A 56,577-nucleotide genomic window follows, 5' to 3' on the forward strand; every position below is an offset into this window, starting at 1 on the left:
CGGCGCGGCGCCCACGCTCAAGGCCGCCAGTGCCCTCAAGCAACTGCCGAGCCTGCCCAAGCTCAGCGCCCCCGCCAACCCGGCCAAGGGCCTGTTGAGCCATGAGGTGCTGGCATGACCGACGCCAAACAACGCGAAGCCCAGGTCGCCGTCGCCCCGCTGAACACCATCGACGCCAAGGACGTCGGCCGTGGCGCCGCCGCCTTCGACGCCTGGCTGCAGTCGGTCAGCGGCGGCTACGTCACCCTCGAACGGATCAAGACCGTGGCCGGCGCGCTGCCGGTGGTGGGCAACATCATGGCCTTGGTCGACGCCCTGGGCGACGTGGTGACCCTGGTCAAGAGCAAGAACCGCCAGCTGCTCGACTGGGTGAGCCTGGGCATCAACCTGATCGGCGTGCTGCCGGCGCCGCCGACCATGGCCGCGGCGCGCATGAGCCTGCGGCCGACCCTGTTCCTGGTGCGTCAGGAGCTGCGCAACAGCGCCAAGATGCTGCTGGGCGATTCGCTGATCCAGGTGCTGATCGGTCACCTCAACGCCACCATCGCCGGGACCATCGACGATTTCGTGGCCAAGGCCCAACCGAAGATCGCCAGCATTCTGGCCGACGCCGGTGCGCTGGGCACCAAGATGACCAACGAAATCGCCACCGGCCTTGAGAAAGTGGTCAAGGGCCAGTTGGATGCCAAGGGCGACCGCGCCAAGGCAAGCAAGCAGATGTCCGCTGCTGCCGACAAACTGCTCAACGACCCCAAGGCCGCCTTCAGCAACTTCTTCGGCGCCGTGCACAGCGCCTACAAGGCTGCCGGCAAGGGCCTGGCCAACAGTGCCACCAGCAAGCTGCTGCCGGATCAGATCAAAGCCAAGGTGCTGGCCAACACCAGCCAACTGCGCGCGCTGGGACCGGAAATGGCCCGGCAGTTCACCAAGCTGGCGGACCCTGCGACGCAGATGAGCATCGGCTGGATGCTGACGGTGCTGGGCGGTGCAGTGAAGGGCTTTCGCAAGCGCAACAAGAATGGGCAGTCAGGGGTGAGCAAGCCGGGTACCGTCACTAAGGTTGATCGGGAAAAACCGCACTCGCAACTGGGCAAGTCGGATGGCCAACATGATGCGATCGCCTCGACCAGCCCTATCGAGGAAAACTGTCCGATCCCCCTGCCTACGCCGCCTGCTCACAGCCCGAGCCATATCAGCTTCGCCATTGGCTCGGAATTCATCCTCCACACCGACTTCAGCCTGTCTGGCGCGTTCCCCATCGAGTGGCAGCGCATTTACCACTCTCGTTTGGCTGAGTATGACCGAGGCAACCTTGGGGCACGCTGGGTCACCGAGTTCACCACGTGCATCGATGTGGTAGACAAGGGCATCTTGTTCCACGACTTCGATGGGCGCAGCCATGCATTCGAGCTGCCTAAGGTGGAGCAGTCACTGTTCAATGCCATCGAGGATTTGTTACTGATCCGCAGCCGCGAAAACGAGTTGGTGATCTGCCGCGGCTTTGACCGCAAGGAATATTACCTGCGCGTCGGTGATCGCTATTTCTTGCAGAAGATCACGCTCAACAATGGCGCCGGTTGCATGTTGCACTACGAGCACCGTCACGAGGGGCGGCCAGTGCTTTCGGATGTGATTACCTACCAGGATGATCCGAGTCAGCTCCAGCGCCACCTTGGAACTTTGATTGATGATCATGGCCATGTCACCGGCCTATGGGAAATGCAGGACGGTCAGCCGCTACGCCAGCTGTGCGCCTACCACTACGATGATCAGGGAGATTTGGTCGCCGCCCAGGATGAACAGGGCGCGGCCTGGCACTACCAGTACCAGAATCATCTGGTGACCCGTTACACCGACCGCACCGGTCGCGGCATGAACCTACAGTGGGATGGCAGCGCCTTCGATGCCAAGGCCATCCGCGAATGGGCTGACGACGGCAGCTACGAGATACGCCTGGAGTGGGATGAAAATATTCGGCTGACCTACGTCACCGATGCCCATGGCCAAGAGACCTGGTACTACTACGACATCCTCGGCCACCTGTACCGCGTGCGCTACCCGGACGAGCGCTCGGAGTGGATCTTCCGTGACGAACGCAAGAAAGTGGTGCGCCATGTTCACACCGATGGCAGCGAAGACCGCTACGACTATGACGAACAAGGCAGTGTCATTCGCCATATCCGGGCCGACCACAGTCAGGTCCATATTGCTTACGACGACCGTCGTCATCCGATTAAGATTCGTGACGCCGAAGGTGGCCTGTGGCTGCGGGATTATGACCAAAAGGGCAACTTGGTCGAGACTACTGACCCGTTAGGCAACAAGACCGAGTACGCCTACACATCTTCGGGTCTGGTCAAGGCGATCAAGGATGCCAACGGCAATGAGAAGAAGCTGGCTTACAACGCGGCGGACCAACTGGTCGAGTACGTCGACTGCTCGGGCAAGACCAGTCAATGGGCATACGACGCCTTCGGTCAGTTGGTGCTGTTCACCGATGCGGCGGGTAATAAGACGGCTTACGAATACAAAGCCGGCCAACTGGCAAAAGTCATCCACCCGGACGCCACTGAAGAGCGTTTCGAGCGCGATGCTGAAGGTCGTCTGCTGGCTCACGTCGACGCGTTGGACCGTTGCACCACCTGGGCCTACAACGCTGTGGGCCTGCTCGCCGAGCGGGTGGATGCCAATGAACACACGCTGCGTTATCGCTGGGATAAACTGGGCCGCCTGATCGGCCTGGAGAACGAGAACGAGAGCAAGGCCAACTTCCTTTACGACCCGGTCGGGCGCTTGCTGCAAGAGCAAGGTTTCGATGGTCTGGTGACGCGTTACCAGTACGATCCTGATACGGGCCGGCTGGCCAGCACCCAAGTCGGCCAGCGCCGTATCGACATCACCTTCGACCCGGTGGGCCGGCTCGCTTCTCGCGTGGCCAGCCTGGGGGACCGGCGCCAGGAAGAAACCTTCGCTTACGACGGCAACGGCAACCTGATCCAGGCGATCAATGGGGCCAGCAAGCTGCAATGGTTTCATGACGAGGCGGGCAACCTGACTCGCGAGCATCAGTACTACCTCGGCACCGAGGTGCCGATGGTCGCAGTGTGGCAGCATGAGTACGACGCACTGAACCTGCGCACGGCGACGATTCGCCCGGATGGCCACAAGGTCAGCGTGCTCACCTACGGCAGCGGTCACATGCTGGGCATGACCCTCGATCAGCATGAGTTGCTCGCCTACGAGCGCGATGACCTGCACCGTGAAGTGGTGCGTCACCAGGGCAACCAGCTGATGCAGACCCAGAGCTGGGATCCGGCAGGGCGTCTGCAAGAGCAACTGCTGGGCAGCCATGACGGCAAGGCCACCTTGCTCAAGCGCCAGTACCAGTACGACGCAGTGGGGCAACTGACCGATATTCATGACACCCGCCGTGGCCATCTGGCCTATCAGTACGACCCCGTCGGCCGCTTGCTGCAAGCCACCAGCCGCCTTGGCGTGGAGACCTTCGCCTTCGACCCGGCCGGCAACCTGCTGGACGACAAGACCCAGGAACTCAACCGTCCGCTGGAAAGCGATCCGCGGCGCAACAAGCTGATGGACAACCTGCTGCGTGAATATGCCGGGACCCATTACCAGTACGACGAACGCGGCAACCTGATCCATCGCCTGCACAACGGCGAACAGGCGCGCCTCAGCTGGGACCTGTTCGACCGATTAGTCCGTTTCGACGATAGCAAGCTCAGCGTGGTGTACAGCTACGACGCCTTGGGCCGCCGTCTGCACAAACACTCCACCGCGCACCACCAGGACGATCCGCGCGCCGGTAGTGGTTGGAACCAGATGCAGCGGGCCAAGCGCCAGCGCGAACTGGGCTGCGGTTACACCTTATATGGTTGGGATGGCGATAACCTGGCCTGGGAAAGCTCACCGCCACAGGATGAAGGCGACACCGGGCGGACCGTGCATTACTTGTATGAGCCGGGCAGTTTCGTGCCAGTTGCCCAGGCGCTGCGCAAGAGTCCGATCCGCTTGCTACGCCAACCGGACTGGAGTGACCGGGAGTACGATTTCGATCAGGACCCGCTGTGGCAGCACGAGGTCAAGCCGCAGTCAATCGACGCGATTGCCTGGTACCAGTGCGACCACCTCGGCACGCCGATGGAACTTACCGACCACAACGGTGAGGTGGCCTGGACGGCGCAGTACAAGGCGTGGGGGGAGATCAAGGAAACCCGTTCCGAATGGGCCAAGCAGCTCGGGTTGACCAACCCGATTCGCTTCCAGGGCCAGTACCACGACCACGAGACCGGGCTGCATTACAACCGCTATCGGTACTATGATCCGAGGGCTGGGCGGTTCATCAGCCAGGACCCAATCAGCTATGCGGGTGGAATAAATCTTTTCGCGTATGCCCCTAATCCTATTGAATGGTTTGATGTATTTGGGTTGGCCCCCAAAAAGCAGTGCCCTATTTGTCAGGACGGTTCACATGGGCGTTCTAACAAGCAAGAGCGAATAAGGGCTCTGGCGGACGATGATAGGCAACCCGCATGGGTTCGCGGGTGGGTGAAAAATGATATGCGCCACATCAAGAACGGAAACAGAAAGGCGCTAAGGCTGCCTGGGAATTCACGCAATTCGAAAGGGAAGGGAAAAGAGTTGGCGCATGGTTATGGTACAGAAGCTAAAGATGGATTCTGTTATCGTCACTCTAAATTACAAGATGCAGACCTTCACAAGACGCAGCACAAGATTGGAGGCTATTAGAATGCATGATAAAAAGTTGAAAAATATATCCTCTCTTATGGCGGAAGAGCGGCTCGGGTATTTTGTCAGGAAAGTTTCTGATTTTGAGCAGGTTTGGGGGCTGTATGACGATGGTTGGGCTACATCTGGTTTGAATGGGAAAGAGGTTGTTCCGTTTTGGCCTGAAAAAGAGTTTGCGGAACTTTGTGCGAAAGATGAATGGAAAGGCTTCTCGCCGTGCTTAATTCCAATGAGCGATTTTCTGAATAAATGGCTTCCCGGAATGCATGCAGATTCTCGGCTGTGCCAAATATTTCCTGTGCCGAGTGACGGGGGGGTGGTAATGACGGCGACTAAACTTGAAGAGGCGCTAAGGGAAGAGTTAGAGCAATACGAGTAGTTTGGTTGTGTGGGTGAAAATTAAGAATAGCCCTATACCATTCAGGGTGATCGAACTGTGGTGGATAAAAAGAGGGCGATTTTTCTCTAATATCCGCCTGTTTAAGAAAAAAGGGGTTGTGGGTTTACGCTGTACGGTTGGGACGGCGACACACTCGCATGGGAAAGCTCACCGCCGCAGGATGAAGGTGACACAGGCCGTACAGTTCACTACCTGTATGAATCCGACGGTTTTGTCCCTGTGGCTCAGGCCGTCCGCAAGAGCCCTGTGCGCCTGCACAAGATCCCTGACTGGAGTCAACGCGACTATGACTTCGATGCGGACCCCCTGTGGCAGTACGAAACAAAGCCGAATCCGATTGATGTACTTGCCTGGTACCACTGTGATCACCTTGGTACGCCGATGGAGCTTACCGATCAGAATGGTGAAATGGCATGGGCTGGCCAATACAAGGCGTGGGGCGAGGTCAAGGAGGAGCGCTCGACGTGGGCCATCCAGCAGGGGCTGACAAATCCGATTCGTTTCCAGGGGCAGTATCACGATCAGGAAACGGGCCTGTATTACAACCTCAATCGATACTATCAGTCAGGATCCTATTGGCTTTGCGGGCGGGTTGAACCTGTTTGCCTATGCGCCAAACCCCGTGGAATGGGTCGACCCTCTTGGATTAGCTAAAAGGAAAAGACCACCTTCCCAGTACGCGAAACGAGATGGTGATGGTGCGACACCCGCGCAAATGAAAGCGAGCAAGAAGGGTGGCGGCACGCGACAAGGTCAAGCAGCTTGCCGCAAGAAACTGATCCAGAAGGCTAAGGCCAACTCGGGTGGGGTCTACACTTGCTGGCGTTGTGGACACACCTCCACCAACCCGGACGATATGCACCTTGGCCATAAGAACGTACCGACCTCCAAGGGGGCAACCTGGCGCCGGTCAACACCGATCTGGAAGGGGCTTCATGTAACTTGAGTGCAGGCAACAGTGGTTACGTTAAAGAAGGAATGTCATGTGTTGAACGAGGAAGCTGTGGAGCACCTTATGGGCGATAGCGAACAAACCGTACTAATCAAGGTGTTCGTGGCGGACGACGATGGTCCTGTCTACGAGGAGCTCCCTGCTCTCCAGAAAGGGCCGAGTACCTATGAGCTGTTGTCCTCCCCAGGCCTGGCACTGAACCTGGCCAAGGGAGACCTGGTCTCGATCATCGATCCTAATACGCCTGCCCAGGTGTTGAAGCGAGGTGGTAATTTTTGCATCCAGATCTATGCAGACCACATTCCCGATAAAGACATCACTTCCCTCGAGCGTGATGTAAATGCTTTGTTGGGGGGGACACTTGATGGTGTTCACGAAGGGAACTTGGCGTTGAGTGTGCCCGCGCGAAACGGTATGGACAGACTTGAGGAAGTCTTCGACGGATTCACCGAAAGGACGGGTATTCAGTGGTATTACGCTAATATCTACAAGAATTTCGAGGGCGAAGATGACGAGACGTTGTTGAACTGGTGGTTGGATAGTTAATTTATACTTTTTGGGTGAGCTCACCATTATTGGTTTCACGCTGTGGGCGTGCTGCAGGGCGGTTTGACAGTGACCGCCCTTGCGGTGTTACTCGCAGGTATAGGAAGCCCGCAGCGCCATGATATACAACTACCACGAAGCCCCGCCCAGCCGCGAGCAGGCTGAAGTATGTAAACGCTACGAGGTATCGCCGAAGGCACCGGAAGACCGTGTGGCGATTGCTTTGGGCACGCTCAAGGAAAACCCTATTTATGGTGTGCGTATCGAGTGTCCGGAAGGTGGCACGGTAAGTTGGTTCTTTTATTGCGGTGAGTACTCTGAGGAGGATGACTTTTACCAGGTCATCCACACGCGGCACTTATACGAAGAACTGCCCGAGGTGGTGAACTATCTGTACCTACCTGAGGGAAGCAAATTCATCATCGACCGGGAAGGCTATGAGGATGTCTGGTTCGAGGAGTGAGGCCGCAAGGGCAGAGCCCACGGATAGCTGATGTGCTACCTGTCGTGGGCAGTGAATAGCGGCCCGCGATCGATTTCTACCTTGTATGCACGACTTCAACGCTGGGCCAAAAAAGGGGACGGATTTATTTTTGCTGCTCTGAAGTAGAGAAAGTAAATCCGTCCCCTTTTTCGATGAGCCGGGGGAAGCGGTTCTGCATCTGGGCTTTTCGTTCCAAGGCGCTCACTGCGAACTGCACTTCAAGTACATCGGGGCCTAGGGCTTATGCAGAAAATTCATTTTCCATTGGTCATCGTCGACGACTATCCACCTGTCTCCAGCGAAGGGGTATGGGCACAACCGTTGGATGACGGCACGTTCCGGGTCGACAATATTCCCTTCTACAGCCGGGACGCCTGCCTTGATGATCGGGTCAGTGTAATAAGGGGAATGGATGGCGAATGGCTGTTTCAACGAGTAGAACAGGACTCCGGCAACAGCACGCTACGCATCATCTTCTTCGCTCAAGGGGTGCCGGCCATCGAGACGGTGCTGGAGGGGTTGGAGAACATGGGCTGTGGCTGGGAGGGGCTGAGCCAACGGTTCTTCTCGATCAACGTGCCTGCGACGGTAAGCTTCGATGCTGTGGTCGAGCGGCTTGACCCGTTGGCCGAACGTGAATGGCTGGACTACGAGTACGGACTGATCCGGCAATGAACGGCTGACGGCAATGAGGAGGGAAAGACCGGTTGGACAAGGCAGCCTTCGAGCAATGGAAAATGCAACTTGAGTTACTCGACCGTTACGAAAACCAGGCGGACTGCCAGGTGTTTCTCGCAATGGTGGAGGCGGTAACGCACTGCCTGAGCGATGACGTCATCGATGTGCTGCTGGGGACCTTTGGCAATGCGCACGACCATGGTGTGCAGGAATCAGTGATGCGCGTGCTCGACCAGGCACCGCCCCAGCGATATGCAGCGCGGCTTGCCGCCGGTTTCGAAGCGCTGATGGAGGCTTCCAGCGAGCGCGAATGGCCGCTGATTCTGTTAGGGCGGCTTTTCAACAGCAATGGTGATAGCGGCGCGGCTGCACTGCTGGAGCAGGTGGCAAAAGGTGATGTACTGCATGCCTTCCTGCGCAGCGATGGCTTTATCGAGGAATATCCACAAGCCGAAGTGCTTCTGCCCAGATATGGCTTGTGAGGGGCATCGTTTAATGAATGACAGGTTTACAAGGATGCAGACGCTGAGGCTGCACAACGAAGGAGTGTTGAATTGACGGATACGCAAATGTCCCGCCTGGAGAAACTGTTGTCGATCTCAGGCGAACCCCTGGCCTTGCCCGACACGCTCGACATTCGGAGCCGGGACTTGGCGGGCACGAGGGCCGATGAGTTGGAAGGCCTGTTGTTGCGGCGCAATGGTTTCTACGCGTTTGAAAGCGCGTTGCATGTGTTTGCCACAGGAGCGACCGCGCCGGGTAGCGAATCCAGCCTGCAGCAGTGGAATGCCCCGGAGCTGTGGCGCTTCGAATTCCCTGAGCTGGAAGATGCGCCGGTGCTGTTCTTCGCCGAGGATGTGTTCGGCGTGCAGTTCTGCCTGCGCCAGGGCCAGGTGCACACGTTCGAGCCGGAGACCGGCAAGTTCGAATACCTGGCCGATGACCTGGAGGGTTGGGCCGCGGCTATCCTGGCCGATTACAAGTTCCTGACCGGATGGCCGCTGGCGAATGCCTGGCAAGCGCTGCACGGTCCCTTGGCCCAGGGCCAGCGGTTGCTGCCCATCACGGGGTTTGCCTTCGGCGGTGCATTCGCGGTGGAGAACCTGCGCATGGGTGATGCCATCGAGGGTATGCGCTACCGGGGCTGCATCGCACAGCAGATGAAGGGGATGGCCGCTGGCACCGTGGTGAAGTTCACGGTCTCCTGATGGCCCCTCGGGATGCCAAACGGATTGATGGCCTATGGCCTGCGATCCACTGCGCTATGTTAGGCTTTCGCCATCGGCAGCGACGCCTCCCTTCTGACACGGAGTTCACCCCATGAAAGACATCATCCGCCTTGGCGATTCCACCACCCACGGTGGCAAGGTGCTCGGCTCCTTCGGCAACACCAACGTCAACGGCAAGCCCATCGCGGGTGTCGGGCACATGGTCAGTTGCCCGCTGTGCAAGGGCGTGTTCCCGATTGTCGAGGGCAGCGCCACCTACAACGTCGACGGCACGCCGGTGGCCCTCGACGGGCACAAGACCGCTTGCGGCGCGGCGTTGATTGCCAGTGGGCCGAAGAGTGGTGTGGCCAGTTGAGGTTGGCCAGCAGGTACGACACATAGCCTCTGGACACGTTTCCTCTAGTGCAGGCCGGCTTTGCCGGCGTTCGCCAGCAAGCTGGCTCCTACGGGGCTGCGGTGATGCTCTGGATCAGCGCATAACCTGTAGGAGCGGGTTTACCCGCGAAGGCGTCGGACGCTTCACCCTCATGTTCGCGGGCAAGCGGTGAGCCAAGCAGCCGGTTGACTTCGTGTAGGTCGCTTTCCATCAGGCCGCCCACGGCTGCCTTCAAGCGCAGCTGGGCCTGCAGGGTGTCGTAGCGCGCTCGGGACAACTGTTGCACGATGTCGGTGAAACGCCCCTGGGCCTCCAGCACGTCGATGCTCACGCGCACCCCCACCCGATAACCCAGCCGGTTGGCCTCCAACGCCGACCTGGCCGAGATTCTCGCTGCCTCCAGCGCCTGCACCTGGGCCCTGCCATCGAGTACGCCCAGCCAGGCTTCACGCACCTGCAACTGCGCGGTGCGCTTGGCTTCCTCGTACTGGGCCTCGCCCTGGGCACTCAATGCCTGGGCCTGGCGCACCGCCGAGCTGGGGCGCCCGCCCGCGTACAGCGGCAGGCTGAGGCGCAGGCTGACACTGGTAAGGTCGCTGCGCGCGGCGCCGATGTTCGGCTGCTGCTGTACACCTTGGCTCGCCACCAGGTCGAGCGTGGGCAGGTGCTCGGCCTTGCGGCTGCGTACTTCGTTCTGTGCGATGGCCAGGCGCAAGGCTTGCGTCTGCACCTCGTAGGCGTCCTGCTGTGCCGCCGCCAACCAGGCGCCGATATCGGTGGGGAGTGGTGGGGCCAGGCTCACGCCCTCGCGCAGGCCCTGCAGGGGCCCAGGTGTTCGGCCGATGATCCGCGCCAGTAGGTGGCGGGCCAGTTCGACCTGGCTGCCGGCCTTTATCGAGGCAGCCAGGGCCGCATCCGCGCTGGCCTGCGCCTCGTGCACGTCGGCGATGCTGACGTTGCCCAGCTCGAAATGCTTGCGGGCGCTGGCCAGTTGCTGGATGTCGGCGGCATGTTGCTGGCGCAGGGCATCCACGCTCGCCTCCGCGCTCAGGATCGTGAAGTACGCCTCGGCCACGCGCAGCAGCAGCGCCTGGCGCGCTTCGTGGTAACGGCTGATGGCCAGGGCGGTCTGCTGGCTGCCTTGTTGGTACTGAACCCAGCTCTTCCAGCGGAACAACGGTTGCACCAGTTGTAGGCTGTAGGTCTGGCTCTGACGGCGATAGGTCATCGCCTCGTTGTCGAGCTGGTACTGGGTGCGGTTCCAGGCGTTCTGCGCCTGCAGGGACAGTTCGGGCAGCAGGCCGGCGCGGGCTTGAACCTCGCCTTCCAGGCCGGCCTGGTGCTCGGCCTGGGCCGCCGACCATTGCTGGTCGTTGAGCAGGGCGTCCTGGTAGATGCTGAGCAGGTCGTCGGCCTGGGTGGGCAGCGCCAGGCAACCCAGGGCCAAGGCGAGCAGGCGTGCGGCAAGAGGCATCAGGCAAGCTCCGGCAGGGCTGTGCGCCGCCAGTCCTCGATGATCGCCCCTTTCTCCAGGCGCACCACGCGGTTGGCCAGGGCGATGGTCTCCTGGCGATGGGCGATGCTCACGCGGGTCATGCGCATTTGCTGCATGGCTTTTGCCACGCATTGCTCACTGTGCAGGTCCAGGTGGCTGGTGGCTTCGTCCAGGGCCAGGATCTTCGGTTGCCTGTACAGCGCCCGCGCCAGCAGCAAGCGTTGCCGCTGGCCACCGGACAGGCCGCTGCCCATTTCCGCCACCAGGGTCTGGTAGCCCATGGGCATCTGGCTGATCGTGTCGTGGATATGGGCATGCCGCGCCGCTGTTTCGATCCCGCCCTGATCGGCGTGGGGATCGAAGCAGGCAATGTTCTCGGCGAGGGAGCCGGCCAGCAGATGATCGTCCTGCATCACCGCGCCTACTAGGTTGCGCAGTCCCTCGACCCCCAGTTGGCGCACCGGAATGTCGCCGATGCGTATTTCGCCTTCGCTGGGTTGCAGCAGGCCGAGCATCAGCTTGAACAGCGTGGACTTGCCGCAGCCCGATGCGCCGACGATCGCCAGCGAGTCGCCGGCGGCAATGGTCAGGGACAGGTTGCGCAGGACCCAGGGCTCGCCCTCGGCATAGCGGAAGGAGACATCCCGGAACTCCAGGCAGGGCTCGATGCGCTGCACGTCGGTTTCCAACTGCGCCCTCGGTTCGGCGGGTTCCAGGGCGATATCCGCCAGGCGCTCGGCATGCAGCGACAGCATCCTGATCTCGACCCCCAGGTCGATCAGCTTGCTGGCGCGCCCGGTGAACTGGCTCTTGTAGGCCAGGAAGGCGAGCAACATGCCCAGCGACAACCCGCCCTCCAGCACCACCAGGCCGCCGACGTACAGCAGCAACATGCCTTCGATGCCGAAGATCAGGGTATTGAGGCTGGCGAATGCCAGCAGCATCTTCTGGGTGGCGACGTCGCGGTTCTGCACATCGGCCAGCAGGTTCTGCCAGGTGGCCAGGCGCGCCGAGGTCATGTTGAACAGTTTCAGTGGCATGACCGTGCGGATGGTTTCGAGGAAGTACGAGTTCTCCCGGGCGGCCAGCACGATTCGCTCTTCCGAGGCATTGCGCAAGGGGTGGTAGAACGCCAGGCGCAGGGCCGCGTACAGCAGCACCGCCACCCCCACGATGCCGGTCAGCGTGGTGCTGTACAGCAGCATCATCCCTAAAGTGATGAAGGTGACCAGGCCATCCAGCACCACGGTGACGGCGCCATTGGTGAAGACCGTGCGGATGGCTGCCAGTGACTGGAAACGCGCGGTGATGTCCCCCAGCTGGCGCTTTTCGAAGAACGGCCAGGGCAGGCGCAACAGATGGCTGAAGAGGTTGCCCGACCATTGCAGGGCCAGTTGCTGGTTGAGGCGCAGGTTCATCCAGCCCCGGGCCATGCGCAGGGCAAAGTCGACCAACAGCAACAGGCAGCCACCCATCACGGCCAGCAACAACAAGTGGCGGTCGGCGGAAACCAGGGCGCCGTCGACCACCCACTGTGTGACTTGGGGCGAGAGCAGGGCCACCACTTCCAGCGCCAGGGCCAGCACCAGGATGTTGCCCAGCGCGCGCTTGAGCCCCTGCACCCGGCCGGTCAATGCCCTCAGGCGCAGACGGGGCTTGTGCTGGGCGGGCACGAACTCGGCGTTGGGCGAAAGCTCCAGGGCCACCCCGGTGAAGTGCCGGGAGGCTTCTTCCAACGTGATCACCAGGCGACCACGGGCCGGGTCGAGTATCACCAGGCGGGCAGCCTTGAATGCCTCCAGTACCACGAAATGGTTCAGGTTCCAGTGCAGGATGCAGGGGGTACGCAGTTGGCGGATTTCTTCCAGCTCAAGGCGCAAAGGCCGACAGGTGAACGCCAGGTGCTGGGCATGGCGGATCAGCTGCGCCAGGCTGGTGCCCTTGCTTGAAACGGCAAAGCGCCGGCGCAGGGTCGCCAGGTCCAGATGCAGGCCATGGGCGGCGGCGATCATCACCAGGCAGGCCAGGCCGCACTCCTGGCTTTCGGCCTGCAGGGTCACGCGCACGGTCTGAATATCCTGACTGGAGATGGCAGCCTGCTGCTCATGGGCGGCTCAACTCCAGGATGTCCTGGCAGCACAGGTCGTGAATCAGGGTTCGAAGTTTGGTGGGGGCCATATCGGCCAGGGCAGCCATGAGCTGGTCCAGACGGACTCCTGGCTGGTCATCGATGCAGCGCACCACGCGCAACGCCGATTCATCCAGAGTGATTCGAGAACCATTGGCGATCAGGCGACCCTGAGCGATCGACGCTGTACGGTTGGTGGCAAGTCGTAACTGAGCATCATCTGGTAAAGGTGCCATGGCGGGGTTGCCGAAGAGATCTATGGCCAGTGGCGTATCGATACGCTGAGCCGCGTCAAAAGCCTCCATGAACTGTTGGTAGTGATCAGGATCGGTAAGGCGCTCAGCCAGTTGAGCGGCGAGTGACGACAGGTTGTCGCGGTCGTGCTCGAAGCTGCTCATCGACTGGCGCGCAGCCAGCAACTCCGGGAGCTTCTGCGTTGTCCAGTGCAGGTAGTCCAGGGTGTTGGCTGGGAAGGTGCCGACGGAAAGATGGAACGTTTCTTCCTCGAAGGGCAGCGGGTTGTGCCACCAGCCTCGTGGTAGGTAAAGGATGTCGCCTGGCTCAAGGACAAGATCCATGCAGGGCTCGGTTGGGCAGGGATAATCATGCTCCAGGTCTTTGCTCTGCTGCATGAACAATGGCTCGGCGAAACTTGGCGGGTAGATGAGCCAGCGTTTGCGACCGATCAACTGGATGGCGAATATGTCCCGGGTGTCCCAGTGGGTCTGGAAGGATGCCTGAGGGCCGAAGGCGGCATATACGCTGCTGACGGTTTGTCGGCCTGTGAAGTGCGCCACCTGGCGGGCCAGGGCGTGGATCTTGGGTTCGTTGACGAGCTTGTTGGCGATCAGGGTTGCGCCATTCTTGAGATGCTCATAGACCGCCGACTTGATCAGGCGGTGCCTGACCATGCCGACGTCATAGTAGGTTTCGATGTACTCCTGCTTGGGGACCAGGCCGTTGTGGAGGATCTTGAAGTCGTCTGTATCAATAGACGCTCGCTCGATGATCTCATTGGCGTCGGGCCAGGAAAATGATAGCGGTGTGCTAATGGCCTTACTGATTACAAGCGGCGATTTACCTTGGTGAAGGCTAATGAAGTCGTGCTTCGTGATTTTGAAGTTAATAATCATGATTGTCGATATGAAAGGTATCTTGAGGTCGGTGTTTGGAATGTTGATTATGTGTGGGTGAGGCGTGGTCTAGTTTTCCAGGCATAGGTAATTAATCAACTGATGCGACCATCTGTTGGAGAGGTAAGCTGATAGGATGGTTGAAGGGAATAATAGTAGAAATAGCTCGAGCGATTTTGATGTTCGCCAGCCGGATATCAAAAGTAGTGCCTTGATGATGAGCACACCGGCCAGCATTAAGAGTGATGATGAGAAAAACTGTACGGCGCCAACACAAGTCATATTTGGCTTCTCTGAGTAAGGATGGGTTTTATGTTCGTATGGGGGACGTCACTCAACGGTTGTAGTTGGTTTCGGCAGCATCCAGCCCACGGTTTGTCACTCTACCCATCATTCCCCAATGAAAAAATAATTTCTCCGACCCCTATGAAAACTGTGGCGCTGGCATAGACTCCAGCAGGTTCGGCAATGATTCGATTGGCTGGATTGCCCGGGAGGGGATGTATTTCTGCTTTTGGCGAAGTGAGGGTTATTCTAAGATTCTGCAGTTAATTTGTCAGTCCGAGTAGGGAACCTAGAGCTTGTGAGTAGGTGTTTGTGATGTGGGGCGCAATTATGGCGGGCGCTCCGGTGAGCAATGAAAATTCTAGAGGCTCTGGAATTCTTGGTTTAAATGTTAGAAGAAATATTTTTATTAGGATGCAACTGATCAGTGCTACGCCTACTCTGAGTCTGATTGCTTCGGGGACTCCATGTCTATCATTTGATTATGCCTAAGGCGATGGCCAGTGTGCGTGACCATTTATCGGCGATGTGGAGCGCTGTTAATGTGGGTAAGGTGATGGTGGACGGAAGATATAATGAGTCTGATATATCTCTATTTAAATAAAAAAGTATGCGCTTTATTGCAAGCAGGATTGTCAGGCTTGCGCCTATTGTGAGTGCAAATTTTAATGCGCCTAAGGCATCCATATTTCAATTGTCCATAGCCGATGGCGCGCATTGGAAGTGTGGTTTTAACGGCTATCGGTTGTAGTTAGTCCCGGCGGCATTCATCCAATTACTCATCATTCCGCCTGCCATACCGCCATAAAAACTGGCCTGTGTGCCTGCGATAGCTCCGACTGCAACGGCTTGCGCACCCGCAGGGCCTGCTATGATGCCGCTGATGGCACCTGCCGCTACAGTCGTTGCGAAACCATTCATTGAGCCTTCGCCTTTCATGCGTTGGTATCCGATGTAGCCGGCCCCCGCGACGGCTGCACCGACAACAGTCTCGGGATACCGTACCCGCCTGCGATGAGTTCGAGTTCTCCGATTTGTAAAATCGTCATGGCGTACTCCCTAAATTGCTGTTTATTTTATAAGCCCTAGTAAGGAACCTATTGAGTGTGAATAAGTACTTGTAATATGGGCTGCGATTATGGCGGGGGCTCCGGTGAGAAGTGAAAATTCTAGAGGTTCTGGAATTTTAGGTTTAAATATTACAAGGAGTATTTTTATTATGATGCAGCTGATGAGTGCTACACCTACTGTGAGGCTGAGTCTAATGGCTTCGATAGTTTCCAATGTTTCCTGTCCTTGCTTGTGGGTACTGATTGTTATTGGGCTTTGTATGTGCGCGCTAGCGGTTGTAATTCGTCCCGGCGGAGTTCATCCAGTTCACAGTCGTTCCGGTTGCCATGCCACCGTAAAACATGACATGGCTGCCTAAAATTCCTGACGAGGTTGCCGCTTGTGCGCCTGCAGGCCCAAGCACGAAGCCAGAGACAGCGCCCAATGCAACGGCTCCGGCAAAGTCCTTGAGCGAGCCTTCACCAATCATCGTTTGATAACCGACATAGCCGGCGCCTCCAGAAATAGCCCCCGCAACTGCCCCGCCAACGCCATGACCGCCTGCAACTAGTTCAAGCTCGTCAATACATAAATCCTTCACAATGATGCTCCTGGTTATCGAAGTGTTAATTTGGCCTTTCATACCTGAAGCGATAAAATATGGCGGTATTAATGCTTATGCCTGATTTGGAAGATAGTTCAGTTCTGTAAGGAGGTACATCCGGCAGATGTCGTGGTGGCAACTGATGGTTGCATTGCTATCAGTGTCGAACGAGAGCGCGTGCTGTATTTTCGTAGTAGGGAAGAAACATGGTCTCGTGCTGTGTAGTCGCTGATGTGCAAGTCAAGTGCAATTTGCTTGTTTGTTTTGCCGAGCAGAAGTAACCGCAGGACCTCTGACTCGCGTCGCGTCAAGTTCATGATTTACCCATAATGTGTTGTGTGTTGCTTTTATCGAGAGCGCTCAGTCACGCAATCGCCCCGTTACCGAATACAAAGGCTCCAGCGCCCATTCATAAAGCCGCCGTCGGTCCTGGACGACATCCGCCTCCAGCAACATGCCCGCTTGTAATGGCTGCTCATGCCCATAGACCCTGATGCTGTTCGCGTCGAGCGCCACCGTGACCTCATAGAACAGTTCAGGTGGCCCGCTCGGGCCTTGCAGCGACGAGGCGATATGTGCCGGCAGCTCCTGAACGGCATAGGGGCTTTGGCTGATACTCACCACTTGGCCCCGAGCCATGCCGAACTTCTGGTACGGATAGGCGGCATAGCGCATCAACACTGGCTGCCCTGGCTCGATGAAGCCGGCCTGGCGGGATGCTGCATACAAGTGGGCGTTCAAGTTCGAACCCTCCGGCAGCAAGCTGGCGAGCACTGTGCCCGCGCTGACTTGCTGGCCGACTTGCACGTTCAAGCCGGTCACCGTCCCGGCATGGGGCGCCACGATCCTTGTTTCGCTACGTGCCCCGTTTTCCGCCTGCTCTTGCTTGATCTGAGCCACGGCCCCGTCCACGTCGCTCGTCTCGTCGCGGTGGCGCAAACCGGCTTCCTGCTGCTGGGCCAGTAGCCCAGTGCGCTCACGCTCCAAGCCGGCCCGTGCACGTTGGGTAGCCTGTAGTTGGCCTTGCAGGGCCAGTAACTCGCTCTCGGCGGTCTGCAATTGGGCAGCGGCAATGAACCCGGCCGCAGCCAGTTGCTGTTGGCGCGCGAAGTGCGCATGCGCCAGTTCCACCCGGCGTTTCAGCAGGCGGTGTTCTTCGCTGAACTGACGAAGCTCGCTGGCGATGGTGGTGAGGCGGCTGTCGAGCATCCTCTGTTGCCCCGACAAGCGTTCATCCGCCAGGGCTTGGCGCCTCTCGAGTATTTCCTGGCGCCTTTGCAGTTGCTCGGCAATCAATGCCTGGGTGTCACCCAGCCCTGATTGACGCTCCCCCGAGATCACTACCAGCACATCACCTTTGTCGACGCGCTGACCCCCGGCGGCCAGCACCTCGCTAAGGATTCCGGTGCCGGGCGCGCTCAGGCGCAACATGCCCTGCTCGGGCATCAACAGGCCGTGCAAGGTGGCCTTGCGCGTGTAGCTGCCGTAGTAGCCGAACGCCGTGATCATGACGGTCAGAAGGCCGGCCAGCAGGGCTATCAACCAATAGCTCAGGGGCTGATTGACAAGGACCTTGCCGAGTTGTTGTGCCCGCGATGCGCAAACGGCTTCGGGTCGAAACAGAGGCTGGGTGGGTAATGGCGCAGAGGGCATTGGCTAGCGAAATCTTGGGCGTGTGGGGATGGCAGAAGGAAAGTAGCGGCTCCGCTTGAGAGCCGATGCCGTCCAACACGCCTTGGCAGGTAGGAATGCTCCCGCTGATCCGTGGCCCCTGGGAGAGTCCGCATGAACCCGGTACCCACTCAAACCATGACCCAGGTCATCCCACTTCCCGATTTCTTGACTAGTCTTAACCGTTGGCGGCGTCTGCCTGCCGCCACCGTGAAGTCCCTGAGGCGCCGGCCATGTCCCGTGCGCCCGAACCTGATCAGGAGTGCACGATGGACCTCAACCGTCGGCAATTCTTCAAGGTCGCCGCCGTCGGCCTTGGAGGCTCGAGCCTCGCGGCGTTGGGCATGGCCCCGACACCCGCGTTCGCCGAGCAGGTGCGCCACTTCAAGCTGGCGCACACCAAAGAAACCCGTAACACCTGCCCCTACTGCTCGGTCGGCTGCGGCCTGATCATGTACAGCCAGGGTGACGCGGGCAAAAACGTCAAACAGAACATCATCCATATCGAGGGCGACGCGGACCATCCGGTCAACCGCGGCACCCTGTGCCCGAAAGGCGCCGGCCTGCTGGACTTTATCCACAGCCCCAGCCGCCTCAAGTACCCCGAGGTGCGCAAGCCGGGCAGCAACGCGTGGACCCGCATCGACTGGGACGAAGCCCTCGACCGCGTCGCCGACCTGATGAAACAGGACCGTGACGCCAACTTCATCGAGAAGAACGCCCAGGGCCAGACGGTCAACCGCTGGCTCACCACCGGCTTCCTCGCCGCGTCCGCCGCTTCCAGCGAAGCGGGCTACATGACGCACAAGGTGATCCGTTCGCTGGGCATGCTGGGGTTCGATAACCAGGCGCGTGTCTGACACGGCCCGACGGTGGCAAGTCTTGCCCCGACGTATGGCCGTGGCGCGATGACCAATCACTGGTCTGACATCGCCAACGCAAACCTGGTCCTGGTGATGGGCGGCAACGCCGCTGAAGCGCACCCGTGCGGCTTCAAGTGGGTGACCGAAGCCAAGGCGCACAACAAGGCGCGGCTGATCGTGGTCGACCCGCGGTTCACCCGTACCGCTTCCGTGGCTGACTATTACGCGCCGATTCGTACCGGCAGCGACATCGCCTTCATGGGTGGGCTGATCAACTACCTGCTGAGCAACGACAAGATCCAGCACGAGTACGTGCGTAACTACACCGACGTGTCGTTCATCGTCAAAGACAGCTATGGCTTCGAGGACGGGCTGTTCAGCGGCTACGACGCGGCCAAGCGCACCTACGCCGACAAGTCCGGCTGGGGCTACGAGCTGGGCGAGGACGGCTTTGCCAAGGTCGACCCGACGCTGCAGCACCCGCGTTGCGTCTACCAGCTGATGAAGCAGCACTACAGCCGCTACACGCCTGAGCTGGCGAGCATGACCTGCGGCATGCCCCAGGACCAGATGATGAAGATCTGGGAAGAGATCGCCACCTGCTCGGTGCCGGGCAAGACCATGACGATCCTCTACGCCCTGGGCTGGACCCAGCACTCCATCGGTGCGCAGATCATCCGCAGCGCGGCGATGGTGCAGTTGCTGCTGGGCAACGTCGGCATGCCGGGTGGTGGGGTCAACGCCCTGCGCGGCCACTCCAACATCCAGGGCCTGACCGACCTGGGGCTGCTGTCGAACTCGCTGCCGGGCTACCTCACGCTGGCCGGCGATGCCGAGCAGGACTACACCGCCTATATCGACAAGCGCGCCTCCAAACCACTGCGTCCGGGGCAGCTGTCGTACTGGCAGAACTACGGCAAGTTCCACGTCAGCCTGATGAAGGCCTGGTACGGCGCCAACGCCACGGCACAGAACAATTGGGGCTACGACTGGCTGCCCAAGCTCGACGTGCCGGCCTATGACGTGCTGCGCATGTTCGAGATGATGGGCCAGGGCAAGGTCAACGGCTACATGTGCCAAGGCTTCAACCCGATTGCCGCGCTGCCGGACAAGAACCGCGTCACTGCGGCCCTGGCCAAGCTCAAGTGGCTGGTGATCATGGACCCGCTGGCCACCGAAACCTCGGAGTTCTGGCGCAACGCCGGGGCGTTCAACGACGTCGACACGGCCAACATCCAGACCGAGGTGATCCGCCTGCCCACCACCTGCTTCGCCGAGGAGGATGGCTCGCTGGTCAACAGCAGCCGCTGGTTGCAGTGGCACTGGAAGGGCGCCGACGGCCCGGGTGAAACCCGCACCGACGTGCACATCATGAGCGAGCTGTTCCTGCGCCTGCGCAAGCGCTATCAGGCCGAAGGTGGCGCTTACCCCGACCCGATGCTCAATCTGAGCTGGCCGTACAAGGTCCCGGAAGAGCCGTCGCCCGAGGAGTTGGCCAAGGAGATGAACGGTTGGGCGGTCAGCGACCTCACCGATGCCACCGGCACCACCCTCAAGGCTGGCCAGCAACTGGCCGGCTTCGCCCAGATGAAGGACGACGGCAGCACCGCGTCCGGCTGCTGGATCTTCGCCGGCAGCTGGACCGAGCAGGGCAACCAGATGGCCCGGCGCGACAACAGCGACCCGTACGGCATGCACCAGATACAGAACTGGGCCTGGGCCTGGCCGGCCAACCGGCGGATTCTCTACAACCGTGCCTCCAGCGACCCGCAAGGCAAGCCGTGGGACCCGGAGAAGAAACGCCTGGTGTGGTGGAACGGCAAGGCCTGGACCGGCACCGACGTGCCGGACTTCAAGGTCGACTCGCCACCGGAAGCGGGGATGAACCCGTTCATCATGAACCCCGAGGGCGTGGCGCGGTTCTTCGCCGTCGACAAGATGGCCGAGGGGCCGTTCCCCGAACACTACGAGCCGTTCGAGACACCCATCGGCATCAACCCACTGCATCCGCAGAACAAGAAGGCCATCAGCAACCCGGCCGGGCGGATCTTCGATTCGGTGTGGGACACCCTCGGCACGCGCGACGAGTTCCCCTACGCGGCGACCACCTACCGGCTGACCGAGCACTTCCACTTCTGGAGCAAGCATTGCCGGCTCAACGCCATCGCCCAGCCCGAGCAGTTCGTCGAGATCGGCGAGGTGCTGGCCAACGAGAAGGGCATCAAGGCCGGCGACCGGGTGCGGGTGTCCAGCAAGCGCGGGCATATCGATGCGGTGGCGGTGGTGACCAAGCGGATCCGTCCGCTGCAGGTCAACAACCAGACCGTGCACCAGATCGGCATCCCGTTGCACTGGGGCTTCACCGGCAGCACACGGCACGGCTACCTGACCAACACCCTGGTGCCGTTCCTGGGTGATGGCAACACCCAGACGCCGGAGTCTAAGTCGTTCCTCGTCAAAGTGGAGAAACTCTGATGGCCAGCCAAGACATCATCGCCCGCTCGGCCACCACCACCGTGCCGCCCTCGGTACGCCAGCAGCAGGAAGTCGCCAAGCTGATCGACACCACCAAGTGCATCGGCTGCAAGGCCTGCCAGGTGGCGTGCTCGGAGTGGAACGAACTGCGTGACGAGGTCGGCCACAACCACGGCACCTACGACAACCCCCAGGACCTCAGCGCCGAGACCTGGACCCTGATGCGCTTCACCGAGCACGAGCGTGACGATGGCAACCTGGAGTGGCTGATCCGCAAGGACGGCTGCATGCACTGCGCCGACCCAGGTTGCCTGAAGGCCTGCCCGAGCCCGGGGGCGATCATCAAGCACGCCAACGGCATCGTCGACTTCAACCAGGACCATTGCATCGGTTGCGGCTACTGCATCACCGGCTGCCCGTTCAACATCCCGCGCATCTCGCAGAAGGACCACAAGGCGTACAAGTGCACCCTGTGTTCCGACCGCGTGAGCGTGGGCCTGGAGCCGGCCTGCGTGAAGACCTGCCCGACCGGGGCGATCGTCTTCGGCAGCAAGGAGGAAATGAAGGTGCATGCCGACGAGCGCATCATCGACCTGAAGTCGCGGGGCTACGACAAGGCCGGGTTGTACGACCCGGACGGCGTTGGCGGCACCCACGTGATGTATGTGCTGCACCACGCCGACACGCCACGGATCTACGCCGGCCTGCCGGACCAACCGGTGATCAGCCCGCTGGTGGGGCTGTGGAAGGGCTTCACCAAGCCATTGGCGCTGCTGGCCATGGGCGCGGCGGTGCTGGCTGGATTCTTCCACTACGTGCGCGTGGGCCCGCAGCGGGTCGAGGAGGATGAACACCCGGCGCCTGTAGACAATACGGTCCACCAGGTCGACCCGGCAGTACATGTCTATGATCCGAACCGCCCGGGCGGGCAGGGGGAGCAGCGGCCATGAACGACAACAAACCCATCCTGCGCTACAACGCCAACGAGCGGAGCAACCACTGGATCGTCGCGATCCTCTTCGTGCTGGCCGGGCTGTCGGGGCTGGCGCTGTTCCACCCGGCGCTGTTCTGGCTCAGCCACCTGTTCGGCGGCGGGCCGTGGACGCGGATCCTGCACCCGTTCATCGGCGTGGGCATGTTCGTGTTCTTCCTCGGGCTGGTGCTGCGCTTCTGGCGCGCCAACTTCATCACCGCCAACGACCGCCTGTGGCTGCGCCGCATCGACCGGGTAATGCTCAACCAGGAAGAGGGCGTGCCGCCGATCGGCAAGTACAACGCCGGGCAGAAGCTGCTGTTCTGGACCTTGCTGGCGTGCATGCTGGTGCTGCTGGTCAGCGGCGTGGTGATCTGGCGCGCGTACTTCAGCCATTGGTTCGGCATCGATGTCATTCGCCTGTCCGCGCTGCTGCATGCCCTGGCGGCGTTCGTGCTGATCCTCAGCATCATCGTGCATATCTATGCCGGGATCTGGATCAAGGGTTCGATCGGCGCGATGCTGCATGGTTGGGTCAGCCGCGCCTGGGCGCGCAAGCACCATGAACTGTGGTACCGGGAAGTGACCGGCGACAAGACGCCACACAACCACGGTGGAAAAGAAGGATGACCGTTTGAGCACGATTCTCGAACCTGGGCAGATCGAAGCGTCGGCGGTGATGCCGCCGTTCCTGCACCTGCCCCCCGCCAACCTCTTCGAGGTGCGCGCCGCGCGGCTGGAGCACCTGGCCGAGGGCAACGCGCTAGGTGACTACTTGCGGCTGATGGCCCGGCTGTGCCGGATTCAGCAGCAGTTTGTGGATAACCCGCCTGCTGGCTTGCCGGTGGCCGAAGAGCGCCAGCGTCTGTGTATAAGTCATGGTTTGCCGCCCCTGGCGGCCGACAGCCTGGTACGTGAAGGGCCTTGGCTGGTCTGGTTGCAGGCGTTGCTCGAGCGCTTCGAGACCGAGCCCGATGGGCCGCTGGCCGAGGCGGTGAGTGCGCTGCGTGGCAGCGACGATACCCAGCGCAAGGGCTGGGCGATTGCCCTGCTCGGTGGCCAGTACGACGCGGTGCCGGCGGCGCTGGTGCCCTTTATCGGTGCCGCGTTGCAGGCGGCGTGGTCCAGCTGGCTGCTGGCCTTGCCTGCGCCTGAGCTCAAGCCTGCGGGTAGCCTGGCCCAGTGCCCGGCCTGTGGTTCGCCAGCGATGGCCGGGGTGGTGCGCAATCGGGGCAAGCATAATGGTCTGCGCTATCTTGCCTGCTCGCTGTGTGCCTGCGAATGGCATGTGGTGCGGGTCAAGTGCGTGTACTGCGAGTCGAGCAAGGATTTGCGCTACACCAACCTTGACGATGACCGACATGCGCCAGGCAAGGCGCCACTGCGCGCTGAGTGCTGCCCTGGGTGCGAGAGCTACCTCAAGCAGTGCTACCTGGAGAACGACGCCGCAGCCGAGCCGCTGGCCGATGACCTAGCGAGCCTGGCGCTGGACATGCGGCTGGACGAGGAGGGCTTCCATCGGCTGGCGCCCAACCTGCTGCTGGCGCCGGGGGGAGGGTAACGGGTCTACACTGCAATACCGAGTTGCCCCCGTTCGCCGGCAAAGCCGGCTCCTGCAAGTGCCCCGGCGGCACCTCCCCTGTAGGAGCCGGCTTTGCCGGCGAAAGGGCCAGAACAGACAACGGATCAGTCATAGGTAGTACCGCATGTCTTCAAGCCTCGCCAGCGACACCCCACGCCTGCCCTCCATCGACACCCTCCTGCGCCACCCGGTCTGTGCCCCACTGATCGACCGCCACGGCCGCGACGCCGTGCTGGCCACCCTGCGCCAACTGCTCGACGACCTGCGCGAGCCGGCCCGCCTCGGCCAACTGAGTAACGCCGAACTGGCCGCCGAAGTGCTCCTGGGCCGTGCCGGCGAACGCCTGGCCCTCCAGCAACGCAGCCAGGTACGCCGTGTCTTCAACCTCACCGGCACGGTGCTGCACACCAACCTTGGCCGCGCACTGCTGCCCGAAGAGGCGGTGGAAGCGATGCAGACCGCTGCCCGCTATCCGCTCAACCTTGAGTTCGACTTGAACACCGGCAAGCGCGGCGACCGCGATGACCTGATCGAAGGCCTGATCCGCGAGCTGACCGGCGCCGAGGCCGTCACCGTGGTCAACAACAACGCCGCCGCTGTGCTGCTGGCGCTCAATAGCCTGGGGGCGCGCAAGGAAGGGATCATCTCCCGCGGCGAACTGATCGAGATCGGCGGCGCCTTCCGCATCCCCGACATCATGGCCCGCGCCGGCGTGAAGCTGCACGAGATCGGCACCACCAATCGCACCCATGCCCGCGACTACGAAGGCGCGATCAACCCGCGCACCGGCCTGCTGATGCGCGTGCACTGCAGCAACTACAGCATCCAGGGCTTCACCACCCATGTGCCCACCGCCGAGCTGGCGCGCATCGCCCATGAACATGACCTGCCGCTGCTCGAGGACCTGGGCAGCGGCAGCCTGCTCGACCTGACCCGCTGGGGCCTGCCGGCCGAGCCGACCGTGCGCCAGGCGCTGGCCGATGGCGCCGACATCGTCACCTTCAGCGGCGACAAACTGCTCGGTGGGCCGCAGGCGGGGATCATCGTCGGGCGCAAGGACCTGATCGCGAAGATCAAGAAGAACCCGCTCAAGCGTGCCTTGCGGGTGGACAAGATCACCCTCGCGGCACTGGAAGCCGTGCTGGCGCTGTACCGCAACCCTGATCGCCTGGCCGAGCGCCTGCCAAGCCTGCGCCTGCTCACCCGGCCCCAGGCCGAAATCGCCGCCCAGGCCGAACGCCTGGCGCCTGAGCTGGCCGCACGACTGGGTGCACAGTGGGAGGTTCGCGTCGAATCGGCCCTGGGCATGATCGGCAGCGGCAGCCAGCCCGTGGCGCGCTTGCCAAGCGCGGCCTTGTGCCTGCGTCCGCAAGTGTCGAAGAAGTTGCGCGGGCGCAGCCTGCATGTGCTGGAGCGGGCGTTGCGCGGCCTACCGGTGCCGGTGCTCGGCCGCATCGACGACGATGCGCTATGGCTCGACCTGCGCCAGCTGGATGACGAGGCGCAATGGTTGGCGCAACTGCCGGCGTTGCAGCTGGGGCCGGTGCAGTGATCGTCGGTACCGCCGGGCATATCGACCATGGCAAGACCGCGCTGCTCCAGGCCCTGACCGGCCAGGCCGGCGATACGCGCCAGGAAGAACGTGCCCGGGGCATGACCATCGACCTCGGCTACCGCTATGCGGCGCTGGAAGAAGGCGCGCCGTTGACGGGGTTCATCGATGTGCCCGGCCACGAGCGGTTTATCCACAACATGCTTGCCGGCGCCCATGGTATCGACCTGGTACTGTTGGTGGTGGCCGCCGACGATGGCGTGATGCCGCAGACCCGCGAGCACCTGTCGATCATCGAACTGCTGGGTATTCCCCAGGCGCTGGTGGTCATCAGCAAGTGCGACCGGGTCGAGCCGACGCGGTTGATCGAAGTCCAGGCCCAGGTCACCGAACTGCTCGCGGCGGCGCCCTATGCCGGGGCCAGGCAATTTGCGGTTTCGAGCCTGTCCGGCGAGGGAATCGACGCCCTGCGCGAGGCCTTGCTGGCGGCCGAAGCGCATGTTCGTCGGCGCAGCGTGCGCGGCGGTTTCCGCCTGGCGGTGGACCGGGCCTTTGCGGTTTCCGGGGCAGGGGTGGTGGTTACCGGCACGGCGCTGGCCGGGCAGGTCAGCGTCGGCGATACCTTGCTGTTGGGCAAGGCCGGCAAACCGGTGCGGGTGCGTGGCCTGCACGCGCAGAACCAGGCGGCATTGGTGGCCGAGGCCGGGCAGCGGGTGGCATTGAATATCAGCGCGGAAAAGCTCTCGGCCGAGCAGGTACATCGCGGCGATTGGCTGCTATCGGAGTGGTTGCATGCGCCCAGCGTGCGGGTCGATATCGACCTCACCTTGCTGGCGGGAGAAACCCGCGTGTTCGAGCATTTCAGCGCGGTGCACGTACACCTGGGGACTCAGGATGTAACTGCCCGGGTCGCGTTGCTCGAAGGGGAGCGGCTCGGGGCTGGCCAGCGCATGTTCGCCCAACTGCTGCTCAATGCGCCGTTGCAGGCTGTGCATGGGGATCGTTTGGTGCTGCGCGATCAGCGCGCCCAGCGCACGCTGGGTGGTGGCCGTGTGCTCGACCCTTTCGCACCGAGCCGGCAGCGGCGTAGCGAGGCGCGCTTGCGCCAGTTACAGGTGCTGCGCGAAGCCGACAACCTTGAGCAGGCGCTGCCCGCCCTGCTGGAGGCGGCCCCCGGCGGCCTAGAGCCCCAGCGTCTGGAGCGTCAGTTCAACCGCCTGCGCGAGACCTGGCAGTTGCCGGATACGGTGTTGGTGATTGCCACGCGTCAAGGACAGCTGTTGTTCGATCGCCTACAGTGGCAGGCGCTCAAGCAACAGGTGCTTGGGCGTCTGGCGCAGCTCCATGAGCAGGAGCCTGATCAGCTTGGCCCGGACCGTGATCGACTGCGCCGTTTTAGCGCGCTGCCGTTGGAGCGCCCCGCGTTTGTCAGCCTGTTGGATGAGTTGCTGGGCGAAGGCGCGATCAGCAGCAGTGGCCCATGGCTGCACCTGCCGGATCACCGGGTCCAGTTGAGCGACGCGGATACCGCGTTGTGGGAGCGACTGTTGCCGCGCCTGTTGGCGGGCGAGTTCGATCCGCCCTGGGTGCGGACCCTGGCTGGCGAGGAGGGGTGCGCGGAGGCTGACGTGCGCCTGTTGTTGCGCAAGCTGGCCCGGTTGGGGTTGGTGCACCAGGTGGTGCGTGACCTGTTCTACCCGGAGATGACGCTGAGGCGCATGGCAGAGCTGCTGTTGCGTCAGGCCGAGACATCGCCGATAGTGCAGGTCGCGGCGTTTCGCGATGGTCTGGCCATTGGCCGCAAACGCAGTGTGCAGATCCTCGAGTACTTCGACCGCATTGGCCTGACCCGAAGGGTCGGTGACCTGCGTCATGTTCGCGTCGACAGCGCCCTGGCCCAGCCGCAACGCGGGCCCTGATTTTCAAGGAAGGCAATCGCGCCCGGTGGCGCGGCCGGGCTTCAAACCCGGTTGGGGACGGCAGCCGTTCCCGGGCAGGTTCGACTCCCGCTGCCTTCCGCCACTTTTTTTGAGGGCGACGAGGTGCTAGGCGACAGCCTTGCAGCGCTTTCAAGATCGAGCGCCGCCCACGCGGCGCATCGCGGATGAATCCGCTCCTACATCTATTGCAGCGTGCCGCGCCTGTGAGGCCATGGTTGCCAGGCTGGGCGCAGCCGGCGGATTGGCCCGAAACAAACGTGTAGGAGCGGATTCATCCGCGATGCGCCGCGCGGGCGGCGCTCGGTCTGATAGACGCCACAACTCTTTTGGCGAACACCCTGCTTAAGCGCGCTCGCCGCACAGGTCCAGCGCGAACCAATGCTCCGCCGCTTGTACATCCAACCCCGCGCCCAGCAGCGCAAACAACTTGCCCAGCGCCGCTTCGCGGGTCATGCCACCGCCGCTGACCAGCCCGGTGTCACGCAGGCGGCTGCCGGCCGCATAGGTGTCGAACACCACCGAACCTTCCGGGCACTGGCTGATGGCGACGATCATCACGCCACCCTGGCGGGCATCGTGCAGGGCGTCGAGCAGTGCCTGGTCGTCGGACGGCCCGGTGCCACTGCCGTAGCACTCCAGCACCAAGCCCTGGATGCCACTGTCGAACAGGCCGCGCAGGTGCTCGGCGGCAAGGCCAGGGAACACTGGTATGACCGCCAGCTTGACCGGCTGGCGTGGCTGGCGGTAGTCCAGGCGGGTCGGCAGCTCAGGCGCGCGCTCGCCCTCGCGATGGCGCGGGAGCACGGTGAAGGCGTCGAACGCCTCGCTGCGCAGCTTCGAGGCGCGGCAGCCGTGCAGCAGCTGGCCGTGGAAGTACAGCTGCACGCCGTCTTCCAGGCCGCTTTCGAACAGGTTCAGGGCGCCGACCAGGTTGGCCCAGGCATCGCTGTCCGGCGCACCGGCAGGCAGCATCGAGCCGGTCAACAGCACCGGTACCGGCAGGCCCAGCAACAGGAACGACAAGGCCGCGGCACTGTAGGCCAGGGTATCGGTGCCATGCAGCACCAGCACACCGTCGTGGCCGTCGCGTTCGACCGCCTCGACGATGGCGTCACGCATCGCCAGCCAGTTGGCCTGTTGCATGTTGGCACTGTCGATCAGTGGGTTCAGTTCACGCAGCGACCATTGCAGCGTCGGCGCATCGCCGCAGGCGGCGAAGTGCTCGCGCATGCGCGCTTCGAAGCCACCGGCTGGCGCGAGGCCTTCGGCGGTTTGCAGCATGCCGATGGTGCCACCGGTGTAAAGGACGAGAAGATTCTTGACTGCACGCATGGAAACATTCCGTAGCGATGTCAGGTCTTATCGCCGGCAAGCCGGTTCCTACAGGTGCAAAGCATGCCTGGGGCGAGGCGATCCCCTGTAGGAGCCGGCTTGCCGGCGATGGGGCCCGAAGACAAAGAAAAGGTCAGCCGCCCACGGACGGGGCGGCTGGGGCAGGGGAGAATATCAGCGCTGAGCGTGCGCCTGGGCGGCGGCTTTGTCAGTGGCTGTTTCAGCCTGCGGATTGGCCGGCCAGGCGGCACGGTCCAGGTCCAGGTCGGCGAACTTGCTGGAGTCGAACACCGGCTGCTTGACGCCGGCCTTGCGCTGGTTGTCGTAGTCGCGCATCACGCGCAGGCCGACCTTGAACAGCATGGCCAGGGCGATCAGGTTGACGAAGGCCAGGCAGGTCATGGTGATGTCGGCGAAGGCAAACACGGTCGACAGGTCCTGCGTCGAACCCCACACCACCAGCGCCAGCACCAGGCCGCGGAAGGTCATCAGCACGGCGCGATTGCGGCTGAGGAACTGCAGGCTGTTCTCGCCCAGGTAGTAGTTGTAGAGGATGCAGGTGAAGACGAACAGCGACAGCGCAACGCTGACGAACACGCGGCCCCAGTCACCGACCACGGCGGCCAGCGAGTTCTGGGTCAGGACGATGCCGTCACCTTCGAAGCCCGGGGTGTAGAAGCCCGACAGCAGGATCAGCAGTGCGGTGCAGGTGCAGATCACGAAGGTGTCGAGGAACACGCTGAAGGCCTGGACCACGCCCTGGGCGCCCGGGTGCTTCACGGCTGCCACGGCGGCGACGTTCGGTGCGCTGCCCAGGCCCGCTTCGTTGGCGAACACGCCACGCTTCACGCCCATGACGATGGCGCTGCCGAGCAGGCCGGCGAACGCCGGGTCGAGACCGAAGGCGCTCTTGAAGATGGTCTCCAGCATGGCCGGCACGTGTTCGATCTGGGTGCCGATCACGTACAGGGTCACGCCGATGTAGGCCAGGGTCTTGACCGGAACCAGCAGGTCCGACACCGCGGCGATGCGTTTGATGCCGCCGATGAAGGTCAGGGCCAGCAGGGCCGCCAGGACGATACCGGTGTGTTTCGGATCGAAGGCAAAGGCGTTCTGCAGCGAGTGGGTCACGGTGTACGACTGCAGGCCGATGAAGGCGAAGCCGTAGGTGACCAGCAGCAGGATCGAGAACACGATCGCCATGCTTTTCAGCTTCAGGCCGTGCTGGATGTAGTACGCCGGGCCGCCGCGGTACAGGCCGTCGCCGTCGGCGCGCTTGTAGACCTGGGCCAGGGTGCACTCGAAGAAGCTGCTGGACATGCCCACCAGCGCGGTGACCCACATCCAGAACACGGCGCCTGGGCCGCCGAGGGTCACGGCGATACCGACACCGGCGATGTTACCGGCGCCGACGCGGCCGGCGAGGCTCAGCATCAGGGCCTGGAACGAGCTCAGTTGGCCTGCCTGGCCGCGAAGGGATTCCTTGAAGACACCGAACATGTGGCCGAAATGGCGGAACTGGACGAACCGCGAACGGATCGTGAAGTAGCTGCCGAGACCGACAATCAGCACGATGAGAAGCTTCCCCGAAAGGAAATCGTTGAGTGCTTCGAGCATTGGAAAATGACCTCGATTCTTATTCTTCGCATGGAAAGACCAGCGGGCGGCAGGCGCACCGCTATTCATTGGGGGCGCATGGTTGGCTATGACAACTGTGGTTACAATTTCGCGGGTTGCTCCATTTTGGTGCGACTTGATGCTAGAATGGCACCACTCGCATCACCTGGACCCCCGCATCATGGGCGATCATTTCGCTGTCAACCTCAAATTCGCCTGTAGTCACTACCGCTCTATCTCCGAGGTTTGCCGGCAGCTGTCGATCAACCGGGCACAATTCAACAAGTACCTGAGCGGGCAAAGCCGCCCGACGGCGTACAACCTCAAGCGCATCGGTGACTTCTTCGGCGTGGAGGACTACGAGCTGGGCTTGCCCCACGAGCAGTTCGCCCGGCTGATCGGCGCGCGCAGCCAGGAACAGCGCGTTGGCCCGCAGGACGACCCGATCAGCGAACTGTTCAAGCCCCTGCATAAAGAAGCCGGCAACCTGTCGCGCTACTGCGGCTATTACTTCGAGTATTCCAACTGCATGTCGGTGCCCGGTTCGATCCTGGTGTCGCTGGTGCACCTGTGGGAGGAGCGTGGCAGTTTCCTGTTCGAGCGCCAGGAACGCCAGGAGCGCAGCTCCGGCCTGGACCAGCATGCCGAAGTGCGTTGCCGCTACCTCGGCGCGGCATTCCAGTTGCAGGACCGGATGTTCCTGATCGACTACGAGTCGCTGACCTTCAACGAGATGAGCCAGACCATCCTCATCCCCAGCTTCAAGAGCCGCATCAGCCGCCTTAATGGCCTCAAGACCGGGGTTTCCAGTGGTGACCGCCGTAACCCGGCGTGCACCCGGGTGGTGTGGGAGTACCTGGGCGAGGAGATCAACCGCATCAACGCCTACCGGCAGATCAAGCTGTACCGCCCTGATGATCCGCGCATCGATGACGACATCCGTGACCGCCTGAGCGCGGGGATGGTCAGCAATGGGTTGTTCGAGATCGAGTGAGCTACCGCGGCCTGTAGGAGCGGCTTTAGCCGCGATGCGGATATCGCCGCTTCTGGCACCCGCTGCGCGGGTGATCGCGGCTGAAGCCGCTCCTACAGAGGTCGTCTCAGGCCAATGAAAAACGCGTCACACCAGGATGAAGGCACTCACCGCATCAACCACCTGGTCCGCCACCTCCGGCCGGTCGCGCAGGTGCGCGGCGATGCCGTGGTCGCAGTCGGTGAGCATCAGGCATTCCACGTGGGGCGCCGGCACCGAACGCAGCAACGTATGGGTGACTTCCTCTGGGATCGGGCTGTAGCGCTCGACACCGGCCAGCCGACGGGTGCCGGCTGAAGTGCCCGCGCCTTGGCCATGGACCTTCGAATTGAGCCCGTCGTACTCACCGATCACCAGCAGTACCCGGCCCTGGAACTGACGCAGGAAGGCGTAGCTGTCGCAATCGAGAAAAGCGAACGGCTTGCGGATCGCTTCAGTGAACGCGGGGCCAAAGGGCGCATCATGGGCCGCATCGGGATACACCGCCGGGCAGATCAGCACCAGCTTGCGCACACTCGGGCGCTGGGCGGCCAGCTTGAGGGCGATGGCGCCGCCCAGGCTGTGGCCGACCACCGTGTCGCTGCGAGCGTCGAGGTGCTGGTGGAAGCGCAGGGCCTCCTGCAGGTTGCTGGCCAGCGAGGCGTCCTTCGCCCCGGGTTCGCTGGCCAGGCTGTGGCCGGACAGGTTGCCGGTCAGCGAGCCGATGCCTTGCTGTTGCAGGCGGTACAGCAGCGGGTTGAGCCGGGTGAAGTCCGAGCGGGCGCCACCCACCACGAATACCGGTGCCGCGCGCTCGCTGTCCGGGACCAGCAGGCGGGCCTGCTGCCGATAGCCGTCGAATGCCTCGTCGATGAAATGCTCCGCACCGGGGGCGGGTTCGTCGAATTGCCAGCGGTTGCGCTGCGGGATGGTCGATGCGGCGTCCATGGAGGTCTCCTTGAGCATGCCTGGCGCAGTATAAGTGGCTGTTCGGCAAAGGGGGAACCCGATGGGGGGAGCGGCAAATCGGCGCGTGGCGGGCCTGTGTTGGACTTCCCCTGCCGGAAACCGCAAAATGGCTCCTTTCCTCCTTCGACCTGAGCGGACCTGTTGACTCTATGCGTATGCGCCTGATGCTGTTGGGTGGTGGCAATGCCCTCGGGCAAGCGCTGATTCGCCTCGGGGCCGAGGAAGACATCGCGTTCCTGGCGCCGCGCCCGCCGGAAGGCGGCTGGGACCCGGCCAGCCTGACGCTGTTGCTCGACGAGCACCGCCCCGATGCACTGGTCAACCTGGCGTACTACTTCGACTGGTTCCAGGCCGAGTCTGTCAGCGAGCAGCGTCTGGCCCAGCAGGAGCGTGCGGTGGAGCGGCTCGCCGAACTGTGCCAGCACCACGAGATCGTGCTGGTGCAACCCTCCAGCTACCGCGTGTTCGATGGCTCGCGCGCCACCGCCTACAGCGAGAAGGACGAGCCAGTGCCGCTCGGCCTGCGTGGCCAGGCCCTGTGGCGCATCGAGCAGAGCGTGCGCGCCACCTGCCCGCAGCATGTGCTGGTGCGTTTCGGCTGGTTGCTGGATGAAAGCCTGGATGGCGCGCTCGGGCGTTTCCTGACCCGCGCCGAACAGCCCCAGGAGTTGCTGCTGGCCGACGACCGCCGTGGCAACCCGACCCCGGTGGACGACGCTGCCCGGGTAATCCTCTCGGTGCTCAAGCAGCTCGACTGCAAGGCGCCGCTGTGGGGCACCTATCATTACGCTGGCAACGAGGCCACCACGCCGTTGGCGTTGGGCCAGGCGATCCTCGCCGAGGCCGTGCAGTGGCGCCAGCTGGCCGTGCAACAACCCACCGCGCAGGCCCATGCCGCCCGCCCGGATGCCAGCGAAGAGCCGCAGCACGCGGTGCTGGCCTGCAAGAAGATCCTTCACACCTTCGGTATAAAGCCGCGCGCCTGGCGCGCCGGCCTGCCGCCTCTACTGGACCGTTTCTACCGACATGGCTGACGCCCCCATCCTGATCACCGGCGGTGCCGGCTTCATTGGCTCCCACCTGTGCGATGCGTTGCTGGAAAAAGGCTACGCGGTGCGCATCCTCGACGACCTGTCCACTGGCAAGCGCGATAACCTCCAGCTCGGCCATCCGCAGCTCGAACTGCTCGAAGGCGATGTCGCCGACGCGGCCCTGGTGGCTCGCGCCGCCGCCGGTTGCCGAGCGGTGGTGCACCTGGCGGCGGTGGCTTCGGTGCAGGCCTCGGTGGAAGATCCGGTCAAGACCCACCAGAGCAACTTCATCGGCACCCTCAACGTGTGCGAGGCCATGCGCTTGAATGGCGTGCGCCGCGTGCTGTTCGCCTCCAGCGCGGCGGTGTATGGCAACAACGGCGAGGGCCAGTCCATCGTCGAGGACACCCCCAAGGCGCCGCTGACCCCCTATGCGGTGGACAAGCTGGCCAGCGAGCAGTACCTGGACTTCTACCGCCGCCAGCATGGGCTGGAGCCGGTGGTATTCCGCTTCTTCAATATCTTCGGGCCGCGCCAGGATCCGTCCTCGCCGTATTCCGGGGTGATCAGCATCTTCTGTGAGCGCGCCCTGGCCGGTCAGCCGATCACCGTGTTCGGCGACGGCGAGCAGACCCGTGACTTCCTCTATGTCGGGGATTTGGTCCAGGTGATGGTGCAGGCCCTGGAGCAGGATGCGGTCGAAGAGGGCGCGGTGAATATCGGTTTGAACCAGGCGACTTCGCTGAACCAGTTGCTGGCGGCGCTGGAGCAGGTGGTCGGCACGTTGCCTGCGGTCAGCCATGGGCCGGCGCGCTCCGGCGACATCCGCCATTCCCGGGCGGACAACGCGCGGTTGCTGACGCGGTTCGACTTCCCCGCGCCGACGCCATTCGCCGAGGGGCTGGCGCGGTTGCTCGGCAAGGCCTGATATCGGGTATCGCCTCACGTGAGGTTCGCCGGCAAGCCGGCTCCTACAGGAGCGATCCTGGCCCTTGCCGGCGGCCACTCACGAATGCCGGACAACTCGCCGATGGCAATCAGCGGCCCCCAAGGCTCGTCCATCCTTGGCCCGGACTTCCAGGGTTTCCAGGGGCTGGCCCCGATCATCGACCAGTTCCGAGCGTGACTCGCCTTCCGCGAACAGAAACCGCTCCCCCCACTGGCGCAGGCCGACCACGATCGGAAACACCGAGCGGCCTTTCTCCGTCAGCACATATTCCTTGTAGGCACTGCCATCAGACGCCGGTTGCTGCGCGAGCAGGTCAGCCTCGACCAGCAGTTTCAGGCGCGTGGCGAGGATGTTCTTCGCCAGCCCCAGGTTGCGCTGCAACTCGCTGAAGCGCCGCAGGCCGTCGAAGGTGTCGCGCAGGATCATCAGTGCCCAACGATCGCCGATGACTTCAAGTGCGCGGGCCACGGGGCATTGTTGGTTGTTCTCGTCGAGCATCAGCTGTTCCTTTGGAGAGTTCTGGTTGCAGATTAAAACCACATTTGCTAGAAAGCCAGTATGTGGTTTCAATTTAAAACCAGATCGACAAGGACAGCGCCATGACATCCCTGACCACTGTTCCCCTGCCAATCACTCGGGGCCTGACCCTGCTGCTCGCCGCCGCCTGCGCGCTGGCGGTGGCGACGGTGTATTGCGCCCAGCCGCTGCTGGAATCGATGGCGGCCAGCCTGGGCGTGCCCATTGGGCAGGTTGGCCTGGTGGTCGGCGCGACCCAGGTTGGCTATGCCGTAGGCTTATTGCTGCTGGTGCCGTTGGGTGACCTGCTCGACCGCAAACGGCTGATCCTCGGCCAGTTGCTGTGCTCGGTGTTGGCCCTGCTGGGCGTGGCGTTTTCCCAGCATTGGGTGTTGTTGCTGGCGGCCATGGCCATGGTCGGGTTGATGGCCGTGGTGGTGCAGGTGATGGTGGCGCATGCCGCCACCTTGGCCACGCCCGCCCAGCAAGGGCAGGTGGTAGGCTCGGTGACCAGTGGCGTGGTGCTGGGCATACTGCTGGCCCGGCTGGTGGCCGGGGTCACGGCCGACCTGCTGGGATGGCGTGGGGTGTATTTCGCGGCGGCTGGGTTGGCGCTGTTGATGGTGGTGCTGCTCGCCTGGCGTCTGCCCACCGTCCGGTCGGGCGCACCAAAGCAGCATTACTGGGTGTTGCTGGGTTCGACGTTGCGCTTGTACCGGGATGATCCGCTTCTGCGTCAGCGGGGTGTGCTCGCGCTGCTGGTCTTCGCCGCCTTCAGCATTTTGTGGAGCGCGATGGTACTGCCCTTGAGCGCCGCGCCGCTGGCGCTCGACCACACCCGGATCGGCCTGTTCGGCCTGGCGGGGCTTGCCGGTGCCTTGGCCGCATCACGGGCCGGTCGCCTGGCTGACCGGGGCTTTGGCCGGCGCACCACTGGCCTGGCGCTCGGGCTGCTGACATTGTCCTGGTTGCCGAGTGCTTTCCTGGAGCAGTCGCTGCTGGCGCTGGTGGTGGGCGTGCTGATGCTGGACCTGGCCGTGCAGGCGGTGCATGTGACCAACCAGAGCTTGCTGTTGCAGGGGCGCGGCGAGATGGCGAGCCGTTTGATCGGCGCGTACATGTGCTGTTATTCGGTCGGTAGCGGGTTGGGGGCGGTCGTGGCGACCTGGGTGTATGGGCGGTGGGGCTGGGGCGCCGTGTGCGGGCTGGGGGCGGGGGTCAGTGCAATGGCTTGGTGTTGCTGGTTGATACAGCTGCGCCTGGGTAGGAGCCAGCTTGCTGGCGAACGCTAGAAGCTTCGCCAGCAAGCTGGCTCCTACCACGGGAGCGCGGTGAGTTAGAACTTGTAGCCGATGCCGACCATGTAGACCCACGGGTCGACGTCCACATCGACCTTGGTCTTGCCGACGCCCAGGGCGCTCGGGCCGTCGATGGTGGCCTTGGTGTCGATGTCGACGTACCAGACCGCGGCGTTGACCAGCAGTTTGTCGGTGATCATGTAGTCCATGCCCAGCTGGCCGGCGATACCGATCGAATCCTGCAGCTTCATGTTGCTGAAGCCCTGGGCCTTGCGGGCGCTGCTCAGGTCTTCATCGAAGAACAGGGTGTAGTTGATGCCCACGCCCGCGTACGGCTGGAACTTGGAACTCGGCTCCATCGGGTAGTACTGCAGCGACAGGGTCGGTGGCAGTTGCTTGATATCGGCCAGCTTGCCGTCCAGGCCTGGGCCGAGGCCCTTGACGCCGACGGTGTGCTGGAATGGCGTGGCGGCCAGCAGTTCCAGGCCGATGTGGTCGGTCAGCATGTAGGCGAAGGCCAGGCCCAGTTGGGTGTCGCTGTCCAGGGTCGCCTTGGTGCCCGAAGCTTTCGCGCCATCGAGCTTGATGTCGCCGCTGCTTTCGTTCGGCGCGGTGGTGATGGCGCCGGCGCGGAGGATGAAATCCCCCGCCTGGTGGGCGTGGGCAACGGGCGCTGCGAGCGCCAGCGCGACGAGCGAGGCACTGAGCAAGGACTTGTTCATGGAAGCTCCCAAAGGACGTGAGTAATCGAGTAGTCCAATGGTACGAAGCTGACTAAACAGAAAGTTTGACCCAGCTCAACGAAGCGGTTTCACGGGGTGGAACCCGTTCTCATTTCAGCTCGTAAGCGTAGATTTTCTCGGCTTCCATCTGGTAACCCGCGTCGGCCAGCTCGCTGCTGGAGGCCTTGACCTGCATCGTGCCTTCGATCCAGTAGGGCTGGTAAAGGTCTTCGACGCGCACGCCCATCTCGCTGAAGATGTGCACGATCTGGTTCGACGGCGGCGGTGGTACGTGGATGCAGGCGCCGTAGTAGGGCACCAGGAGAAACTCGGTGGTGCGGCCTTCGTCGCTGACTTCCAGGGGCACGATGTAGCCGGGGATTTCCACCGGTTGGCCGTCCAGCGCCTTGACCACCGGCGCGTTGGGCGCCTGCTGGCGGGCGGCGGGGGCGGCTTCGGCCGAGAGCGCGTTGCTGATCTGTGACAGATCGTGCAGCGGTGTCAGTTGCGGCGGGATGACCGGGGCGCCTTCGGGAATCAAGGCCGGCCAGTCCAGTTCGCGCGGTTCGGCTGCCCAACCGGCGGGCATGAAGAATACCAGCGCAAGCAGGAGCACGGAAAGCGCGCCCCATCTGTAGGAGCCGGCTTGCCGGCGAACCCAGGCAACGAAGATGCGATGAACGTGCATGGGGACTCTCACAGGTGAATCGACAGGCCATCGGCCAGCGATTGCCGATAGGCGCGCCAAGCCGGCACGCTGCCCATCAGCAACGCTGCGCCAAGGATGATGGCCAGCAGCGTCCACTCATGGGCGCTTGGCCAGGCCAGCGGCAAGTAAAGCCCATAGTTGGCCTGCACATAACCCTGGGCCAGGGCGATCCCGGCATACAGCAACCCCAGCCCGGCCGCGATGCCGGCCAGCGCCAGGGCCAGTGCCTCGAGCACCAGCAGCCCGGCGATATGCCACGGCCGTGCGCCGACCGAACGCAGGATGGCCATTTCCCGGCGGCGTTCGTTGAGGCTGGTGAGGATCGCCGTGAGCATGCCGATCAATCCGGTCAGCACCACGAACAGCGACACCACGAACAACGCCTGCTCGGCGGTGCCCATCAAGCTCCACAGTTCCTGCAGGGCCACGCCGGGGAGGATCGCCAGCAGCGGCTCGCCACGATACTCGTTGAGTTCGCGCTGCAGGCTGAAGGTGGCGATCTTGTTGTTCAGGCCGAGCATGAAGGCGGTGATGGCCGTGGGCTGCAAGTCCATGGTGCGCGCCTGCTCGGCGCTGATGCGCCCGGCGCCGCGTGCCGGTACACCGTTGTGCCAGTCGATGTGGATCGCTTCCATGCCGGCCAGGCTGATGTGCAGGGTACGGTCCACGGGCGTGCCGGTACGCTCGAGCACCCCGACCACGGTGAACGGTTTGTCGTCATGCTTGACCAGGCTGATGGCGGCCACGCCATGGGCCAGCACCAGCTTGTCGCCGAGCTTGTAGTGCAGCGCTTCGGCGACTTCGGCCCCCAGCACCACCTCGAACGGGTCGTCGGCGAACGGGCGGCCCTGGTCCAGCGCCAGGTGCTGGCGCCGACCGTACTGATAGTGGCTGAAGTAGTCGCCGGTGGTGCCCATCACCCGGTAGCCGCGGTGCGAGTCGCCCAGGGAGATGGGGATTGCCCATTTTACCCGTGGGTCCTTGGCGTAGTGTTCGTAGCTGTCCCAGCGGATGTTGTTGGTGGCGTTGCCGATGCGAAACACCGAATACAGCAGCAGGTTCACCGACCCCGAACGGGCGCCGACGATCAGGTCGGTGCCGCTGATGGTGCTGGCGAAGCTGGCGCGGGCTTCGGTGCGCACGCGCTCGACGGCCAGCAGCAGGCACACTGACAGGGCGATGGCGAAGGCGGTGAGCAGGGCGGTGAAGCGGCGGTTGGCCAGGCTGGCCAGGGCAAGGCGGAGCAGGTACATCAGGCCTCCCGGGGCTTGGCGGCGCGATTGAGCTCGGCCAGGGAAAGGTGCCGGTCGAACAGCGGCGCCAGGCTCTGGTCATGGCTGACGAACAGCAGGCTGGAACCGGCCGCGCGGCATTCGGCGAACAGCAGGCGAATGAAGGCCTCGCGGGTGTCGGCGTCGAGCGCCGAGGTGGGTTCGTCGGCGATCACCAGCTCCGGCTGGCCGATCAGCGCTCGGGCCGCGGCGACCCGTTGCTGCTGGCCGATCGACAGGCTGTCGGCGCGGCGGGCGAGCAGGGCCGGGTCATCCAGGCCCAAGTGTGCGAGTAGTTGCGCGGCGGCCTGGTCGACGCTGCCATGGCGCTGTGCGGCGCGTTCGGCGCGGCTTTTCGAAAAGCGGCAGGGCAGCTCGACGTTCTCGCGCACCGAGAGAAACGGCAGCAGGTTGAACTGCTGGAAGATGTAGCCGGTGTGATCGACCCGGAAGCGGTCGCGGGCACCCTGGCCCAGCGCCGCGAGGTCTTGGCCGAGTAACTGGATACTGCCCTGGCCCGGGCGGTTCACGCCGCCCAGCAGGCCGAGCAGGGTGGTCTTGCCGCTGCCGCTGGGGCCCTTGAGGAACAGCGCCTCGCCCGGCTCCAGGCGAAACGCGGGAATATCCAGCAGCGGCGCCTGGCCGGGCCAGGCGAACACCAGGTCATGCAGGTCGATCAACGGCTGGCGCATTCAGAACACGACCACGGCCTTGGCGGGTGTTACTTCCGCGCCTTTCTGGCCGTTCGGGCCGATCAGTTGCACGTTGACTTTCTGGGTTTGCGGGAAGGTCTTGAACAGCGGCGCGAGGTCGATGCGGGTGAGCTTGTCGGGGTTGGCGCAAGCCAGCTGGTAATGGGCTTCGATGTCGGCGTGCTGGTGACCTTGCGCCTGCTTGTCGGCAGCCTCGAACAGCGGGCTCTCCAGTTCCTGGTTCTCCTCGGTGCAGCCGGCGGCCTGGGCCAGGCCGAACAGCTTCAGCGGTTGTTCCAGCTGCTGGCGGGCGGCGGCGACCTTGGCTTTGTCTGCGTCGGTGCTGGCGACGTGCTCGAAGCCCACCAGGTTCATCGCCGGGCTGTCCAGCCCCAGTTCGAGGGTATTGCCGTCGAGCACCACGTTGAGCTTGGCCACGCCATGCTCGTGGGCACCGAGGGTGTCATGGTCATGATCGTCGTGGGCATGGGCCACGGCCAGGGGAAGCAGGGCGAAGGGCAGGGCGAGCAGCAGACGACGCATGGACGGCTCCAGGGGCGGCTTGGAATGGTTTGGTAATGTTATAACAACTTCTAATTGCCCCGCCAGCCTGCCTGGCACAGGTTTCATGTTCGTGGGAGCATGGCTGCATTCCAGCCCAGGATCGAGGAAGGCAGCGTGAGAATTCGTGGACAGATCGGTGACTGGCCCGTGGACTTGACCATCGAGCTGGCGCCTGAGGAGTGGGCGCAGCTTGGGCGTCGGCTGGAGGCGCCAGTCGTGGTCGAGGCCGTTCAGGCCAGCGCAGGCCCGGCACCGCGCCAGGATGACGGGCAGTGGCTCGCCGCACGCGAGGTGTTGCGCCAGGCGAGGCAGATGAGTGGGCCGGAGTTGCTGGAGCGCCTGGAAGGGCTGGCCGGCAGTGTCGCGGCGGGCAAGCGATTGCTGGTGCGCTTGCGCCACAGCAGTGAGGTGAAGGTGGAAAGTGGCGCGGATGCGCCGGTGTATCACTGGGTGGGGTGAGCCCGGTGTTGCTGCCATTCGCCAGCAAGGCTGGCTCCTACGACGGTCCGGTGTGCCTGTAGGAGCCAGCCTTGCTGGCGAACAGCGGTCTATCTCAGAACATCGCCGCCGACAGCTTGCGACGGTACACGCCGACCAGCGGATGCTCGTTGCCGAGCAATTCGAACACCTGCAGCAACGCTTTCTGCGGCAAGCCATTCTCATAACCGCGATTGCGCTGGAACAGCTTCAGCAGCCCGTCCAGCGCCGCTTCATATTGCTGGCGCGCCAGTTGCTGGATGCACAGCTGGTAGGCCGCCTCATCGTCCTGCGGGTTCTGCGCCAGGCGGGTCTTGAGCTCGGCGGCCTCCGGCAGGCTGGCGGCCTGGCGCAGGAAGGTCAGCTGGGCCTTGGCACCGGCCAGGGCGGCCTTGTGCTCGTCGGTCTTGACCGCGTCGAGCACCACTTGCGCCTCGCCCAGCTCGCCCCGTTCAGCCAGGCAACGGGCGTAGAGAATCAGTGCCTCGGCGTTGCTGTTGTCTTCTCCCAGCAGCACCTGCAGCAGGGCTTCGGCCTCGCTGAAGCGGCTTTCGGCAAACAGCGCCTTGGCCTGCTCCAGCGGCGCGGCGGTCGGCGGCGCGGGCATCTGCACATGGGGTTCGAGCATGGCGCGGATGGCCGATTCGGGCTGGGCGCCGGCAAAGCCGTCGACCGGCTGGCCGTCCTTGAACAGCACCACGGTCGGCAGGCTGCGGATACCGAACTGGGCCACTACCTGCTGCTCGACGTCGCAGTTGATCTTGGCCAGCAGCAGCTCGCCCTGATAGCCCTCGGTGATCTTCGCCAGCAGCGGCATCAGCGCCTTGCACGGCGCGCACCACTCGGCCCAGAAGTCCACCAACACGGGCTTGTGGAAGGAGTTCTCGATGACCAGCTGCTGGAAGGTGGCATCTGTGGCATCGAAGATGTACGGCAGGCTTGTGTTAACAGGAGCTTGGCTCATCGTGACTCTCGCAAACGTGAATGCCCCACTATAAAGGCTCGCGGCTGGCATGGTACAGGCTGACCCGGCGGAATTCGTGCGGCTCGGCCAGGTCCGGCAGGGTCAGCGCTTCGAGCACGCCCAGTGAGCGGTATAGCGGGTGGCTGAAGTCGCGCACCCGCGAGTCGGCCACCAGTGCCTGGCGGCCGCGGCTGAGGAAGGCGTCCAGCAGCGGCAGGTTGGCACGGTCGTAGAGCACGTCGGCGACCAGGATCAGGTCGAAGCGGTCGGTCTCGGCGAAGAAGTCGCTGCTGTAGCCCAGCTCGACCTGGTTCAGCGCGGCGTTGGCGCGGCAGGCGTCGAGGGCCAGCGGGTCGAGGTCGCAGGCCACTACTTCCAGGGCGCCGGCCCGGGCGGCGGCTATGCCGGCAATGCCGGAGCCCGCGCCGAAGTCCAGCACGCGCTTGCCCCGCACCCACTCCGGGTGTTCAGCCAGGTAACGGGCCATGGCCAGGCCGCTGGCCCAACAGAAACTCCAGTAGGGCGGCTCTTCCAGGATGCGTCGGGTTTCTTCGCTGCTGAAGGCACGGTCCATGTTCTGGTCGTCGATCAGCCAGAGTTTCAGGGCGCAGCCGGGCAGCTCGCTGACCACTAGGCGCGCTTCGCCGATCAGGCTGCTCAGGGCCTGTTGCAGGGCTTGTGGGGCCATCCTACGGGGCCTTTTCGAAACGCAGCGGGCCGGTGGCCTGGGTGTCGGCCTGGGCAATGCGCACGGGCGGCAGGTGCAGGATCAGCTGGCCCGACTGGCTGGCGCGGCCGCGCAACTCGACCCGGCCACCGGCGGGGAACACTTCTGGGTTGAAGCGCAGGTGATAGGGCAGGGCCTGGCCGGTGCCGGTCAGGGTGCTGCTGGCGAGCAGTTGCTGCGGGCGGCCGCGCTCGTCGATGACCAGCAGGGCCAGTTCCACGTCGGCGCCGGCCGGGATTTCCAGCAGGGTGCCGCTCAGCTCACGCTGGTAGGCCGGCAGCGGGCCCAGTGGTTGGGCTTTCTTGGCCACTTTGGCCGGCGCGGGCGCGGGGGCTTGCTCGGACTTGGGCCGGTCGCTGCCGCAGGCGGCGAGCAGGGCGGCGCAGCACAGCACGATGAGTGCGCGATGATGCATGGGGGAGTCCTTCACGGGCAGATTTGCATGGATGGTAAACCCTTTGGCTTGTCTTGCCAGTGCAATGCGCTACCATGGCCCTCCCTTTTTTTGTTGCCTGCCACCATGCACTGTCCGTTTTGCGGTGCCAACGACACCAAGGTCATCGACTCGCGCCTCGTCGCCGAGGGCGAGCAAGTGCGCCGCCGCCGCGAGTGCGTCGCCTGCGGCGAGCGCTTCACCACCTTCGAGACCGCCGAGCTGGTCCTGCCCCGGCTGATCAAGCAGGACGGCACGCGCCAGCCCTTCGACGAAGACAAGCTGCGCGCCGGCATGCAGCGGGCGCTGGAGAAGCGCCCGGTGAGCATCGAGCGCCTGGAAGCAGCGCTGGCGCACATCAAGAGCCGGCTGCGCGCCACCGGCGAGCGCGAGGTGAAGTCGCTGGTGGTGGGTGAAATGGTGATGGCCGAGCTGCGCAAGCTCGACGAAGTCGCCTACATCCGTTTCGCCTCGGTCTACCGGCGTTTCCAGGACCTCGACGAATTCCGCGAAGAAATCGACCGCCTGGCCCGCGAGCCGGCTAAAGAGTAAGCATGTCCAGCCAAGCCATCCTCGACGCCCACTACATGGCCCGGGCCGTGGAACTGGCCCGCAAGGGCCTCTACACGACCCACCCCAACCCACGCGTCGGTTGCGTGATCGTGCGCGATGGCGAGGTGGTCGGCGAAGGCTGGCATGTGCGCGCCGGCGAGCCCCACGCCGAGGTGCATGCCCTGCGCCAGGCCGGTGAGCGTACCCGTGGCGCCTGTGCCTATGTCACCCTCGAGCCGTGCAGCCACCACGGCCGCACGCCGCCGTGCGCCGAGGCGCTGGTCAGGGCGGGTGTGGCGCGAGTGGTGGCCGCCATGCAGGACCCCAACCCGCAAGTGGCCGGCAATGGCCTGCGGCGCCTGCGCGAGGCCGGCATCGAGGTTGCCAGCGGCGTGCTCGAAGCCGAGGCGCGGGCGCTGAACCCCGGCTTCCTCAAGCGCATGGAACATGGCCTGCCGTTCGTCCGCGCCAAGCTGGCCATGAGCCTGGACGGCCGCACCGCCATGGCCAGTGGCGAGAGCCAGTGGATCACCGGCCCCGCCGCCCGCGCCGCGGTGCAGCGCCTGCGCGCCCGCTCCAGCGTGGTGCTGACCAGCGCCCAGAGCGTCTTGCAGGACAACGCCCGGATGACGGTGCGTGGCGAGGAGCTTGGGCTGGACAGCGAGCTCACCGCCCTGGCCCTGTCGCGCCCGCCGCTGCGGGTGCTGGTCGACGGGCGCCTGCGCCTGCCGCTGGGCGCGCCGTTCTTCCAGGCCGGCCCCTCGCTGGTGGTCACCGCCGCGGGCGACGACCCGCGCTACGCCGCCGCCGGCCATGAACTGCTCAACCTGCCGGGCGACGGAGGCCAGGTCGACCTGCCCGCGCTGTTGCGTTGCCTGGCCGAACGCGGCGTCAACGAGATCCTGCTGGAGGCCGGCGCCGGGCTGGTCGGTGCTTTCGCCCGCCAGGGCCTGGTCGACGAGTTCCAGCTGTTCGTCGCCGGCACCTTCCTCGGCTCCGAGGCCCGCCCGTTGCTGGATTGGCCCTTGTCGAAAATGAGCGAGGCGCCACGGCTGAAAATCACCGAAATGCGCGCGGTCGGCGATGACTGGCGAGTCACTGCCATCCCCTTGCCGGCCCCCGGCGTATAATGCCTGGCCTGCCCCGCGCAGCCCGTATCTAGGAGAACACCATGTTCACCGGCATCATCGAATCCATCGGCACCATCCGCAGCATGACCCCCAAGGGCGGTGACGTGCGCGTCTACGTGGAAACCGGCAAGCTCGACCTGGGCGACGTCAAGCTGGGCGACAGCATCGCCGTCAACGGCGTGTGCCTGACCGCCGTCGAACTGCCCGGCGACGGCTTCTGGGCCGACGTCAGCGTCGAAACGCTGAAACGCACCGCCATGGTCGACCTCAAGAGCGGCAGCCGGGTCAACCTGGAAAAGGCCCTCACGCCCACCACCCGCCTCGGTGGCCACCTGGTCAGCGGCCACGTCGACGGTGTCGGCGAGATCGTCTCGCGCGCCGATAACGCCCGCGCCATCCAGTTCCGCGTGCGCGCCCCGAAAGAGCTGGCCAAGTACATCGCCCACAAGGGCTCGATCACCGTCGACGGCACCAGCCTGACGGTCAACGAAGTCGATGGCGCCGAGTTCGAGCTGACCATCGTCCCGCACACCCTGTCCGAAACCATCATGGCCGACTACCGCGCAGGGCGTCGGGTGAACCTTGAGGTCGACCTGCTGGCCCGTTACCTGGAGCGTCTGCTGCTGGGCGACAAGGCCGCCGAACCGAGCAAGGGCAGTGGCATCACCGAAAGCTTCCTGGCCGCCAACGGCTTCTTGAAATCCTGATTGAGAAGGGGGTGCCGCGTGGCGCTCAACAGCATCGAAGAACTGGTCGAAGACATCCGCCAGGGCAAAATGGTCATCCTCATGGATGACGAAGACCGCGAGAACGAAGGCGACATCATCATGGCGGCCGAGTGCTGCCTGCCCGAGCACATCAACTTCATGGCCAAGCACGCCCGTGGCCTGATCTGCATGCCGATGACCCGCGAGCGCTGCGAAACGCTCAAGCTGCCGCTGATGGCGCCGCGCAACGGTTCCGGCTTCGGCACCAAGTTCACCGTGTCGATCGAGGCCGCTGAAGGCGTTACCACCGGCATCTCTGCCGCCGACCGCGCCCGCACCGTGCAGGCCGCCGCCGCCAAGGACGCCAAGGCCGAGGACATCGTCAGCCCTGGCCATATCTTCCCGCTGATGGCCCAACCGGGCGGCACCCTTGCCCGCGCCGGCCACACCGAGGCCGCCTGCGACCTGGCACGCATGGCCGGTTTCGAGCCCAGCGGCGTGATCTGCGAAGTGATGAACGACGACGGCACCATGTCGCGCCGCGCCGAGCTGGAAGTGTTCGCCGCCGAGCACAACCTCAAGATCGGCACCATTGCCGACCTGATCCACTATCGCATGATCCACGAGCGCACCGTGCAGCGCGTCTCCGAGCAGCCGCTGGACAGTGAGCTGGGCCAGTTCAACCTGGTCACCTACCGCGATGCGGTGGAAGGCGACGTGCACATGGCCCTGACGCTGGGCAAGATCTGCGCCGACGAACCGACACTGGTACGTGTGCACAACATGGACCCGCTGCGCGACCTGCTGATGGTCAAGCAACCGGGCCGCTGGAGCCTGCGCGCCGCCATGGCCGCCGTGGCCGAGGCCGGCAGCGGCGTGGTGCTGCTGCTGGGCCACCCGCTGGACGGCGACGTGCTGCTGGCGCACATCCGCGAGAGCGCGGGCGACGCACAGCCCAAGGCACCGACCACCTACAGCACCGTCGGTGCCGGTTCGCAGATCCTGCGCGACCTCGGTGTGCGCAAGATGCGCCTGATGAGTTCGCCAATGAAGTTCAATGCGATATCCGGATTCGATCTGGAAGTTGTAGAATACGTGCCCTCCGAGTGACTTGAGGCGGCCTGATCGCCCCTAGACTCGAGTCAAAACCCTCCCGAGGCCGCCACTGCGCGGCCTCGCTCTTGAAGATGAGAACTCCGGAATGACCCTGAAGACCATCGAAGGTACCTTCATCGCCCCCAAAGGTCGCTATGCTTTGGTGGTTGGCCGCTTCAACAGCTTCGTCGTCGAAAGCCTGGTTAGCGGCGCAGTCGATGCCCTGGTACGCCATGGCGTCAGCGAAAGCGACATCACCATCATCCGTGCCCCGGGCGCGTTCGAAATCCCGCTGGTGGCGCAGAAAGTCGCCCAGCAAGGCGCTTACGACGCGATCATCGCCCTGGGCGCAGTGATCCGTGGCGGTACCCCGCACTTCGAATACGTGGCGGGCGAGTGCACCAAGGGCCTGGCCCAGGTGTCCATGGAGTTCGGTGTTCCGGTGGCCTTCGGCGTACTGACCGTCGACTCCATCGAGCAAGCCATCGAGCGTTCTGGCACCAAGGCTGGCAACAAAGGTGCCGAAGCGGCCCTGTCCGCCCTTGAAATGGTCAGCCTGCTGGCGCAGTTGGAGGCCAAGTGATTAGCGACGAAAGCGATCGTTTCAACCCGCGCGATCCAAAACCTGCGGATGCCGGCAAGCCCTCGAAGAGCGCCAAGCGTCGCGAAGCCCGCAAGCTCGCCACGCAAGCCCTCTACCAGTGGCACATGGCCAAGCACTCGCTGAACGAAGTGGAAGCGCAGTTCCGGGTCGATAACGATTTCTCCGATGTTGACGGCGCCTACTTCCGCGAGATCCTGCACGGGGTTCCGGCGAAGAAGGTCGAAATCGACGAGGCACTGAAGCCCTGCCTGGATACGCCACTGGAAGAACTCGACCCGGTCGAGCTGTCCGTGCTGCGCCTGTCCGCCTGGGAGTTCATGATGCGCGCCGACGTGCCGTACCGCGTGGTGATCAACGAAGGTGTGGAACTGGCGAAAGTCTTTGGCGCCACCGACGGGCACAAGTTCGTCAACGGCGTGCTGGACAAGCTGGCTCCGCGTCTGCGTGAAGCGGAAGTCCGGGCGAACAAGCGCTGATCGCGGCGCTGTCGAGCCATGGGTGAGTTCGAGCTGATCAGCCACTACTTCGCCGCCGCGCCCTGTGCGCAGGGCGGTGAGGGCGTGGCTCTGGGTATCGGCGACGACTGCGCCCTGCTGGACCTTCCCGCTGGCGAACAGCTGGCGGTTTCCACCGACACGCTCGTGGCCGGTGTGCATTTCCCCGCAATCTGCGACCCGCTGCTGCTCGGCCAGCGCTCGCTTGCCGTGGCGGCCAGCGACCTGGCGGCCATGGGCGCCACACCCATCGGCTTCACCCTCGCCCTCACGCTGCCCGAAGTCGGCCCCGACTGGCTCGCGGCCTATGCCGACGGCCTTGGTCGCATGGCCCAGCGTTGCAGTATGGCGCTGATCGGTGGCGACACCACCCGTGGGCCGTTGAGCATCACCGTGACCGTGTTCGGCCGTGTGCCGGCAGGCCAGGCGCTGCGCCGCAGTGGCGCCCGGCCGGGTGATCTGTTGTGCGTCGGTGGTTTTCTGGGTAACGCGGCAGGTGCCTTGCCGCTGGTGCTGGGCGAGCGCGAGGCGGCCGCCGATGTGGCCGCGCCGCTGCTGGCGCATTACTGGTCGCCGCTGCCGCAACTGCAGCTGGGCGAGCGCCTGCGTGGCCTGGCCACGGCGGCACTGGACATCTCCGACGGGTTGCTGGCCGATTGCGGGCATATCGCCAAGGCGTCCGGCGTGGCGCTGGAGGTGAACCTGGCGCAGGTTCCCGTGTCTGCTCCCTTGCAGGCGTTTCTTGGCCGTGATGCGGCAGTGCACGCGGCACTCACCGGTGGCGACGACTACGTGCTGGCGTTCACCCTGCCGGAATGCGCGCTTTCATCCCTGGCCGACCAGGTGCACGTCATCGGCCGTGTGCTGGAAGGCCAGGGCGTGACCCTGCGCGACCCGCAGGGCCAGGACATCACCCCCGTGCAACGGGGCTATCAACATTTCAGGGAGTCACCGTGACCGACCACCCCAACCAGGTGCCTGCGGAGTTCGTTCCGCCTTCGGTCTGGCGCAACCCGTGGCACTTCATCGCGTTCGGCTTCGGCTCCGGCACCCTGCCCAAGGCCCCGGGTACCTGGGGCTCGCTGGTGGCGTTGCCGTTCATCCCGCTGTGGCAGATGCTGCCCGACTGGGGCTACTGGCTGCTGCTGGGCATCAGCATGCTGTTCGGCGTGTGGCTGTGCGGCAAGGTGGCCAACGACTTGCGCGTCCACGACCACGAAGGCATTGTCTGGGACGAGATCGTCGGCATGTGGATCACCCTGTGGCTGGTGCCGGAGGGCTGGCAATGGCTGCTGGCGGGGTTCCTGATGTTCCGCTTCTTCGACATCCTCAAGCCGTGGCCGATCCGCTGGATCGACCGCCATGTGCATGGCGGCTTCGGGATCATGCTCGACGATATCCTGGCCGGCGTGTTCGCCTGGCTGGGCATGCAGGTGCTGGTGTGGGCGGTGGCCTGAAACAGGGAGCGTTGTGATGGGGTTCAGGACGGTATTGCTGGCAGTGATGCTGCTTGTCGCGGGTTCCGGCGCCATGGCCCGGGAGGCGCCGACGCAGGTGCGCCTGGTCAGCGAGGAATGGCTCGACTACACCAACAAGGACGGCACCGGGCTGGCCTGGGACGTGATGCGCAAGGTGTTTGAGCCGGCTGGCGTCAAGCTCAAGCCGCAGAGCGCGCCGTACAGCCGTGCGGTGGGCTTGGTCAAGCGTGGCGAGGCGGATGCTTGGGTGGGCTCCTACAAGGAGGAGAACCCCAACAACCTCTACCCGCGCTGGCATTTCGACATGGACCATATCTACGCCCTGGGCCTGGCCAGCAAGCCGGCCCCCACCCTGGACAACATCGGCCAGTTCCGCCTGGCCTGGGTGCGGGGCTACGACTACGGTAGTTACTTGCCTAATGCCAAGAACTTCCGCGAGATCCAACGCCGTGAGGGTATCCTGCCGATGCTCGAGCATGACCGGGTGGATTTCTACATCGATGCCGAGACCGAGGTGAACTACGTGCTCGGCCAGGCGCCCGACCCCAAGCAGTTCAAGCTCACCCATGTGGCCGAGTTGCCGTTGTACCTGGCATTCGCCGACAGCGAACAGGGCAAGGCCCTGCGCGACCTGTTCGACCGACGCATGGAGGTGCTGGTGCGCAATGGCGAGCTGAAACCGATCTTCGAGCGCTGGAAGCAGCCGTATCCGTTCACCAACGACAGCCAGCCTCATTAGTGTCACAAGATTGGACGCCGACCCTGTAGGAGCCGGCTTGCCGGCGAACACCGGCGTAGCCGGTGCCCTTCACCACGTTGCCTGGTTCGCCGGCAAAGCCGGCTCCTACAGGCGGTCCTCAACCCTGAAAACAGCGGTACGAGGGTTAATGGCGCCTCTACAAGCATCGAACTTTTCGATCTTAAGCCGCGATATTCAGCCTGCGCACCTGCGCCGGGCTGCTGATACAATCGGCCGATCTGAATATTCCTACTTTCCAGGAGCACAACGTGCCCGTCGTCTTTGTCGCCGCCTCCAAACTCCCGACTCCCTTTGCGATCTTCACCATGCATGGCTTCCTCGATGAAGCCACCGGCCGTGAGCATGTGGTGCTCAGCCTGGGTGACATCGCGGACGGCGAGCCGGTGCTGGGGCGCCTGCACTCCGAGTGCCTGACTGGCGATGCCCTGTTCAGCCAGCGCTGCGACTGCGGCTCGCAATTGGAGGCCGCGCTGCAAGCCATCGCTCGTGAGGGCCGTGGCGTGCTGCTGTACCTGCGCCAGGAAGGCCGTGGCATCGGCTTGCTGAACAAAATCCGCGCCTACGAACTGCAGGACGGCGGCGCCGACACCGTCGAGGCCAACGAGCGCCTGGGCTTCGCCGCCGACCAACGCGACTACGCCATGTGCCTGCCCATGCTCGAGCACCTGGGCGTGAAGTCGCTGCGCCTGATGACCAACAACCCGCGCAAGGTCAAGGCATTGACCGACATGAGCATCAAGGTCGCCGAACGCGTGCCGCTGCACACCGGCCACAACCCGCACAACCGCCTGTACCTGGCCACCAAGGCCGACAAGCTTGGCCACATGATGGGCAACAAGCACCAAGGCGAGGTGCCCCAGGCGTGACCCGCGGCGAGGTGAAGCGCCGGCTGGCCTTGGCCTGGTGGCAGTACCTGGCCGTGGGCCTGGTGCCGTTGCCGGTGATGGCCTGGGCGTTCGGCGGTGGCGAACCGCTGATCCCGGTGTTGGCGATGCCGTTGTTCATCGCCGGGGCCGCGACCATGTTCCTCAGCCTGCCACGTTTCGGCGCTTACAAACGGGCACTGATCGCCACCGACAAGCAACTGGGCACACCGGAAGAACCCGGTGCCTGGATCGAGCTGGCCAGGGTGCGGCGCCTGGCCATGTTGTTCGCCTGTTTCCCGGCCTGGGTGGCGGCGCTGTCGGTACTGGTGGGGCTTGAGGCGGTGCCGCAGATCCTGCTGGCACTGTCCACTGTGGTGATCTTGTACCTCTACCGCATTCCGCGTCAGTTGGGCTGATGCGGGCACTGCTGGCCGGTGTTGCGCTGCTGTGCTTCGGCACCTTGGCCGAGGCGGCGCCGCGCGTGATCAGCTTGGCGCCGTCGATGACCGAGATCGTGCTCGAGCTGCAGGCCGGTGACCTGCTGGTCGGCGTGCTCGATGGCGGCGAACGTCCGCAGGCACTGGCCCGTCTTCCTTCCGTCGGCCGCCATGGCCAGCTCGACATGGAGCGTCTGCTCAGCCTCAAACCCGATCTGCTGCTGCTCTGGCCCGGGAGCGTGGCACCGGCCCAGCGCGACCAGCTCAGGCGCCTGGGCATCGCCACGTTCAGCGGCGAGCCCGGCGACCTTGACCAGTTGATCGACCAAATCGACAGCATCGCCCAGCGCCTCGGACGTGACGAGCAAGGCCGTGTCTATGCCGCTAGCCTGCGTGAGCGGCTGGATGCGCTACGGGAACGCTACCGGCGTGAAACACCGCTGCGGGTGTTCTATCAGGTCTGGGACAAGCCGCTGTACACCCTGGGAGGGCATCAGGTGGTCAGTGATGCCTTGCGTGTCTGCGGGGCGCACAATGTGTTCGATGACCTGACCCAGCCCGCGCCGCAAGTCAGCGTGGAGTCGGTACTGTTGCGCGATCCCGAGGTGATCCTGGCGGGTGATCCGGCGCAGTTGGCCAGCTGGCGCCACTGGCCGCAGCTGAGCGCCGTGAAGGGTGAGCGCTTGCTGGTGGTGCCGGACAAGGGGCTTGAGCGGCCCAGCGGGCAGATGATCGAAGCCACCGCCCGCTTGTGCGCGTTGCTCGAGGCTAGAGCGCCGGTGTCCAGGTGACGCTCAGCAGCCAGGTGCGGCCTTCCTCGCGATAGCCGTACTGGCTGCCATCGAAGCTGTACAGGGCGCGGCTGTAAGCCTTGCCCAGCAGGTTGTCGAGCTTCAGTTCCAGGCGAACCTCGTCGGTTGCCGCCCAGCCCCCGCGCAACCCAAGCAGGCCATAGCCGCCCAGCGCATTGCGATTGGCCTCGTCATCGTAACTACCGCTCACCGCCTGCCAACTGCCCCCCACGCTGAAGCGTTCGAACTGTCGATCCAGGTCCAGGCTCAAGGTTCGTCGGGCGCGGCGGGCGAGGGTGTGCCCGGTGTCTCGGTCGCGTGGGTCGATCAGGGCCAGGCCCAGTTGGCTGCGCCATTCGCCCCACTGCTGCTCCAGGCCCAGCTCGAAGCCGTTGATCCGGGCTGATGCCACGTTGCGGGGGATGGAGCCTGCGCCGAAGATGATCGCGTCACGCAGGTCGGTGCGGTAAAGCGAAGCCTCCAGGCGACTTTCTTTGCTCAGTTGGCTGCGCCATTGCAGCTCGTAGCTTTTCGAGCGCTCGGGGTCGAGGTTCGGGTTGCTGTACTGCGGGTAATAGAGGTCGTTGAACGTCGGTGCACGGAAGCCTTCGCTGTAGGACAGCAGCACATCATTGTCGGTATTGACCGGGAGCGTGAGACTGCCGCTCCAAGTGGTTTGGCCGCCGAACTGCTGGTTCTGGTCGCGACGCACGCCCAGTTCGGTGGAGAAGTGTTCACCGGCAAATCGATGCTGGATGAACACCGCGCGGTTGAAGCGGCTGTCCTCGGTGAAATCGGTGCTGGCATGGACGCGATCCTGGTACCAGTCGGCACCCACCAGCAGGTTGTTGCGCTCATCCACGACAAAATCGTTCTGCCAGGTCGCCTGGTCGCGATAGGTGTTGAACACGAAGCGCTCGTCACTGAGCTTGTCGCGTTTGTCGTCGCGGTTCTCGCTATGGCCCAGCTCCAGGCGCGAGTGCCAGGCATCGGTGAGCTGGGCATCGAAGTAGGTGCCCAGGCTACTGACCGCGAAATCGGTGTAGGGCTTCTGGCCAACGCTCTGGAAGGTGGCCATGTCGAAGCGGCCGAATGGGTTGTCGTACTCGCTGCGCCCGTGACTGTCGAGCAGGTTCAGGCCTGCCTCGAAACGCTCATTGAAGGTGTGGCTCAGGCTGAGGTTGAGCGCGCGGTTGCGATAGGCGTCATGGTCGCTATCGCTGGCATATGACGGCCCGGTGGAGTCGATGCCGGCCGTTTCGTCCAGGCTGGCGCCGAGGTTGAAGCGCGTTGCGCCATTGCCACCGGACAGGCCCAGGCTGCGCTGCCAGGTCTGGTTGCTGCCGGCCGCCAGGCGCAGGCGCGGCTGCAGGCCCTGGCTGCTGCCACGGCGGGTGAAGATCTGGATCACCCCGCCGATGGCGTCGCTGCCGTACACCGCCGAGCGCGAGCCGCGCAGCACTTCCACCCGCTCGATCTGGTCGATGTCGAGGAATTGCAGGCCGCTGTCGCCGGACGTGGCGTTGGCGATGCGCACGCCGTCGACCAGCACCAGGGTCTGGGCGGCCTTGGTGCCGCGCACGAAGATGCCCGGCAGGCTGCCGCGACCACCCGTTGGCGCGGCCTGAACACCAGGCACCCGGGTGAGCAGGTCGGTGACGCTGGACGGTTGCAGGCGGTCGATGTCGCTGCGGGTGAAGACCGTGTTGGCGGCGCTGGTGGCGCTGCGCGACTCGACCTGGCGGCTGGCGCTGATCAGTACGTCGGGGAGCTTGAGGGCATCGTCACGGGTGGGTTCGGCGGCCAGGGCGGCGGCGGGGAGGCAGAGCAGGGTGGTGAGGGTTGGAATCTTCATGGGCGACTAAAGTTGTTCGCCGGCAAGCCGGCTCCTACGGGAGATCGCCTGTAGGAGCCGGCTTGCCGGCGAAAGGGCCTAAAGGCCGAGCTTGGTCATGCGGGCCTTGACCGAGGCTTCGATCCCGGCCGCGTCCAACCCACACTCGGCCAGCATCTGCGCAGGCTTGGCATGCTCGACATAGATATCCGGCAGGCCCAGGTGCAGCAGCGGCTTGACCACGCCCTCGCGGGCCAGGAACTCGCCCACGGCAGCGCCTGCGCCGCCCATGATGGCGTTCTCCTCGATGGTCACCAGCAGTTCGTGGTTGGCGGCCATCTCCAGCACCAGCGCCTCGTCCAGCGGTTTGACGAAGCGCATGTCGACCACGGTGGCGTCGATCTGCTCGGCTACTTGCAGGGCCTCGGTCAGCTGCACGCCGAACACCAGCAAGGCGACCTTGCTGCCCTGGCGGCGGACCACGCCCTTGCCGATTTCCAACGGCTCCAGGTCACCACTGATCGGCGCATTCGGGCCAGTGCCGCGTGGGTAGCGCACGGCGGCCGGGCCTTTGTAGTGGTGGCCGGTGCTGAGCATCTTGCGCAGTTCGTTCTCGTCGCTCGGGGTCATCACCAGCATGCCGGGGATGCAGCGCAGGTACGACAGGTCGTAGGCGCCGGCATGGGTCGGGCCATCCTCGCCGACCAGGCCGGCGCGGTCGATGGCGAACAGCACGTCGAGGTCCTGCACCGCCACGTCGTGGATCAGCTGGTCGTAGGCGCGCTGCAGGAAGGTGGAGTAGATCGCCACCACCGGCTTGGCGCCCTCGCAGGCCATGCCCGCGGCAAAGGTGACCGCATGCTGCTCGGCGATGGCGACGTCGAAGTAGCGCTCGGGGTAGCGTTCGCTGAAGTCGACGAGGTCCGAGCCTTCCTTCATCGCCGGGGTGATACCCACCAGGCGGTTGTCGGCGGCGGCCATGTCGCACAGCCACTGGCCGAATACGGCGGAGTACTTCGGGCCGCTCGGTTTTTTCGGCGCGACCGGCTTGTCGGCCGGCTCCAGCTTGGTGATGGCGTGGTAGCCGATCGGGTCGACCTCGGCCGGGGCGAAACCCTTGCCTTTCTTGGTGACCACATGCAGGAACTGCGGGCCCTTGAGGTCACGCATGTTGCGCAAGGTGGCAATCAGCGTGGGCAGGTCGTGGCCGTCGATCGGGCCGATGTAGTTCCAGCCCAGCTCTTCGAACAGGGTGCCGGGCACCAGCATGCCCTTGGCGTATTCTTCGGTGCGGCGGGCAATCTCCCAGGCGCCGGGCAGGCGCGACAGCACTTTCTTGCTGCCTTCGCGCATGCTCGCGTAGGTGCGGCTGGAGAGGATCTTGGCCAGGTAGTTCGACAGGCCGCCGACGTTGCGCGAGATCGACATGTCGTTGTCGTTGAGGATGACCAGCATGTTGGCATCCACTTCCTGCGCATGGTTCAGCGCCTCGAAGGCCATGCCGGCGGTCAGCGCGCCGTCGCCGATCACCGCGATCGACTTGCGCGGGTCGTTCTGCAGGCGGGCGGCGATGGCCATCCCCAGGGCGGCGCTGATCGAGGTGCTGGAATGGCCGACACCGAAGGTGTCGTACTCGCTCTCGCTGCGCCGCGGGAAGGCGGCGATGCCGTCCTTCTGGCGCAGGCTGAGCATACGGTCACGGCGGCCTGTCAGGATTTTGTGCGGGTAGGCCTGGTGGCCGACGTCCCACACCAGCCGGTCATCCGGGGTGTCGAAGACGTAGTGCAGGGCGATCGTCAGCTCGATGACGCCCAGGCCCGCACCGAAATGCCCACCGGTCTGCCCCACGGTATAGAGCAGGTCCTGGCGCAGCTCGTCGGCCAGGGTCTCCAGGTCGGCTTCGGCCAGGCGGCGCAGGCCGGCGGGCGTGTCGGCGCGGTCCAGCAACGGCGTGACCGGGCGTTCGCGGGGGATCTCTTGAAACGTCGTGGGCATCAGGCGTGTCGTTATAGGTGTGAAGACGCGGCAGTTTACCCCATTGTGGGAAAAGCTGCCCATTCGGACGGGTGTGCAGAAAGCTCAATGCGACACGGATCCTGTAGGAGCGGCCTTGTGCCGCGAAAGGGCTGCGTAGCGGCCCCAGGATTTCAGCGTTGACGCAAAGATTGCCGGGGCCGCTTTGCGGCCCTTTCGCGGCACGAGGCCGCTCCTACAGGGTGTCTCTCAGGCCTTAGTGGCGGCGTTCGACGATGTAGCGGGCCAGGGCCCGCAGCGGCTCGGCGTTCTCGCCAAGGCCTTGCAGCGCCGCCAGCGCCTGGTCGCGCAGTTCCAGGGCGTAGGCCTTGGCCGCTTCCAGCCCCAGCAGCGCCGGGTAGGTCGGCTTGTCGCGGGCGATGTCGGCGCCCTGGCGCTTGCCCAGGGTGGCGGTGTCGCTCTCCACGTCGAGGATGTCGTCCTGCACCTGGAAGGCCAGGCCGACGGCCTGTGCATAAACCTGCAGGGCATCGAGTTGGGCCGGCTCGGCGCGGGCGCTGGCCAGGGCACCAAGGCGCACGCTGGCTTCGATCAGCGCGCCGGTCTTGTGCCGGTGCATGTATTCCAGGGCCTGTTGGTCGAGCTTGACGCCCACCGAACCCAGGTCGATGGCCTGGCCGCCGACCATGCCGGCGGGGCCGGCGGCCTTGGCCAGGGCCTGGACCATTTGCAGGCGGATACCGTCGGCCAGCGCGCTCAGGCGCGGGTCGAGCAGGGCGCTGAAGGCCAGGCTCTGCAGGCCGTCGCCGGCAAGGATGGCGCACGCCTCGTCGAAGGCCTTGTGGGTGGTCGGCTGGCCACGGCGCAGGTCATCGTCGTCCATCGCCGGCAGGTCGTCGTGGACCAGCGAATAGGCGTGGATCAGTTCCACCGCGCAGGCGGCGCCGTTGGCCTGTTCGGCCGGGGCGCCCAGCGCTTCGCAGGCGGCGTAGGCGAGCAGCGGACGCACACGTTTGCCGCCGTTCATCACGCTGTAGCGCATGGCGGCATAAAGGCGTTCGAGTTCTTTCGAGGGGGCCTGGAACAACGGTTCCAGGGCGGCATCGACCCGCGCCTGGGCGCTTTGCTGGTACTGGGCGATCATGCCTCGGGCTCCGCGTCGAACGGCTGGGCGGCCAGTTCACCGTCGCGCTCCAGCAGGATCTGCACCTTCTGCTCGGCCTGGGCCAGGGCGCCCTGGCAATCGCGGGTCAGGGCGATGCCTTGCTCGAAGGCGGCCAGCGACTCTTCCAGCGACAACTCGCCGTTCTCCAGGCGCTCGACCAGGGCTTGCAGGTCGGCGAGGGACTGTTCGAAATCGATGGAGGCTTTTTTGCGGGCCATGGCGAC

At 63.9% G+C, this 56,577-nt stretch carries 53 protein-coding genes, 1 tRNA gene and 1 pseudogene; 33 read left to right on the forward strand and 22 right to left on the reverse strand.

The features are described 5' to 3' along the window. Positions 1-114: 114 nt before the first annotated feature. The 9 genes and pseudogenes from NGM28_RS21245 to NGM28_RS21285 all read left to right on the forward strand — a co-directional run bounded on the left by NGM28_RS21245 (position 115) and on the right by NGM28_RS21285 (position 9,411). A complete protein-coding gene (locus NGM28_RS21245) occupies positions 115-4,767 on the forward strand; it encodes an RHS repeat-associated core domain-containing protein (protein WP_252091312.1) in 4,653 nt (1,550 codons plus the stop codon). A 1-nt stretch (position 4,768) separates the two neighbouring features. Further along, a complete protein-coding gene (locus NGM28_RS21250; RefSeq protein WP_252091313.1) occupies positions 4,769-5,146 on the forward strand; it encodes a DUF2750 domain-containing protein in 378 nt (125 codons plus the stop codon). A gap of 114 nt (positions 5,147-5,260) precedes the next feature. After that, positions 5,261-5,825, forward strand: a pseudogene (locus NGM28_RS21255) (RHS repeat-associated core domain-containing protein); the annotation flags it as partial. A 357-nt stretch (positions 5,826-6,182) separates the two neighbouring features. Next, complete coding sequence (locus NGM28_RS21260) at positions 6,183-6,665, forward strand: DUF4265 domain-containing protein (RefSeq protein WP_252091354.1); 483 nt, start codon at positions 6,183-6,185, stop codon at positions 6,663-6,665. A 118-nt stretch (positions 6,666-6,783) separates the two neighbouring features. Beyond that, positions 6,784-7,128, forward strand: coding sequence for an immunity protein Imm33 domain-containing protein (locus NGM28_RS21265; protein WP_252091314.1), 345 nt, complete (start codon positions 6,784-6,786; stop codon positions 7,126-7,128). A gap of 264 nt (positions 7,129-7,392) precedes the next feature. Then, positions 7,393-7,824, forward strand: coding sequence for a DUF4265 domain-containing protein (locus tag NGM28_RS21270; protein WP_252091315.1), 432 nt, complete (start codon positions 7,393-7,395; stop codon positions 7,822-7,824). Between the two features lie 32 nt (positions 7,825-7,856). Next, positions 7,857-8,309: a hypothetical protein gene (locus NGM28_RS21275; RefSeq protein ID WP_252091316.1), complete on the forward strand. Its 453-nt coding sequence runs from the start codon at positions 7,857-7,859 to the stop codon at positions 8,307-8,309. A gap of 72 nt (positions 8,310-8,381) precedes the next feature. Further along, positions 8,382-9,035 carry a DUF2625 family protein gene (locus tag NGM28_RS21280; protein ID WP_252091317.1) on the forward strand — a complete coding sequence of 218 codons (654 nt, stop codon included), beginning with the start codon at positions 8,382-8,384 and terminating at the stop codon, positions 9,033-9,035. Between the two features lie 112 nt (positions 9,036-9,147). Then, positions 9,148-9,411 carry a PAAR domain-containing protein gene (locus NGM28_RS21285; protein ID WP_011531938.1) on the forward strand — a complete coding sequence of 88 codons (264 nt, stop codon included), beginning with the start codon at positions 9,148-9,150 and terminating at the stop codon, positions 9,409-9,411. An 88-nt stretch (positions 9,412-9,499) separates the two neighbouring features. On the opposite strand, the gene NGM28_RS21290 is transcribed toward NGM28_RS21285, so the two are convergent. The 6 genes from NGM28_RS21290 to NGM28_RS21315 form a co-directional block, all read right to left on the reverse strand. Beyond that, positions 9,500-10,906, reverse strand: coding sequence for a TolC family outer membrane protein (locus NGM28_RS21290; RefSeq protein WP_252091318.1), 1,407 nt, complete (start codon positions 10,904-10,906; stop codon positions 9,500-9,502). Continuing rightward, complete coding sequence (locus NGM28_RS21295; RefSeq protein WP_252091319.1) at positions 10,906-12,993, reverse strand: peptidase domain-containing ABC transporter; 2,088 nt, start codon at positions 12,991-12,993, stop codon at positions 10,906-10,908. Before NGM28_RS21295 ends, NGM28_RS21290 begins: the two co-directional genes overlap by 1 nt. Positions 12,994-13,030: 37 nt before the next feature. Next, a complete protein-coding gene (locus NGM28_RS21300; RefSeq protein ID WP_240066532.1) occupies positions 13,031-14,188 on the reverse strand; it encodes a JmjC domain-containing protein in 1,158 nt (385 codons plus the stop codon). Between the two features lie 1,624 nt (positions 14,189-15,812). Then, a complete protein-coding gene (locus tag NGM28_RS21305; RefSeq protein WP_240066531.1) occupies positions 15,813-16,124 on the reverse strand; it encodes a hypothetical protein in 312 nt (103 codons plus the stop codon). A gap of 98 nt (positions 16,125-16,222) precedes the next feature. Next, positions 16,223-16,444: a response regulator transcription factor gene (locus tag NGM28_RS21310; RefSeq protein WP_240066530.1), complete on the reverse strand. Its 222-nt coding sequence runs from the start codon at positions 16,442-16,444 to the stop codon at positions 16,223-16,225. Between the two features lie 43 nt (positions 16,445-16,487). After that, positions 16,488-17,669 carry an HlyD family secretion protein gene (locus tag NGM28_RS21315; RefSeq protein WP_252091320.1) on the reverse strand — a complete coding sequence of 394 codons (1,182 nt, stop codon included), beginning with the start codon at positions 17,667-17,669 and terminating at the stop codon, positions 16,488-16,490. Between the two features lie 398 nt (positions 17,670-18,067). Here NGM28_RS21315 and fdnG point away from each other — a divergent pair, with 398 nt between their 5' ends. The 7 genes from fdnG to NGM28_RS21350 all read left to right on the forward strand — a co-directional run bounded on the left by fdnG (position 18,068) and on the right by NGM28_RS21350 (position 27,265). Then, positions 18,068-21,136 carry a formate dehydrogenase-N subunit alpha gene (gene fdnG, locus NGM28_RS21320; RefSeq protein WP_252091321.1) on the forward strand — a complete coding sequence of 1,023 codons (3,069 nt, stop codon included), beginning with the start codon at positions 18,068-18,070 and terminating at the stop codon, positions 21,134-21,136. Beyond that, the gene (gene fdxH, locus NGM28_RS21325) at positions 21,136-22,086 is read left to right on the forward strand and encodes a formate dehydrogenase subunit beta (RefSeq protein WP_240066527.1); all 951 of its coding nucleotides are present in this window, start codon (positions 21,136-21,138) and stop codon (positions 22,084-22,086) included. The genes fdnG and fdxH overlap by 1 nt, the downstream gene beginning before the upstream one ends. Further along, on the forward strand, positions 22,083-22,739 hold the full coding sequence (locus tag NGM28_RS21330) for a formate dehydrogenase subunit gamma (protein ID WP_252091322.1): 657 nt from the start codon (positions 22,083-22,085) through the stop codon (positions 22,737-22,739). Before fdxH ends, NGM28_RS21330 begins: the two co-directional genes overlap by 4 nt. Before the next feature lie 4 nt (positions 22,740-22,743). Beyond that, the gene (gene fdhE / locus NGM28_RS21335) at positions 22,744-23,670 is read left to right on the forward strand and encodes a formate dehydrogenase accessory protein FdhE (protein WP_252091323.1); all 927 of its coding nucleotides are present in this window, start codon (positions 22,744-22,746) and stop codon (positions 23,668-23,670) included. 145 nt (positions 23,671-23,815) lie between these two features. Next, the gene (selA, locus tag NGM28_RS21340) at positions 23,816-25,243 is read left to right on the forward strand and encodes an L-seryl-tRNA(Sec) selenium transferase (RefSeq protein WP_252091324.1); all 1,428 of its coding nucleotides are present in this window, start codon (positions 23,816-23,818) and stop codon (positions 25,241-25,243) included. Further along, positions 25,240-27,162, forward strand: coding sequence for a selenocysteine-specific translation elongation factor (selB, locus tag NGM28_RS21345; protein WP_252091355.1), 1,923 nt, complete (start codon positions 25,240-25,242; stop codon positions 27,160-27,162). The genes selA and selB overlap by 4 nt, the downstream gene beginning before the upstream one ends. 7 nt (positions 27,163-27,169) lie before the next feature. Beyond that, positions 27,170-27,265: transfer RNA gene (locus NGM28_RS21350), tRNA-Sec, on the forward strand. Between the two features lie 260 nt (positions 27,266-27,525). On the opposite strand, the gene NGM28_RS21355 is transcribed toward NGM28_RS21350, so the two are convergent. Both NGM28_RS21355 and NGM28_RS21360 read right to left on the reverse strand, forming a co-directional pair. Continuing rightward, positions 27,526-28,515 (reverse strand): asparaginase, encoded by a 990-nt coding sequence (locus NGM28_RS21355; protein ID WP_252091325.1) that lies wholly within the window; start codon positions 28,513-28,515, stop codon positions 27,526-27,528. Between the two features lie 174 nt (positions 28,516-28,689). Next, positions 28,690-30,132: an alanine/glycine:cation symporter family protein gene (locus NGM28_RS21360; protein WP_252091326.1), complete on the reverse strand. Its 1,443-nt coding sequence runs from the start codon at positions 30,130-30,132 to the stop codon at positions 28,690-28,692. A gap of 181 nt (positions 30,133-30,313) precedes the next feature. Here NGM28_RS21360 and NGM28_RS21365 point away from each other — a divergent pair, with 181 nt between their 5' ends. After that, positions 30,314-31,126 carry a helix-turn-helix domain-containing protein gene (locus NGM28_RS21365; RefSeq protein WP_240066521.1) on the forward strand — a complete coding sequence of 271 codons (813 nt, stop codon included), beginning with the start codon at positions 30,314-30,316 and terminating at the stop codon, positions 31,124-31,126. Positions 31,127-31,252: 126 nt separating this feature from the next. On the opposite strand, the gene NGM28_RS21370 is transcribed toward NGM28_RS21365, so the two are convergent. Continuing rightward, positions 31,253-32,092: an alpha/beta hydrolase gene (locus NGM28_RS21370; RefSeq protein ID WP_252091327.1), complete on the reverse strand. Its 840-nt coding sequence runs from the start codon at positions 32,090-32,092 to the stop codon at positions 31,253-31,255. Between the two features lie 170 nt (positions 32,093-32,262). Between NGM28_RS21370 and NGM28_RS21375 the strand changes: the two genes are divergently transcribed. Then, a complete protein-coding gene (locus NGM28_RS21375; RefSeq protein WP_213659359.1) occupies positions 32,263-33,147 on the forward strand; it encodes a sugar nucleotide-binding protein in 885 nt (294 codons plus the stop codon). Beyond that, positions 33,140-34,072 (forward strand): NAD-dependent epimerase/dehydratase family protein, encoded by a 933-nt coding sequence (locus NGM28_RS21380; RefSeq protein WP_252091328.1) that lies wholly within the window; start codon positions 33,140-33,142, stop codon positions 34,070-34,072. The genes NGM28_RS21375 and NGM28_RS21380 overlap by 8 nt, the downstream gene beginning before the upstream one ends. 78 nt (positions 34,073-34,150) lie before the next feature. On the opposite strand, the gene NGM28_RS21385 is transcribed toward NGM28_RS21380, so the two are convergent. Beyond that, positions 34,151-34,591, reverse strand: a complete 441-nt coding sequence (locus tag NGM28_RS21385; RefSeq protein ID WP_252091329.1) for a winged helix-turn-helix transcriptional regulator — start codon at positions 34,589-34,591, stop codon at positions 34,151-34,153. 101 nt (positions 34,592-34,692) lie between these two features. On the opposite strand from NGM28_RS21385, the gene NGM28_RS21390 reads away from it, so the two are divergent. After that, positions 34,693-35,901 carry an MFS transporter gene (locus NGM28_RS21390; RefSeq protein ID WP_252091330.1) on the forward strand — a complete coding sequence of 403 codons (1,209 nt, stop codon included), beginning with the start codon at positions 34,693-34,695 and terminating at the stop codon, positions 35,899-35,901. A gap of 44 nt (positions 35,902-35,945) precedes the next feature. Here NGM28_RS21390 and NGM28_RS21395 read toward each other — a convergent pair whose 3' ends face one another. The 5 genes from NGM28_RS21395 to NGM28_RS21415 all read right to left on the reverse strand — a co-directional run bounded on the left by NGM28_RS21395 (position 35,946) and on the right by NGM28_RS21415 (position 39,844). Next, positions 35,946-36,629 (reverse strand): OmpW/AlkL family protein, encoded by a 684-nt coding sequence (locus tag NGM28_RS21395; protein WP_240066516.1) that lies wholly within the window; start codon positions 36,627-36,629, stop codon positions 35,946-35,948. A 109-nt stretch (positions 36,630-36,738) separates the two neighbouring features. Continuing rightward, positions 36,739-37,218 carry a DUF3299 domain-containing protein gene (locus NGM28_RS21400; RefSeq protein WP_252091356.1) on the reverse strand — a complete coding sequence of 160 codons (480 nt, stop codon included), beginning with the start codon at positions 37,216-37,218 and terminating at the stop codon, positions 36,739-36,741. 107 nt (positions 37,219-37,325) lie between these two features. Continuing rightward, a complete protein-coding gene (locus tag NGM28_RS21405; RefSeq protein ID WP_252091331.1) occupies positions 37,326-38,591 on the reverse strand; it encodes an ABC transporter permease in 1,266 nt (421 codons plus the stop codon). Next, complete coding sequence (locus tag NGM28_RS21410) at positions 38,591-39,301, reverse strand: ABC transporter ATP-binding protein (RefSeq protein ID WP_252091332.1); 711 nt, start codon at positions 39,299-39,301, stop codon at positions 38,591-38,593. The genes NGM28_RS21405 and NGM28_RS21410 overlap by 1 nt, the downstream gene beginning before the upstream one ends. Next, the gene (locus NGM28_RS21415) at positions 39,302-39,844 is read right to left on the reverse strand and encodes a DUF2796 domain-containing protein (RefSeq protein ID WP_240066513.1); all 543 of its coding nucleotides are present in this window, start codon (positions 39,842-39,844) and stop codon (positions 39,302-39,304) included. 135 nt (positions 39,845-39,979) lie between these two features. Here NGM28_RS21415 and NGM28_RS21420 point away from each other — a divergent pair, with 135 nt between their 5' ends. Further along, positions 39,980-40,324 (forward strand): hypothetical protein, encoded by a 345-nt coding sequence (locus NGM28_RS21420; protein ID WP_252091333.1) that lies wholly within the window; start codon positions 39,980-39,982, stop codon positions 40,322-40,324. Between the two features lie 94 nt (positions 40,325-40,418). Here NGM28_RS21420 and trxA read toward each other — a convergent pair whose 3' ends face one another. The 3 genes from trxA to NGM28_RS21435 are packed head-to-tail and all read right to left on the reverse strand — an operon-like array spanning position 40,419 to position 42,448. Then, positions 40,419-41,306 carry a thioredoxin gene (gene trxA, locus NGM28_RS21425; RefSeq protein WP_240066511.1) on the reverse strand — a complete coding sequence of 296 codons (888 nt, stop codon included), beginning with the start codon at positions 41,304-41,306 and terminating at the stop codon, positions 40,419-40,421. Positions 41,307-41,334: 28 nt separating this feature from the next. Further along, entirely contained in the window at positions 41,335-41,994 is a 660-nt protein-coding gene (locus NGM28_RS21430) for a class I SAM-dependent methyltransferase (protein WP_252091334.1), read from the reverse strand. 1 nt (position 41,995) lies between these two features. Further along, positions 41,996-42,448 (reverse strand): hypothetical protein, encoded by a 453-nt coding sequence (locus NGM28_RS21435; RefSeq protein WP_240066509.1) that lies wholly within the window; start codon positions 42,446-42,448, stop codon positions 41,996-41,998. Between the two features lie 105 nt (positions 42,449-42,553). Between NGM28_RS21435 and nrdR the strand changes: the two genes are divergently transcribed. From nrdR to NGM28_RS21495, 12 genes are all read left to right on the forward strand, one after another. Further along, positions 42,554-43,018, forward strand: coding sequence for a transcriptional regulator NrdR (gene nrdR / locus NGM28_RS21440; protein ID WP_011531964.1), 465 nt, complete (start codon positions 42,554-42,556; stop codon positions 43,016-43,018). 2 nt (positions 43,019-43,020) lie between these two features. Further along, positions 43,021-44,148, forward strand: coding sequence for a bifunctional diaminohydroxyphosphoribosylaminopyrimidine deaminase/5-amino-6-(5-phosphoribosylamino)uracil reductase RibD (gene ribD / locus NGM28_RS21445; RefSeq protein ID WP_252091335.1), 1,128 nt, complete (start codon positions 43,021-43,023; stop codon positions 44,146-44,148). 41 nt (positions 44,149-44,189) lie between these two features. Continuing rightward, a complete protein-coding gene (locus tag NGM28_RS21450) occupies positions 44,190-44,855 on the forward strand; it encodes a riboflavin synthase (RefSeq protein ID WP_011531966.1) in 666 nt (221 codons plus the stop codon). 18 nt (positions 44,856-44,873) lie between these two features. Beyond that, entirely contained in the window at positions 44,874-45,965 is a 1,092-nt protein-coding gene (ribBA, locus tag NGM28_RS21455) for a bifunctional 3,4-dihydroxy-2-butanone-4-phosphate synthase/GTP cyclohydrolase II (protein ID WP_011531967.1), read from the forward strand. A gap of 91 nt (positions 45,966-46,056) precedes the next feature. Then, a complete protein-coding gene (ribH, locus tag NGM28_RS21460; protein WP_003255395.1) occupies positions 46,057-46,533 on the forward strand; it encodes a 6,7-dimethyl-8-ribityllumazine synthase in 477 nt (158 codons plus the stop codon). After that, positions 46,530-47,030 carry a transcription antitermination factor NusB gene (gene nusB, locus NGM28_RS21465; RefSeq protein WP_011531968.1) on the forward strand — a complete coding sequence of 167 codons (501 nt, stop codon included), beginning with the start codon at positions 46,530-46,532 and terminating at the stop codon, positions 47,028-47,030. The genes ribH and nusB overlap by 4 nt, the downstream gene beginning before the upstream one ends. An 18-nt stretch (positions 47,031-47,048) precedes the next feature. Beyond that, entirely contained in the window at positions 47,049-48,005 is a 957-nt protein-coding gene (thiL, locus tag NGM28_RS21470) for a thiamine-phosphate kinase (RefSeq protein ID WP_252091336.1), read from the forward strand. Next, positions 48,002-48,505 carry a phosphatidylglycerophosphatase A family protein gene (locus NGM28_RS21475; RefSeq protein WP_011531970.1) on the forward strand — a complete coding sequence of 168 codons (504 nt, stop codon included), beginning with the start codon at positions 48,002-48,004 and terminating at the stop codon, positions 48,503-48,505. Before thiL ends, NGM28_RS21475 begins: the two co-directional genes overlap by 4 nt. Positions 48,506-48,521: 16 nt before the next feature. Beyond that, the gene (locus NGM28_RS21480) at positions 48,522-49,265 is read left to right on the forward strand and encodes a substrate-binding periplasmic protein (RefSeq protein ID WP_240066505.1); all 744 of its coding nucleotides are present in this window, start codon (positions 48,522-48,524) and stop codon (positions 49,263-49,265) included. Positions 49,266-49,534: 269 nt separating this feature from the next. Further along, entirely contained in the window at positions 49,535-50,152 is a 618-nt protein-coding gene (ribA, locus tag NGM28_RS21485) for a GTP cyclohydrolase II (RefSeq protein WP_011531972.1), read from the forward strand. Next, a complete protein-coding gene (locus tag NGM28_RS21490) occupies positions 50,149-50,568 on the forward strand; it encodes an MFS transporter (RefSeq protein ID WP_240066504.1) in 420 nt (139 codons plus the stop codon). The genes ribA and NGM28_RS21490 overlap by 4 nt, the downstream gene beginning before the upstream one ends. Further along, positions 50,568-51,380: a cobalamin-binding protein gene (locus NGM28_RS21495; protein ID WP_252091337.1), complete on the forward strand. Its 813-nt coding sequence runs from the start codon at positions 50,568-50,570 to the stop codon at positions 51,378-51,380. Before NGM28_RS21490 ends, NGM28_RS21495 begins: the two co-directional genes overlap by 1 nt. On the opposite strand, the gene NGM28_RS21500 is transcribed toward NGM28_RS21495, so the two are convergent. The 4 genes from NGM28_RS21500 to NGM28_RS21515 all read right to left on the reverse strand — a co-directional run bounded on the left by NGM28_RS21500 (position 51,358) and on the right by NGM28_RS21515 (position 56,571). Continuing rightward, entirely contained in the window at positions 51,358-53,235 is a 1,878-nt protein-coding gene (locus NGM28_RS21500; protein ID WP_252091338.1) for a TonB-dependent receptor domain-containing protein, read from the reverse strand. The two genes, NGM28_RS21495 and NGM28_RS21500, sit on opposite strands and share 23 nt — an antisense overlap. 78 nt (positions 53,236-53,313) lie before the next feature. After that, a complete protein-coding gene (dxs, locus tag NGM28_RS21505; protein WP_252091339.1) occupies positions 53,314-55,209 on the reverse strand; it encodes a 1-deoxy-D-xylulose-5-phosphate synthase in 1,896 nt (631 codons plus the stop codon). 235 nt (positions 55,210-55,444) lie between these two features. Continuing rightward, the gene (gene ispA, locus NGM28_RS21510) at positions 55,445-56,332 is read right to left on the reverse strand and encodes a (2E,6E)-farnesyl diphosphate synthase (RefSeq protein ID WP_240066500.1); all 888 of its coding nucleotides are present in this window, start codon (positions 56,330-56,332) and stop codon (positions 55,445-55,447) included. Next, positions 56,329-56,571, reverse strand: coding sequence for an exodeoxyribonuclease VII small subunit (locus NGM28_RS21515; RefSeq protein WP_011531978.1), 243 nt, complete (start codon positions 56,569-56,571; stop codon positions 56,329-56,331). The genes ispA and NGM28_RS21515 overlap by 4 nt, the downstream gene beginning before the upstream one ends. Positions 56,572-56,577: the final 6 nt, after the last annotated feature.

This window comes from Pseudomonas sp. MWU13-3659 (assembly GCF_023757525.1).
In the GTDB taxonomy this organism is placed as follows: Bacteria; Pseudomonadota; Gammaproteobacteria; order Pseudomonadales; family Pseudomonadaceae; genus Aquipseudomonas; species Aquipseudomonas entomophila_E.

What these genes read in the sequence shown, in the direction of transcription:
- NGM28_RS21245 (WP_252091312.1), top strand. Translation starts at nt 115, where the DNA reads ATGACCGACGCCAAACAACGCGAAGCCCAGGTCGCCGTCGCCCCGCTG.
- NGM28_RS21250 (WP_252091313.1), top strand. Translation starts at nt 4,769, where the DNA reads ATGCATGATAAAAAGTTGAAAAATATATCCTCTCTTATGGCGGAAGAG.
- NGM28_RS21260 (WP_252091354.1), top strand. Translation starts at nt 6,183, where the DNA reads ATGGGCGATAGCGAACAAACCGTACTAATCAAGGTGTTCGTGGCGGAC.
- NGM28_RS21265 (WP_252091314.1), top strand. Translation starts at nt 6,784, where the DNA reads ATGATATACAACTACCACGAAGCCCCGCCCAGCCGCGAGCAGGCTGAA.
- NGM28_RS21270 (WP_252091315.1), top strand. Translation starts at nt 7,393, where the DNA reads ATGCAGAAAATTCATTTTCCATTGGTCATCGTCGACGACTATCCACCT.
- NGM28_RS21285 (WP_011531938.1), top strand. Translation starts at nt 9,148, where the DNA reads ATGAAAGACATCATCCGCCTTGGCGATTCCACCACCCACGGTGGCAAG.
- NGM28_RS21290 (WP_252091318.1), bottom strand. Translation starts at nt 10,906, where the DNA reads ATGCCTCTTGCCGCACGCCTGCTCGCCTTGGCCCTGGGTTGCCTGGCG.
- NGM28_RS21300 (WP_240066532.1), bottom strand. Translation starts at nt 14,188, where the DNA reads ATGATTATTAACTTCAAAATCACGAAGCACGACTTCATTAGCCTTCAC.
- NGM28_RS21310 (WP_240066530.1), bottom strand. Translation starts at nt 16,444, where the DNA reads ATGAACTTGACGCGACGCGAGTCAGAGGTCCTGCGGTTACTTCTGCTC.
- fdxH (WP_240066527.1), top strand. Translation starts at nt 21,136, where the DNA reads ATGGCCAGCCAAGACATCATCGCCCGCTCGGCCACCACCACCGTGCCG.
- NGM28_RS21330 (WP_252091322.1), top strand. Translation starts at nt 22,083, where the DNA reads ATGAACGACAACAAACCCATCCTGCGCTACAACGCCAACGAGCGGAGC.
- selA (WP_252091324.1), top strand. Translation starts at nt 23,816, where the DNA reads ATGTCTTCAAGCCTCGCCAGCGACACCCCACGCCTGCCCTCCATCGAC.
- NGM28_RS21355 (WP_252091325.1), bottom strand. Translation starts at nt 28,515, where the DNA reads ATGCGTGCAGTCAAGAATCTTCTCGTCCTTTACACCGGTGGCACCATC.
- NGM28_RS21360 (WP_252091326.1), bottom strand. Translation starts at nt 30,132, where the DNA reads ATGCTCGAAGCACTCAACGATTTCCTTTCGGGGAAGCTTCTCATCGTG.
- NGM28_RS21365 (WP_240066521.1), top strand. Translation starts at nt 30,314, where the DNA reads ATGGGCGATCATTTCGCTGTCAACCTCAAATTCGCCTGTAGTCACTAC.
- NGM28_RS21370 (WP_252091327.1), bottom strand. Translation starts at nt 32,092, where the DNA reads ATGGACGCCGCATCGACCATCCCGCAGCGCAACCGCTGGCAATTCGAC.
- NGM28_RS21375 (WP_213659359.1), top strand. Translation starts at nt 32,263, where the DNA reads ATGCGTATGCGCCTGATGCTGTTGGGTGGTGGCAATGCCCTCGGGCAA.
- NGM28_RS21380 (WP_252091328.1), top strand. Translation starts at nt 33,140, where the DNA reads ATGGCTGACGCCCCCATCCTGATCACCGGCGGTGCCGGCTTCATTGGC.
- NGM28_RS21385 (WP_252091329.1), bottom strand. Translation starts at nt 34,591, where the DNA reads ATGCTCGACGAGAACAACCAACAATGCCCCGTGGCCCGCGCACTTGAA.
- NGM28_RS21390 (WP_252091330.1), top strand. Translation starts at nt 34,693, where the DNA reads ATGACATCCCTGACCACTGTTCCCCTGCCAATCACTCGGGGCCTGACC.
- NGM28_RS21395 (WP_240066516.1), bottom strand. Translation starts at nt 36,629, where the DNA reads ATGAACAAGTCCTTGCTCAGTGCCTCGCTCGTCGCGCTGGCGCTCGCA.
- NGM28_RS21400 (WP_252091356.1), bottom strand. Translation starts at nt 37,218, where the DNA reads ATGCCCGCCGGTTGGGCAGCCGAACCGCGCGAACTGGACTGGCCGGCC.
- NGM28_RS21405 (WP_252091331.1), bottom strand. Translation starts at nt 38,591, where the DNA reads ATGTACCTGCTCCGCCTTGCCCTGGCCAGCCTGGCCAACCGCCGCTTC.
- NGM28_RS21410 (WP_252091332.1), bottom strand. Translation starts at nt 39,301, where the DNA reads ATGCGCCAGCCGTTGATCGACCTGCATGACCTGGTGTTCGCCTGGCCC.
- NGM28_RS21415 (WP_240066513.1), bottom strand. Translation starts at nt 39,844, where the DNA reads ATGCGTCGTCTGCTGCTCGCCCTGCCCTTCGCCCTGCTTCCCCTGGCC.
- trxA (WP_240066511.1), bottom strand. Translation starts at nt 41,306, where the DNA reads ATGAGCCAAGCTCCTGTTAACACAAGCCTGCCGTACATCTTCGATGCC.
- NGM28_RS21430 (WP_252091334.1), bottom strand. Translation starts at nt 41,994, where the DNA reads ATGGCCCCACAAGCCCTGCAACAGGCCCTGAGCAGCCTGATCGGCGAA.
- NGM28_RS21435 (WP_240066509.1), bottom strand. Translation starts at nt 42,448, where the DNA reads ATGCATCATCGCGCACTCATCGTGCTGTGCTGCGCCGCCCTGCTCGCC.
- nrdR (WP_011531964.1), top strand. Translation starts at nt 42,554, where the DNA reads ATGCACTGTCCGTTTTGCGGTGCCAACGACACCAAGGTCATCGACTCG.
- ribD (WP_252091335.1), top strand. Translation starts at nt 43,021, where the DNA reads ATGTCCAGCCAAGCCATCCTCGACGCCCACTACATGGCCCGGGCCGTG.
- NGM28_RS21450 (WP_011531966.1), top strand. Translation starts at nt 44,190, where the DNA reads ATGTTCACCGGCATCATCGAATCCATCGGCACCATCCGCAGCATGACC.
- ribH (WP_003255395.1), top strand. Translation starts at nt 46,057, where the DNA reads ATGACCCTGAAGACCATCGAAGGTACCTTCATCGCCCCCAAAGGTCGC.
- thiL (WP_252091336.1), top strand. Translation starts at nt 47,049, where the DNA reads ATGGGTGAGTTCGAGCTGATCAGCCACTACTTCGCCGCCGCGCCCTGT.
- NGM28_RS21480 (WP_240066505.1), top strand. Translation starts at nt 48,522, where the DNA reads ATGGGGTTCAGGACGGTATTGCTGGCAGTGATGCTGCTTGTCGCGGGT.
- NGM28_RS21495 (WP_252091337.1), top strand. Translation starts at nt 50,568, where the DNA reads ATGCGGGCACTGCTGGCCGGTGTTGCGCTGCTGTGCTTCGGCACCTTG.
- NGM28_RS21500 (WP_252091338.1), bottom strand. Translation starts at nt 53,235, where the DNA reads ATGAAGATTCCAACCCTCACCACCCTGCTCTGCCTCCCCGCCGCCGCC.
- dxs (WP_252091339.1), bottom strand. Translation starts at nt 55,209, where the DNA reads ATGCCCACGACGTTTCAAGAGATCCCCCGCGAACGCCCGGTCACGCCG.
- ispA (WP_240066500.1), bottom strand. Translation starts at nt 56,332, where the DNA reads ATGATCGCCCAGTACCAGCAAAGCGCCCAGGCGCGGGTCGATGCCGCC.
- NGM28_RS21515 (WP_011531978.1), bottom strand. Translation starts at nt 56,571, where the DNA reads ATGGCCCGCAAAAAAGCCTCCATCGATTTCGAACAGTCCCTCGCCGAC.